The sequence below is a fragment of the Pseudomonas sp. 15A4 genome (genome assembly GCF_016925575.1).
In the GTDB taxonomy this organism is placed as follows: Bacteria; Pseudomonadota; Gammaproteobacteria; order Pseudomonadales; family Pseudomonadaceae; genus Aquipseudomonas.
On record NZ_CP068986.1, the window covers coordinates 2,953,917 to 3,011,587 of the forward strand.

The following is a 57,671-nucleotide window of genomic DNA, read 5'->3' on the forward strand; positions in this document are numbered from 1 at the left end:
TCGCTCGCTGACCCGCAGTTACTGGGGTATGCAGGTGGCGCACCTCGGCATCGCAGTGCTGGCGCTGGGCGTTGTGTTGTCGAGCCAGAACAGCGCTGAGCGCGACCTGCGCATGGCCCCTGGCGAGTCGGTAGAACTGGGTGGCTATATGTTTGTCTTTGAGGGTGCCCAGCATTACCAGGGCCCGAACTTCACCTCCGACCGCGGCACCCTTCGCGTGCTGGAAGACGGCAAGGAAATCACCGTGCTGCACCCGGAAAAACGCCTGTACACGGTGCAGCGTTCGATGATGACCGAGGCCGGCATCGACGCCGGTTTTACCCGCGATCTGTACGTGGCGCTGGGCGAACCGCTGGAAAACGGCGCGTGGGCGGTGCGTGTCCACGTCAAGCCGTTCGTGCGCTGGATCTGGTTCGGCGGGCTCATCACCGCGCTGGGCGGTCTGCTGGCAGCGCTGGATAAACGTTATCGCGTCAAGGTCCGTACGAAGGTGCGTGACGCATTGGGCCTTACGGGAGCGGCGGTATGAAGCGCTGGATGTTGCTCGGTCCGCTGGTGCTGTTCCTTGGCATGGCGGGGTTGCTGTATCGAGGCTTGTATCTGGATCCGTCGGAATTGCCGTCGGCGCTGATCGGCAAGCCGTTCCCTGAATTCAGTTTGCCTGCGGTGCAGGATGGCAAGCCCCTGACTCGCGCCGACCTGCTTGGCAAACCGGCATTGGTCAACGTCTGGGGCACCTGGTGCGTGGCCTGCCGCGTCGAGCACCCGGTGCTGACCAAACTGGCGCAACAGGGCGTGGTGATCTACGGCGTCAATTACAAGGATGTGAACGCCGAAGCGCAGAAGTGGCTCAAGGACTTTCACGATCCGTATCAGCTGAACATCAATGATGAGGCCGGCAGCCTGGGGCTGAATCTGGGTGTGTATGGCGCGCCTGAGACCTTTCTGATCGATGGGAAGGGCGTCATTCGTTACAAGCATGTCGGCGTGATCGACGAGACCGTGTGGCGCGAGAAGCTGGCGGGGCAGTATCAGGCGCTGGTGGATGAGGGCTCAGAATGATCAGCCGGCATGATGTGGCGGCTGTTCGGGCCTCTTCGCGAGCAAGCTCGCTCCCACAGGTTGGGCTGCGTTGGATTCGGCGGCTGGCGGCTGCTGCGGTATTGGCGCTGGGTTTTGCAGGTGTGGCCCAGGCAGCGATTGATGCGTACACCTTCAAGGACGACGCCGAGCGGGCTCGCTACACCGAACTGACTCGCGAGCTGCGCTGCCCGAAGTGCCAGAATCAGGACATCGCCGATTCCAACGCGCCCATCGCGGCCGACCTGCGCAAAGAAATCTACCGCATGCTTGGCGAAGGCCGAAGCAATCAACAGATTATCGATTTCATGGTCGATCGCTACGGCGAGTTCGTGCGTTACAAGCCCGAGCTCAATGCCCACACTTGGCTGCTCTGGTTCGGTCCGGCCGGGCTGCTGCTGGTCGGCGCGGTGTTGATTGGTGTGATTGTCGTGCGCCGTCGCCGCTCAGACCGCGAAGACGCCGACGTGCTTTCCGACGAGGAGCGTCAGCGCCTCGCCCACTTGCTGGATAAAAACCGCGAATGATCGATTTCTGGATGGCCGCCGGCCTGTTGTTGCTGGCGGCCCTGAGTTTTCTGCTGATACCGGTGTTGCGCGGCCGTCGCGCGCAGACTGAAGAAGATCGCACCGCCCTCAACGTCGCCTTGTATCAGGAACGCATCACCGAGCTGCAAACGCAGCAGGAGGAGGGCGTTCTCTCGTCGGCGCAACTGGACGGCGGTCGCGCCGAGGCTGCCCGTGAATTGCTTGCCGACACCGAAGGCGTGGGTCCCGAGCGGGTGTCCCGCCTGGGCAAGCCGCTGCCGTTGCTCGCCGCGATTCTGGTCCCGGTGTTGGCGTTGGGCCTGTATCTGCATTTCGGCGCGTCGGACAAGGTCGAGCTGACGCGGGAATTTTCCCAGCCACCGGGCTCGCTGGCGCAGATGATCGAGCGCCTGGAGCGCGCGGTCAAGGCGCAGCCGGATTCAGCCGAGAGCGCGTATTTCCTCGCTCGGACCTACATGGCCCAGGATCGCCCGGCCGATGCCGCGCGGATGTTCGAGCGCGCGGCCAAGCTGGCCGGCCGTCAGCCCGAACTGCTGGGGCAATGGGCCCAGGCTCTGTATTTCGCTGGCAACAAGGCCTGGACCCCGCAGATCCAGGGGATCGTCGAAGAAGCGCTGAAGTTGAATCCCAAGGAAGTCACCAGCCTGGGCCTGATGGGCATCAACGCCTTCGAAAGCCAGCAGTTTGATCAGGCGGTGAGCTACTGGACGCGGTTGCTGGCGGTATTGCCGCCGGACGATCCCTCCGCGGGGCGCTGGAAGGCGGGATCAAACGCGCCCGTGACAAGCTCGTACGAAGCGGCGGCACGCTTGAAAACACCCCGCCGGTGGCGGTGCAGGGCGCGCATCTGAAGGTACGTGTCACGCTGTCGGAGACATTGAAAGCCAAAGTGCAGCCAGGCGACACGGTGTTTGTGTTTGCCCGCGCGGTGTCAGGCCCGCCGGCGCCGCTGGCGGTCAAGCGCGTGACCGTGGCCGACTTGCCAGTGGAAGTCGAGCTGACTGACGCCGACGCGATGATGCCGCAGCTGAAACTGTCGAACTTTGCCGAAGTCCAACTCGTGGCTCGGGTGTCCCGTGCCGGTCAGCCCACAGCGGGCGAATGGGTCGGTCGTAGCCAGCCGTTGCCGAGCAACGTGACGGCGCTGCAGGCCCTGACCATCGACAGCCCCGATCAGTAATCCCGTTAACGCAGCGAGTAGAGAGTCCTTATGTATCGCGTCGCCCGTTTTGCCTTGTTGACTCTGGTGGTGGGATTGACCGCAGCCTGTGCGGTGCAACATCCGGGGTCCCGGAGCTCCGAACAGAGTTCCGAGCCGATCCCGACCATGCCCGGCCCGTCGCCGACCCCGCAGCCCGGCACCCCGCGCACGGCGCCGCAGACACCGCCGTCGACGCCGATTCCCGCACCAGGTCCGAAAACTTCTTCACACTTCGCCCCGCCGCCGGGTGGCAACAGCCACTGGGATGCGCGCCTGGGTGTGCATGTGCTGGATAACGTGCCGAATACCTTCTACCGCCAGCGCACGTATTATCGCTGGAACAACGGCTGGACCTGGTCGACCTCGCCAAGCGGGCCTTGGCAGGAGACTGATGCCAGCGGTGTGCCGCCGGGGTTGAGCAAACAGTTCGGGAATTGATTCCTGCTTCTGCGAGATCAAGGTCCTTAAGATCAAGATCAAGATCAAGGGCGTCTGCCTGGGGGCAGACCGTTTCGCCTTCGGCGAGTTACTTGGAAAAGCACCCCAAGTAACCAAGGGTGCTTGCTCCTGGTTGGGCCCTTCGTTCCTCAGGGTTCCTTCACTCCGGTCCCGCTCCGTGGGCCTGCCGCCATCCGCCATCCATGGCGGGGGCGGCTCTCGCGGCATCCATGCCGCTCGGCCCACTGCGCGAGACCTGCGTTCAGCCTGCACCAAAGTCGCGTTTGGCCGTGACTGAGCCTTTTGTGTATGAAGATCAAAAGCGCTTAGTAGGACCGGCTTTAGCCGGGAAGCCTTTGATCTTGATCGTCCCCACGCTTCGCGTGGGAATGCACCCCTGACGCTCCGCGTCACCGGTCTCACTGGCTGCACGCAGTGCTTTTTGTGGGACCGGCTTCAGCCGGGAAGAGGCCAGTTTGCTCACCATCAATTCCGATCGTTCCCATGCTCCGCGTGGTAACGCCGCCCTGGACGCTCCGCGTCCCGCTGACGACGCGCATTCAAGCCGGGTGAGGTGACGCGGAGCGTCACGGGATGCATTTCCACGCGGAGCGTGGGAACGATCAACGATCATCAATTTCGCGGCGTGCCTGCTGATGCTTTTCCGGCTAAAGCCGGTCCTACTGATCGCGCATACTTGTAGGACCGGCTTAAGCCGGGAAGCCCTTGATCTGCCTTCGCTTTTGATCTTCATGCGCATAACGCCCAGACGACACCCATCGCGACTTGGGTGCAGGCTGAACGCAGGTTTTGCGGAGTGGGCCGAGCCGCAGGGATGCGGCGAAAGCGCCGTCAGGACATGGATGTCCGTTCGGCGCGGGCCCACGGAGCAAGACCGGAGTGAAGGAACCCCGAGGGACGAGGGGCCCAACCAGGAGCAACAGCCCTTGGTTACTTGGGGCTTTATCAAGTAACTCGCCGAAGGCGAAACAGTCTGCCGTTAGGCAGACGTTCTTGATCTTGGTTTATTTCGCCGGATAGATCTGATCAAACACCCCGCCATCATTGAAGTGGGTCTTCTGCACGGTGCGCCAGTCGCCGAAGGTTTTTTCCACTGACAGGAAGTCCACTTTCGGGAAACGGTCGTTGTACTTGGCCAGCACCGCCGGATCCCGTGGGCGCAAGTAGTTGGCGGCCGCGATTTCCTGTCCTTCTGGCGACCACAGGTACTTCAGGTATTCCTCGGCCACCGCGCGGGTGCCTTTCTTGTCGACCACTTTGTCCACCACGCTGACGGGCGGTTCGGCTTCGGCGGACACGCTCGGATAGACCACTTCGAACTGATCGCGACCAAACTCACGGGCGATCATTTCCGCTTCGTTCTCGAAGGTCACCAGCACGTCGCCGATGTGGTTGGTCATGAACGTGGTGGTCGCGCCGCGGCCGCCGGTGTCGAGCACGGGCACGTGGCTGAACAGCTCGCCGACGAACTTCTTCGCGGCCGCTTCATCGCCGCCGTTCTTCAGCGTGTAGCCCCAGGCCGAGAGGTAGGTGTAGCGGCCGTTGCCCGAGGTTTTCGGGTTGGGCACCACCACTTCAACGCCCTCCTTGACCAGGTCCGGCCAGTCCTTCAGCGCCTTCGGGTTGCCCTTGCGCACGATGAACACCGTGGCCGAGGTGAACGGCGCGCTGTTGTTCGGCAGGCGGGTGACCCAGTCCTTCGGCACCAGCTCGCCGTTGTCGGCCAGCGCGTTGATGTCGGTGGCCATGTTCATGGTGATGACATCGGCAGGCAGGCCGTCGATCACCGACCGCGCCTGCTTGCTCGACCCGCCGAAGGACATCTGAATCGTCGCGTTTTCCTTGTGCTCGGCTTCCCAGTGCTTCTGGAATGCAGCGTTGTAGTCCTTGTAAAAATCGCGCATCACGTCATACGACACGTTGAGCAACGACGGCGCGGCGGCCTGTGCAGCGCTGCCCAGGGCCAGTCCTGCGGCGAGCAGGGAAGCGGCGAAGATCTTTTTCACTGTGAATTCCTTGTGGCGTTGAGCAGGGGCGTTTAGTGATTCGCTCTTGAAAGAGCCGTTGTTATAACCAAGCGCGATGGCGAATTGCTGGCGACTATAACCAAAGTCCCCAGCGGCCCAATAGATCAAAAACTCATGTGCTTATGTCCCGTTGCACGTCTGCCGGTGCAGGCATCGCACCGAGCTTGGGAAACAGCGCATTGCCGCAGCGCGAACAGAACGCCGCGTTGGGTTCATGGGCGTTCTTGGCGCAGACCGGGCAGTCGTGCTGCAGCTGATCGCCGCGCATGGCATTGGCCAGTTCGGCGGTGAAAATCCCGGTCGGCACGGCGATGATCGAGTAACCGGTGATCATCACCAGCGACGACAGAATCTGCCCGATCGGGGTCTTCGGCACAATGTCGCCAAAGCCCACCGTGGTCAGCGTGACGATCGCCCAATAGATGCCCTTTGGAATGCTGGTGAAGCCGTGCTCCGGCCCTTCGACGACGTACATCAGCGTCCCGAACACCGTCACCAGCGTCGACACGGTGGCGAGAAACACAATGATCTTCTGTTTGCTGCCCCGCAGGGCCGCCAGCAAATAGTTGGCCTGCTTCAGATAGGGGCTGAGCTTGAGCACGCGGAAGATCCGCAGCATCCGCACTACGCGCACGATTAGCAGGTACTGCGCGTCGCTGTAATAGATCGCCAGGATGCCCGGCACGATCGCCAGCAAATCGATCAGGCCGTAGAAGCTGAACGCGTACTTGAGGGGCTTGGGCGAGCAGTACAGGCGCAGCAGGTACTCGACCGCGAAGATGAAGGTGAAGGTCCACTCGATCCAGGCCAGGGGCGCAGCGTAGTTCCGGTGAACGGCCTCGATGCTGTCGATGATCGCCACGAGCAGGCTGCAGAGAATGAGCACCAGCAGGATCTTGTCGAAGCGTCGGCCGGGTTTGGTGTCACTTTGAAAAATGATGATGCGTAGCTGTTCGCGCCAGCTGATGTTGCTGTCCATGGGGTCGTTCCGCGTGCAAGGTCGGCAGAGCGTGGGACAAAGCGCTCAGGAGCGCAACCTGTCATCACCGATAGCCTGACGCAGCAGCCGGGCGCTGGCCTGCACCAGCCAGCAGGCCAGAATGAACGGCGCGGTGAGGGTCTCAAGCCCCATGGCTGCAAAGCCCGGCTGTAACAGAATCGACAGCGCAATGGCGCTCGCCGGTAACCAGGGGCTGTGCGGCGCCTGACTGAAGGCCAGTCCGGCCAGCGCCGGGTTATAGCCGCACAGGCCGGGCAGCGGCAAATCGGGCTGCGACTGCCACAGCACGAAGGCGACGCCGCTGATGCAGCCGATAAATGCCCAGAGCGCGGCGCGCCGATTGGCGATCAGCAGCCCGACACCGATCAGCAGCCCAGCCAGCGGATGATCAAGCAGAAACACCTGACCAAAACCCAGCGGCAGCGCGTGGATCGGACTTACGTCTGCGACGCCGGCTGAAGTCGGCTCGATAAACATCACTAACAACCAGCCAAACAGCACGAAGGGCGCGGTGTAGGCGTTGAGGCACGTAGCGCGCGGCGTGCGTTCCAGCCAGGCGTGCATCAGCATCGCGCTGAGTCCGCCGCAGGCAATGGTCAGCAGCGGCACCAGCGGCGACCACTCGACCTGAGAGCCGATCAACAGCCCGAGCAAAACGCCGTTGTAGCTATAAAGGCCGGCCTGGCGCCTGACTTTCGGGTACCCGCGCCGTTGCGCCGTGAGCAACCCGGCGACAGCCCCGAGCAGCGCGCCGCCCAGGGAGGAGGGCGCGCTGATCAGAATCGCCAACAGACAGAAAACCCCGCAGACGGGGCTGCGTTGCAGCAGCACCTGACTGAAACCGTTGAGTAGGGCTTCGGCCCAGTCAGGGCAATGGTGGGGGCATCGGGTGAGAATGGTTGGCATATATGTATTCAATATTTGTATTTATTGTATACATAATGACTTGAGGTACGTAGTTCAGCAAGGTTGTAGGCAAGCTACATCCGCTTCATCGCCACTCTCGCTGACACACCGCATATCCCTGTAGGACCGGCTTCAGCCGGGAAAGCGTCAGGCGCCACACCGCAAAATTGATGGCGTCGAAACGGGCCTCTTCCCGGCTAAAGCCAGTCCTACGAAAACACCGCGTACCCCTGTGGGACCGGCTTTAGCCGGGAAAGCGTCAGGCGCCACACCGCAAAATTGATGGCGTCGAAACGGGCCTCTTCCCGGCTAAAGCCAGTCCTACGAGAACACCGCATACCCCTGTGGGACCGGCTTTAGCCGGGAAAGCGTCAGGCGCCACGCCGCAAAATTGATGGCGTCGCAACGGGCCTCTTCCCGGCTAAAGTCGGTCCTACGAAAACACCGCATACCCCTGTGGGACCGGCTTTAGCCGGGAAAGCGTCAGGCGCCACACCGCAAAATTGATGGCGTCGAAACGGGCCTCTTCCCGGCTAAAGCCAGTCCTACGAGAACACCGCATACCCCTGTGGGACCGGCTTTAGCCGGGAAAGCGTCAGGCGCCACACCGCAAAATTGATGGCGTCAAAACGGGCCTTCCCGGCTAAAGCCAGTCCTACGAAAACACCGCGGACCCCCGTGGGGACCGGCTTCAGCCGGGAAGGCGTCAGTCGTTTAAACCCGAAACTGCCGCAACAACCCATTCAGCTGTTCACTCAACCCCTTGAGCTGATGGCTCGCCGCGCTGGACTGTTCCGCCGCCACCGCCGTGCTCTGGGACAACTGCGCCGCCTGGGTGACGTTCTGGTTGATGTCTTCCACCACGTGGGATTGCTCAAGGGTCGCGCTGGCAATGGAGGCGTTGAGGCCGTTGAGGTTGCGCAGTGCCTGGCTGATCGAGGTCAGGCTTTTGCCGGCCAGATTGGCCTGCTCGATGGTCAGCTGCGACGAACGACTGCTGTCGGCGATGACTTTCACCGCCGCATCCGAATGCGCCTGCAGGCGCTCGATCATTGCCTGGATTTCCGCCGTGGATTTCTGCGTGCGCTGGGCCAGCAGGCGTACTTCGTCTGCCACGACGGCGAAGCCACGGCCCTGATCACCGGCGCGGGCGGCTTCGATGGCGGCGTTGAGCGCCAGCAGGTTGGTCTGCTCGGCAATCGAACTGATCACCTCCAGCACGCCGCCGATTTGCGTGCTTTCGCTGGCCAGCGTGCGAATCACTTCCACGGCCTGATCGATCGTCCCGGACAGGTGCCCGATCTGCTTCAGGCTGCTGTCGATGTTGGCCTGACCCTGCTGCGCCTGGGACTCGGCGTTGCGCATCTCGCTGGCGGCGTGCTCGGCGTTCTTCGCCACGTCCTGCACGCCGTAAGTGACCTCATTGACCGCCGTGGCCACCTGCTCCATCTGCAACGACTGCTGCTGGCTGCGTTCCTGGGCTTGTATCGCATTGCTGCCCAGCTCACTGGACGCCTGACCAAGGCCGACGGCCGAGGATTGCAACTCGCTGACGACGCCACGCAACTTGGCGGTAAACGCGTTGAAGTGCCGGGCCAGTTGGGTGACTTCGTCGTTGCCCTGGGTTGCCAGGGTGCGGGTCAGGTCGCTTTCCCCGCTGGCAATGCTAGCCATCGCCTCGACGGTGGCCTTGAGCGGGCCGGCGATGCTGCGCGCGATCAGAATCAACAGCAGCGCCATGATCAGAATGATCCCGGCACTGATCGACAGCGCTTTGACCACCTGCTTGTAGAACTCGGCCTGCACGTCATCGATGTACACGCCGGAGCCGATGATCCAGCCCCACGGCGCGAACAGCGAAATGTAGGAGGTCTTGCCGACCGCGTCAGTGGCGCCGGGCTTGGGCCAGCGGTAGTTGACCATGCCGGCGCCTTTGGCCTTGGCCAGGGTCACCATCTCGTTGAAGACCTGAAAGCCGTCCGGGTCCTTGATACCCGAAAGGTCCTGACCCACCAGTTTGGGGTTGGCCGGGTGCATGATCATCACCGGGCGCAGGTCGTTGATCCAGAAATAGTCGGTCTTGTTGTAACGCAGCCCGCGAATGGCATCCATCGCCTGCTGCTGCGCTTGTTCGCGGGTGAGGGTCCCGGCGGTTTCCAGGCCATGGTAGAAATCGAGCAGGCCGCTGGCGGTCTGCACCACGTGCATGGTCTTGATGGTTTTGGCTTCGTACAAATCGTCGTGGATCTGCTTGAGCATCGCCGCCGCCAGTGTAAACAGCATCACCACGGCGACGATGAGAATAAGCCACAAACGCCGGCTGATCGAGAGATTGCGCATATTCATGATCGTCACTCCGCTTCTTTATTCTTCTTGTTCGGGCAGGCCGCCCTCTTAACGCTTGCACGACAGCGCATTGACCGGCGCCCTCTAACGAAGGGAAGCCACGGTGTCATTAAGCATCTCGGCCTGACCGGTATAAACCTGAGCAAGGACGCAGGGGACTGACACAGGTATAGCGAAAGGCTTACACGACCTGAGGAACTTGGCTCTAGGTTGTGACACGTGCTCGCGGTACATTGGATCCATCAACTGCAGCAACGGACCGCTGCAGGATCAAGGACGATCGACCGTTGCCAGGCATTGGCGGCCAACAGGAAGTTGGACGGTGTTGCACAAACCCGCTTCGGCGGGTTTTTTATTGCCTGCGATTTGGCGAACACCCTTGTGTACCCATTCATTTGCCAAATCTGTACAACGTTTCGACCAAATGTTGCTTCCCGATGGAATTTCCGGCGCTTGCGCCGCTCACAGTACGGACTACACCCGAGTCCAGGACAGGGCCGGCCGGGAAGGCATGGGAAATAATTATTGTGGATGTGGCGCAAATGGCAGCAGACGTACCAAACATGGGACTCATTCTGGTGGTTGAGGACGAGGAAATCATTCGCGAGTTTGTGTGCGAGATCCTCGCTGATGAAGGCTTCGCCACCCATGCGATGGAGACTGCAGACGAGGCGGCGACGTACCTCGAAAGCAACTCAGGCGACGTGGCGCTCCTTCTCACCGATATCCTCATGCCGGGTAGCTTGAACGGTGCGGACCTTGCGAACCTGTCGAGCAACAAGTACCCGCACATTCCGATCCTGATCATGTCAGGTCATGAAACGCCAGAGAGCTCCGGTGTCGTAAATCCGGTCGTGTTCATCCGCAAGCCCTGGAGCTTCGGCCAGCTGTTACAAGGCGTGAACAAGGCCCTGGGCTATGACAAAGAAGAAAGCTACTGACTTCAGCGGTCTGGCTCACACCCTTTGAGCACCAGCCGGATGATGGTCTGGGCGGCGGCTTCGTAATCAGCGTCGTCCAGGCTTGCTTTGCCCGTCACCGTGGAAATCTGCCAGTCGAAGTCCGCATAGGTCTGGGTCGCGGCCCAAATGCTGAACATCAGGTGATGGGGGTCGATCGGCGCAATCAGGCCGTCATCGATCCAGCCCTGAATGCATTCGATGTTGTGCCGGGCCTGTCCATTGAGTTGCTCAACTTGTTCGGGTGTCAGATGCGGCGCGCCGTGCATGATCTCGCTGGCAAACACCTTTGAGGCGAAGGGCAGGTCGCGGGAGATGCGGATCTTCGAGCGGATATAACGCGTCAACACATCAGCGGGCACGCCCTCGCGATTGAATGGCGTCGACGCCTGCATGATCGGCTCGATGATGCTTTCGAGCACCTCGCGATACAGGTTGTCCTTGGATTTGAAGTAGTAATAGACGTTGGGCTTGGGCACACCCGCCTTGGCGGCGATGTCGCTGGTCTTGCTGGCGGCGAACCCCTTGTCGGCAAATTCCTCGCTGGCTGCGCGCAGGATCAGTTCTTTGTTGCGCTCGCGGATGCTGCTCATAAACCGGTCTGTCCTTGCCTGCTCGGCGGTGGCGAATGTTAGCACCGGCCTCGCGGCAGGCTCAACATTGTCACTGCCACCCGACCCCGTCCCTTTGCCGCACCGGCTTGCCGCTGTTTCAATGGCGCGCCAGTGGTATTGTGTGGCGGGTTGTACCGGGAGCATTAGCAGAACTGGCGCCTTATCAAGGCTGAACGCGTATTCGGTGGCGAGGTGTCGGCAGCATGAACAGCCCATTGTTTTCCAGCGTCGTTGCGTATGCGCAGCATTGCGAGCGGCAGCTGGTTGAAATCCTGCACCGCCGGCCGACGCTCGACCGGCAGCAGGTCATGACCTGGGTCGACGAGCAGAGTCATGCGATGAAGGACCGGGATCCCCTCGACCTGTTGCGCTCGCTGAACGCGAGGGTGCGAGCGGGCAAGCCGCTGCCGTGGGAAGGGCATTCCTGAAAGGGGGTTGTCAGCAGGCCTGGGGAAAGTGAGCGCCGGATCAGCCACCCGCCCGGGTGCCTGATCCGTTGCGTTTCACGCCGATTGATAACGATCTTGCCGGTCAGCCAGTAGCCGGCGTCAGATCAACCTTTACTTAGAAGAACACTTTCACCAGCAAACTCGCGGTGTTCTGGTCGGTGTCGAAAGAGCGCGTGTCGTTGATGCCGTACTTGTTGCTCCAGTAATCGTATTCGACGCCCACATACAACTGCCGGTCCGGAAGATTAAGCGCCTTGCCCAGGTCGTATTTGATCTGCGGGTTGAAGTGCAGGTTGGAGTGGTAATCGCCTTTGCTGTTGGACTGTTTGTTGTCCACGACCCAGTCCATGAAACCGTCGATGAGAATGTCGGACTTGCCCACCGGAATCGTGTAAGACCACACCGGGGTAATCTGCCAGGCACCGTAACCGGCGCGGTGGCCGTCGTTGTAACGCTTGTAGAAGTTCAGCTGGAAATAATCGAAGCCGGGGATCTTCAAGTCAAAACCCGGGCCGATGAGGTACGACTCGACATCGCCTTCGCCAAACTCGTACGTCGTCGCCAACAACACGTCAGTGATCGGCCCCAGCTGAAACGTCTGATCGAAGATCTTGCCCAGGGACAGGCGAGGGGAAATCTCCCCGTACGTCGATGCATTGCCCAGGCTGCCGTCTTTTTTGCCGTTGTAGCTGATGTAATCGAGGAACACGAAGTTATCGCCGTATTTCCAGCCATCGGCATGTTCGTAGGTGAACGTCTGCTGGTTCTCAGGGTTCACGGCGAAGTTCTTGCCGTAAAGGTAAGTCAGGCTGTTGCTCTGCCACTGCAGCAGATCACCCGACATGGCAGGCGCGGCGGCCAGCAGGCTACTGGCGGCCATCAGGCTGGAAAGCGTGCGGTTCATGTAAGACTCCCTTGGATTGACGTCGTGGTTTTTTCGAACGGACGCTCTGTTATGGCGCCTTGGGTTTAATTAACTAAGTTGTCTGTTTGGTCAGCTTTGAGTGAATAGCAAGAGCTGAGCCAACACCTTGAAAAAAGACGAAAAAGTCCTGCCGGCTGTTTAAAGAACAGTCGATTGGTGGTTTTTTCGATGCCGTTTGGAAGATGCACGGCCTGATCGGAGAGTTGTCCGGTCAGTCAGGTTAGTTGCAGTGTTGTTATTGGACTGAATTCGAGCGGCGGCGGAGGATACTGACTCGCGCAGCGGTGCTCAAGTGCTCTGTCACAGAGCACTCCCGTCGAAAACAGGGCAACCCCTCAATGTGAATGCAGCGGCCCGGCCATCGCTGCGCGCTCGGCACCGCCCAGCACGTTGAACAGCAGGTTCAGCAGCACGGCGCTCAATGTCGCCATGGCGATGCCGCTGTGGGTGATCGGCCCCATCCACTGTGGCAGCTGGCTGAAAAACTCCGGTCTTACCACCGGGATCAGGCCCATGCCGATGCTCACCGCGACCAGCAGCTGATTACGCCGATCGGCGATGTCCGCCTCCTGAAGGATCTTGATCCCGGTGGTGGCGACCATGCCGAACATCGCGATGGCCGCGCCGCCCAGTACGGCGGGCGGAATCGAGGCCACAAGATAGGCCGCTTTCGGCAGCAGGCTGAGTAGGATGAGAAACCCGCCCGCGACGATAGTCACCGAGCGGCAGCGCACGCCGGTCATCTGCACCAGACCGATGTTCTGCGCAAACGAGGAATGGGTGAAGGTGTTGAGAAAGCCCGCAAGAAACGAGGCGGCCGCGTCGCACAGCAACCCCCGGCGCAACATGCCCGGCGTGACTTCGCGGTCGGTGATCTTGCCCAGCGCGAGGAACATCCCCGTCGATTCGACAAAAATGATCACCACCACCAGGCACATCGACAGGATCGGCGCGAGGCTGAATTGCGGCAGGCCGAAGTGCAGGGGCGTGACCACCTTCAGCCATTCGGCCTGACCCAGACCACTGAGGTCGACCATGCCGATGAAGCCGGAGAGGATGTAGCCCAGGCCCATACCGATCAGCACCGAGATGTTGACCCAGAAGCCGCGCATGAAGCGGTTGATCAGCAGAATCGTCAGCAACACCAGCGCGGCGACGCCGAGGTAGATCGGGTCGCCGAAGCTCACCGCCTTGCTGCCGCCGCCCGCCCAGTTGACCGCCACCGGAAACAGCGACAGGCCGATGGAAGTGATCACGGTGCCGGTCACCAGCGGCGGGAAGAAGCGCACGATTTTCGACATGAACGGGGCGATCAGCATGCCGAAAAAGCCTGCAGCGATGGTCGCGCCGAAGATCCCCGGCAGGCCGACGCCGCTCATCCCGGCCATCGCCACCATGCTGCCGACGGCGGCGAAGCTGGCGCCCATCATGATCGGCATGCGGATGCCCAGCGGACCGATGCCCAGGGACTGCACCACCGTGGCGATGCCGGCGACCAGCAGGTCGGCGTTGATCAGAAAGGCGATTTCTTCCCGGAAAGCCCGGCGGCCTGGCCGATGATCAGCGGCACCGCAACGGCACCGCCGTACATCAACAGGACGTGTTGCAGGCCCACCAGAATCAGTTGCAGCAGTGGCAGGGGCTGTCGTGGCGGCGCGGCAGGGATGCGCGCGTGAGTTGACTCGGACATGCAACACCTCATTTGTTCTTATTTTGGGGTTGAAGCGGGTGGAGCGGTTAGCTGCAAGCTACAAGCTAAAGCCGACCGCTTACTGCTTCTAGCTTGTGGCTTGCCGCTTGCCGCTTGCAGCTGCTTAGTTCGTCTGCGCCCCCTTATCAATCCATTGCCCCAGCAGGTCACGTTCCTGTTGGGTCATCTGGGTGATGTTGCCCAGCGGCATGATCTGCGCAGTCACGGCCTGGGCCTGAATGCGCGGGGCGAGTTGCTGGATCTGTTGCGGCGTGTCGAACATGATCCCGGCCGGCGCGCTGCTGAACAGCGGGCTGGTGGGTTTGGCGGAATGGCAGACGGTGCAGCGCTCCTGAATCACGCTGTGGACCTTCTCGAAATCCACGCCGCCGCCGCTGCTGGCTTGCGCCGGTTGGGCCGCGGCCTCTGCGGCAGGTGCCGGTTGGGGGCAGCGGGCGCAGTTGCAGGCGCAGCGGCGACAGGCGCTGGCGCGACCTCAGGCTTCGGCTCATCAGCGCGATGACCGCCAATGGCCGTACCCGGCAGCGGCTGGTACTGAATTTTCTCCGCCACGTCCGGGCCACGGGTCATTTGCGCCGGGCCGGTGACGTAGGCCAGGCAAATCATTCCCAGTGCCCCGACCGGCAAGGCCCAGGCGTATTTGTGGCTGTCGTGACGGGTGTTGAAGAAGTGACGCACCAGCACCGCACACACCGCGATCCCGGCCAGAATCAGCCAGTTGTACTGACTGCCGTAGGTGCTCGGGAAGTGGTTGCTGATCATGATGAACAGCACCGGCAGGGTGAAGTAGTTGTTGTGCCGTGAACGCAGCAGGCCTTTGGCAGGCAGCGACGGGTCCGGCGTGCGGTTCTCGGCGATGGCGGCAACCAGCGCGCGCTGGGCCGGCATGATGATGCGCAGCACGTTGCCGACCATGATGGTGCCGATGATTGCGCCAGTGTGCAGGTAAGCCGCCCGCCCGCTGAACACCTGGCTGAAGCCGAAGCAGGCCGCGATCACCAGCACGAACAGTACGAGGCCCAACAGGGCGGGGCGCTTGCCCAAGGGCGAATCGCAGAGGATGTCGTAGATCGTCCAGCTGGCGATCAATGAACCGACGCCGATGGCGATGCCGGCGCCGCCGCTCAGCGTGCTGCCGGGCGCCAGCAGGTAAAGGGTGGGGTTGGAATAGAACACGATGCACAGCAGTGCGACGCCCGACATCCAGGTCCAGTAGGCTTCCCATTTGAACCAGTGCAGGTCGTCCGGCATGGTGGGCGGGGCCAGTTTGTACTTTTCCAGGTGGTAGATACCGCCGCCGTGAATCGCCCAGAGGTCGCCCGACAGCCCGTCACGGGGGTTGGCGCGGTTGAGGTTGTTCTCCAGCCAGACGAAATAAAAGGACGCGCCAATCCAGGCGATCCCGACGATCATGTGAATCCAGCGCACGCCCAGATTCATCCACTCCATCAGATGTGCAGCCACAGTCTTTACCCTTTGCCTTCCACCGCTTAACGGGTGGTCGGGCCCTTCTTATAGTTGGGGATCGAGAACCATCTTCTGACTCTCTTCGAAGAAATGCTCATCGCAGTTGTTGCCATTGCCACTGCGATCAACCACCAGGAAGTCATCCCGCTTTTCGATCGTCAGCACCGGGTGGTGCCAGACGCCGCGATGGTAATTAACACCCTGCCTGCCATTGGTGATGAAGGCGCGGGTCAACTCGGGTTCAGGTGCATCGCCAAGTGGCGCGACCACGACCAGAAAAGGATGGCCGAGCAGCGGAATGAAGGCCTGGCTGCCCAGCGGATGGCGCTCCAGCATGCTGATGGTCAACGGCATGTCCAGCGCCTCGGCGCGGAAGATGCTGATGATCGCCTTGTCGTCCGGCGTGGCCGTTTCAACCTCGGCCAGACGGTGAAAGCGCATGGTCGAGCCGTTGTTGATCATGAAATGATCGCTGCCATCGGTTTCGATGACATCGCCGAACGGGGCGAAGGCTGCCTTGGTCAACGGCTCGATGATCAGTGTGCGCATGCGGGGTCTTCTGTTCTCTTGATTGACGAATCATCTGTAGGAGTGAGCTTGCTCGCGATTGCGATATCTGTAACGCCTGTGATGGCTGATCCGACGCTATCGCGAGCAAGCTCACTCCTACAGGTTCATGTGTTGTCCGTTCCCGCATTGTGTGAGAACGGTACCCTCGTTATTTCGCCACCTTGCCCAACACCCGCAACCGACTCACGCCGCCATCCGGGAACACGTTCAGGCGGATGTGGGTAATCGGCCCCAGCGCCTTGATCTGCTCAACGAAGGTGTGTTCGGCGTGCATTTCCAGCTTCTGGCTCGGCAGCAGTTCGCGCCAGAACAGGCTCTGGGTTTCAATCTGGCTGTCGGTGCCGCCTTTGACGAAGGCGGCCTGAATCGAGCAGCTGTCCGGGTAGTTGCCCTTGAAGTGCAGGGTGTCGACGACAATCTGCTCAACCTCGCCCGCATGTCCCAGCGCCACGATCACCCAGTCATTGCCAGGGGTGCGGCGACGGGCGGTTTCCCAGCCGTCGCCCATGTTCACGCCACGGCCGGGGTTGAGGATGTTGCTCATGCGCCCGAAATGCTCGTCGGAGCAGGCCAGCGCACGACCACCATTCAACGCAGCAGTAAGATCGATCTGCTCGTTGTCACCCACCGCCGACCAGTCCCGATGAGGCACGCCGTACACCCGCAGACGGGCCACGCCGCCGTCCGGGTAAATGTTGAAACGCAAATGACTGTAGGCCTTGGCGTCAGCGATCTCGTGGTAGTGGTGGCTGTCACCCTTGAGCTCGACGGCGGGCAGCACTTCGGTCCACTCGGTGTGCTCGTCCGGCTCGCCCGATGCCAGGAAGCACGCTTCCAGCGAGGCCGAGGGCGGGTAGTTGCCGGTGAAGAACGAGGTGTCGATGTCCACGCCCTTGATCGAACCGGCGACGCCCAGACGGATCACTGCACTGTCGTAACCTTCGAAGCGCTTGCGGCGCGACTCCCAGCCGTCCATCCACTTGCCGTTGTCGTCGAACACGCCTTCTTTCCAGACCGCAGGGGTCGGCTGGAACAGGCGGTTGGCGTCGGCGAACCAGTCATCGGTAACGGACAGGATCTTCGTCCCCAGACGCGCATCGGCCAGGTTGACGAACTTCTCGAAGGGTGCGGCGTAAGCTTTCATTCTTTTTGTCTGCCTTTGATAAGGGGCGTGGGAACGGTCGGTCAGAGGGCTTGCAGGCGGAACATCGCGATCTTGTTGATCTCGGCGAGGGCGCAGGCGAACTCGGCGTCGGCTGTGTTGTGAATGCGCGTTTCGAAGGCCGCGAGGATCTGATGCCGGTTGCTGCCTTTCACCGCCATGATGAAGGGGAACGCGAACTTGGCCTTGTAGGCGTCGTTCAGCTCGGTGAAGCGCTGAAACTCTTCGGCCGTGCATTGGTGGATACCGGCGCCAGCCTGTTCAGAGGTACTGGCTTCGGTCAGTTGGCCTTGCACGGCGGCTTTGCCGGCAAGGTCCGGGTGAGCGTTGATCAGCGCCAGTTGCGCGGCGTGATCGGCACTCAACAGGATGTCGCTCATGCGTGCGTGCAGCGTCTCGATCTCATCGAGCTCGTGCAGCTGGCCCCGGTCGTACGCCTGTTCGGCAACCCAGGGCGAGTGTTCGTAGATGTCAGCAAAAGCGTGAACGAATTCGTCGCGGCTGAGGGAAGAGGGCGTCAGGGTCTGAAAACGGCTCATTCGGCAGCTCCGTTGAAGGGATGAACCTGATGCCAGTGCCGCGCGATCTCGACGCGACGGGCGAACCAGACCTGCTCGTGGCCTTTGACGTACTGAAGAAAACGCTGCAGCGCCGCCAGTCGGGCAGGGCGGCCGATCAACCGGCAGTGCAGGCCGATCGACAGCATCTTCGGCGCCTCGGCGCCTTCGGCGTAGAGCACGTCGAAGGCGTCTTTCAGGTAATCGAAAAAGTCATCGCCCTTGTTGAATCCCTGCACCTGGGTGAAACGCATGTCGTTGGTGTCCAGGGTGTAGGGGATCACCAGATGCGGCTTGCCGGCGGGGGTGTTCGGCTCCCAATAGGGCAGGTCGTCGTCATAGGTGTCGCAGTCGTAGAGAAAACCGCCTTCCTCCATCACCAGTCGCCGGGTGTTGGGGCCGGTGCGCCCGGTGTACCAGCCCAGTGGACGCTCGCCGGTGAGCTCGGTAAGGATGCGGATCGCTTCGAGCATGTGCTCGCGCTCCTGGGCCTCGTCCATGTTTTGGTAGTCGATCCAGCGATAGCCGTGGCTGCAGATCTCATGGCCGGCGTCGACCATGGCGCGGATCACGTCCGGATGGCGCTGGGCGGCCATGGCCACCGCGAAAATGGTGAGCGGGATATCGAATTGCTTGAACAGCTTGAGCACGCGCCACACGCCGGCGCGGCTGCCGTATTCATAGAGCGATTCCATGCTCATGTTGCGCTGGCCCTGCAGCGGTTGCGCGGCGACCATTTCGGAGAGGAACGCTTCGGACTCCTTGTCGCCATGCAGAATGTTGCGCTCGCCGCCTTCCTCGTAATTGAGCACGAACGACAGCGCGATACGGGCATTGCCTGGCCAGCGGGGATGGGGCGGGTTACTGCCGTAACCGATCAGGTCGCGTGGGTAGTCGGCGCTCACTGCAATCTTCCTTATCTAGCCTGTGTTCTGTGGCGGTGGTCGTCGGGGCGATGCAGCAAGGTGCCGCGACGGTCGCTGCGATGGTGATATTGTATACAACTTTATTTACAACTTGTAACCCTGTTTTTTCACTTCCCGCCACTCTGGCCCTCATGGGACCACTGTGCAAGAAACCTGCCTGAGTGGTCAGATATGCCGCTTGTAATCGCGTATTCATCTGGCTTGTGTCGCTATCCGGGGCACGGGGCCGCGGCGGGCGATCAGTGAAAATTTAGGTGATTTTAATTGTGTACAATCTGCGCTCGAACTGTCTTAATCCTGCTCATGTCTTACCGCTGATGCCCTTTTCGGGTGCAGGCCCTCTCTTAATCTCTCACTGAATGAGGCAATGACACGCCATGGGACGACTCACCACTCACGTGCTGGACGCTGCACATGGCTGCCCGGGCAGCTTGATTCGCGTGGCGCTTTATCGGGTCGAGGGCGACCGGCTGGAGAAAGTTGCCGAGGCGGTCACCAATAGCGACGGCCGCTGCGACGCGCCGCTGTTGCAGGGCGATGACTACCAGTCTGGCGTCTATCAATTGCAGTTTCAGGCCGGCGAGTACTTTCGCGGCAAAGGCGTGCAGTCCGGCACGCAGGCGTTTCTCGATGAAGTGGTGCTGCGCTTCGGCATCGACGCCGGGCAAGACCATTACCACGTGCCACTGCTGATTTCGCCTTACAGCTATTCGACCTATCGCGGCAGCTAGATCGCTGCCGTTTGCTGCTCCCCTGTTCCTCTTGCCCGCCCACACTGCGGGCTTTTTTGCCCTTGGCTTTTGCCGCGGGCGTTTTGGCTTTCAAGCGTCAGCGGCTGATCAGGGCGACGGTGCCCGCAGTGCCGAACAGGCCGGCGCTGATGCGGTTGAACCAGGTCTGGCCCTTGCCCGTGCGCAGATAGCGGGCCGCGCCCTGGGCGCTGAGGCCGTAGAACAATTTGCAGCTCAGGTCGAGGACGGTCCAGGTGATGATCATGGTGATCAACTGGCCGAAGAACGGCTCATCAGCCTTGAGAAACTGCGGTAGAAAGGCGGCGAAAAACAGGATGTCTTTCGGGTTGCTGCCGCCCAGCACGAAGGCGCGCCAGAACAGTGAGCCAAACGCCGGTTTGCTGGACGCCTCGAGCACTTCGGCGGCGGTGGCCGGCTGACGCGACTGTTTCCAGCTCTGCCAGGCGAGGTAAAACAGGTACAGGCCGCCGACGATTTTCAAGGCGCTGAACAATTGCTCGGACGCCAGCAGCAAGGCGCCCAGACCCAGGGCCGAAGCGCTGAGCAGGCAGATCGATGCGCAGACGCCGCCGAGGAAGGCGGGGTAGGAGCGCAGCAGGCCGTAATTCAGGCTGTTGCCGATCATCAGCAGTGACAGCGGCCCCGGAATCAGAATGACCACCAACGCCGCGCCGCTGAACAGCAGCCAGGTTTCCAGTGTCATGAGGTGTTCTCCTTGTTTATCTGAAAGCAGAAACGCCGCGGGCTGCGCGGCGCTTCAGGTCATGAGCGGTTACGACTGCCATCCATCAGCAGTGCGGCAGCCGGAAAGCCTTACAAAAACACGAACTTGGCGATGAAGATCGCGCACAGCACCCACAGGCTGATGGAGATTTCCCGGTGGCGGCCTGTGCCGGCCTTGAGCACCACGTAGGTGATGAATCCCAGCGCAATCCCGTCCGCCACCGAAAACGTCAGCGGCATCATGATCGCCGTGACGATCGCCGGAATGCTGTCGGTGGCTTCGTCCCAGTCGATATGCGCCATGCCGCCCATCATCAGCATCGCCACGTAAATCAATGCACCTGCCGTCGCGTAAGCGGGAATCATGCCAGCCAGCGGGGCGAAGAACATCGCCGCCACGAACAGCACGCCCACGGTCACGGCGGTCAGACCAGTCCGACCCCCGGCCGCCACGCCCGAAGCGCTTTCCACGTAGCTGGTGACCGGCGGCACACCGACCATCGCACCGAACACGCTGGATGCGCTGTCCGCCTTCAAGGCCCGCGAGAGGTTCTCGATGCGGCCGTCTTCGCGCACCAAACCGGCGCGCTGTGCCACACCCATGAGCGTGCCGGCGGTGTCGAACATGTGCACGAACAGAAACGCCAGCACCACGCTGATCATGCTGACGTTGAACACGCCCGCCAGGTCCATGGCCATCCAGGTTGGCGCCAGGCTCGGCGGCATGGAAAAGATGCCGTTGTAATGCATCAGCCCCAGGCCCCAACCGGCCAGCGTCACCGTGATGATGCTGATGAGGATCGCGCCGAACACCCGGTGATAACTGAGCACGGCAATCATCAGAAAGCAGATGGCGGCGAGCAGCGGACCGGGCTCGCGCAACGAACCCAGTTTGATCAGCGTCGCCGGGCTGTCGACGACGATGCCGGCGGTCTTCAGGCCGATCAGCCCGAGAAACAGACCGACCCCCGCGCCCATGGCGTAACGCAGGCTGACCGGGATGCTGTTGAGCAACCATTCGCGGATCCGCGACAGGGTCAGGACCATGAAGATCACGCCCGAGACGAACACCGCGCCCAACGCCGTTTCCCAGCTGTAACCCATGGTGCCGACCACGGTGTAGGTAAAGAACGCGTTCAGGCCCATCCCCGGCGCCAGGCCCACCGGCCAGTTGGCGTACAGCCCCATCAACAGACAACCCAGCGCGGCGGCGATGCAGGTCGCGACGAACGCCGCGCCATGATCGATGCCGGCGTCGGCCATGATGTTGGGGTTGACGAAGATGATGTAGGCCATGGTGATGAAGGTCGTGAGCCCTGCCAGCAGCTCGGTTCGGACGGTCGTGCCGTGCAGGCTCAGTTTGAAGAGGCGTTCAAGCAGGCCTTTGCGCGGCAGCGTGAGATCCAGCGGCGTGGCTTCGGTTTTGCGACTTTCCACAGTTAAATCCTCGGGACGTTTTTGTTGTTATGACAAAGCCGGTTGCGGGCTCCGGGAGGCGTATGGACCTGTCCAGGCTGATTTGTTGACTGAAAGGTCAGAAACGTGCACGAAGGGATTATGCTTTTGTATACAAATAATGCAAATAATGTTTTCGATCGTGTACGGAATATTTGGCGGATTGTGTGCATAACGCCCCGTCATTTCCGGGCCTGTGCAGACGGTGCCCGCTGTGTACAATGCGCCATTACTTTTACTGTGACTTTGCCGGGATATCTGCTATTGGTTGCCCCAACAGTGGTCGTACCCGCCCTGATCACGGCAAGGCCCCGCGCCGGATTCTGTTACCACGAGTGCCCATGAACGATCAGTTGCAACCCCTCAAGAAACACTCACGCACCGCCAAGTCCGGCCGTAGCGGCACCCAGGACGACATCGTCTACGCGCACATTTTCGAGGCGATTCTCGAACAGCGTCTGGCGCCCGGCACCAAGCTGAGCGAAGAAGCCCTCGGTGAAATCTTCGGCGTCAGCCGCACCATCATTCGTCGCGCATTGTCGCGTCTGGCCCACGAAGGCGTGGTGCTGCTGCGCCCGAATCGCGGCGCGGTGGTGGCCAGCCCGAGCGTCGAAGAGGCACGACAGGTGTTCTTCGCCCGGCGTCTGGTGGAGAAGGCGATCACTGAACTGGCGGTCGAGCACGCCACGGCGGAACAGCTCAGCGAGTTACGCCAGATGGTCAGCGACGAGCGCGACAGTTTTTCGAAAGGGGATCGCGGGGCGGGTATTCGTCTGTCGGGGGAATTCCATCTGAAACTGGCGGAAGCGGCGAAAAACGCCCCGCTGATCAGCTTCCAGCGCAGCCTGGTCTCGCAGACCTCGCTGATCATCGCGCAGTACGAAAGCGGCAACCGCTCGCACTGCTCGTACGATGAACACACCCAACTGATCGACGCCATCGAAGCCCGAGACGCGACCCTGGCGGTGAACCTGATGATGCATCACATGGATCACATCGACAGCAAGCTCAACCTCGACGAAGACAGCGCCTCCGACGACCTCCATGCGGTGTTCTCGCACCTGATGCTGCCAAAGAAAAAAGCAGGGCGCAGCACCGCGGTCTGATACATCCAGTTCGCCGCACAACCTGTGGCGGATATACCTTTGGAAGAAGCACAGCATTCTGGGCAAGCACATCACTTGTGGGAGTGAGCTTGCTCACGAATGCGGTGGGTCAGCAGTATTTGGGCTGACTGACAGAATGCTTTCGCGAGCAAGGTGGAGCGCCACCCCGGTCGCTCCTACAGTTTCCAGCTGTCATCGAAAATCCGCGTCGGGCGCAGATCTCCTGTAGGAGCAATCGGAGGTTACGACGGTCGCGAAGCGGCGGGCCTGTGACATCAACGTCGGCTGACCCACTGCATTGCGGGCAGGCGCTTCTACCGTTTGCGGCATCGCCTCAACGCTTATGCACCAACACCCCCGCCGAATACGTTTCGCTGACGGTGCGGTCATCCCCCAGGGTCATCAACACAAACAGCTGCTCTTCAATGCTCGTCGCCTGACTCATGCGGTAGGACAGCAGCGGGGTGGCGTTGAAATCCAGCACCACAAAGTCCGCTTCGCTGCCCGGCTGCAGGTTGCCGATCTTGTCTTCCAGTCGCAGCGCCCGTGCGCCGCCCAGCGTCGCGAGATACAGCGATTTGAACGGGCTCAACTTCGCGCCTTGCAGCTGCATGACCTTGTACGCCTCGTTCAAGGTGTGCAGCAGCGAGAAACTGGTGCCAGCGCCGACATCTGTTCCGAGTCCTACATTGACCTTGTGCTTTTCGGCCATCGGCAAGTTGAACAGCCCACTGCCGAGGAAGAAGTTGGACGTCGGGCAGAAGGCGATGGCTGACCCGGTTTCCGCCAGGCGCTCACACTCCTGATCGCACAGGTGCACGCCGTGGGCGAACACCGAGCGCTCGCCGAGCAAGTTGAAATGGTCGTACACATCCAGGTAATTCTTGCGCTCCGGGAACAGCGCCTTGACCCACTCGACCTCCTTCAGGTTCTCACTGATGTGGGTCTGCATGTACAGGTCGGGGTAATCAGTCAGCAACTGCCCGGCGAGGGTCAATTGCTCAGGCGTGCTGGTCGGGGCGAAGCGCGGGGTGACGGCGTAATGCAGGCGGCCCTTGCCATGCCAGCGCTCGATCAGCGCCTTGCTGTCGACATAGCTGGACTCAGCGGTGTCCACCAGATAATCAGGCGCGTTACGGTCCATCATCACCTTGCCGGCGATCAGGCGCAGATTGAGCTTCTCGGCGGCACTGAACAGTGCCTCCACCGACTCCTTGTGACGACTGCCGAACACCAGCGCGGTGGTGGTGCCATTGCGCAGCAATTCTTTGAGAAAGATGTCAGCCACCTGGGCCGAATGCTCGGGGTCTTCGAACTGTCTCTCGCAGGGAAACACGTAGGTATTCAGCCAGTCGAGTAACTGCTCGCCGTAGGAACCGACCATGCCGGTCTGTGGCAAATGGATGTGAGTGTCGATGAAACCGGCGGTGATCAGGGCGTCCTGATAGCTGACGATTTCGACGTTGGCGGCGAGCGTGCCGAGTAGGTCTTCGGCATTGCCGAGGGCAATGATCTTGCCGTTTTCGACCACCATCAGGCCGTCTTCGAAATACTCGTACGATGCTTCCACCGCCACTTCGGCAGGGTCGGCGATGCTGTGAATGATGGCGGCGCGGTAGGCTTTTTGGCAGTGCTGATTTCTGTGGTCATGTCAGTTGATCGTTCTTCCGGGATTCATTGGGCCTGGCTGCGGCGGGACACCGGCAGCAGCTTGGCGACAGGTTCGGCGGTGGTGCTTTGCTCGCCGAAATGAGCGTTGTAGGTGGCGATCACTTCGCCGGCGATGGACACGGCGATTTCCATGGGCAGTTTGCCCTTGACCTCGGTCAGGCCCATGGGGCAACGCATGCGCTGCACCACAGCGGCATCGAAGCCACGATCACGCAGGCGATGCTCGAACTTCACGCGCTTGGTTTTCGAACCGATCAGGCCGAAATAGCTGAAGTCGCCGCGCTTGAGAATCGCTTCGGCAAGCTCCAGATCCAGCTGATGGTTGTGGGTCATGACGATGCAATAGCTGCCAGCGGGGAGGTTGTCGACTTCTTCGATGACGTCCTCGCTGAGGATCTGCGTCACGCCTTCCGGCAACTGCGCAGGAAATTCGGCCTCGCGGGAATCGATCCAGCGCACGCGGCAGGGCAGGCTGGCGAGCAGCGGCACCAGCGCCCGACCGACGTGGCCGGCGCCGAACACGGCGATGTGCGCCTGGGGCTGGCCCATGAGTTCGAACAGCAACACATTCACGCCGCCGCAGCATTGACCCAGGCTGGCGCCGAGGCTGAAGCGCTCCAGACGGGTGTGCTGGCTGCCGCTGGCGAGCATCTCCCGGGCGATTTCCATGGCCTTGTATTCCAGATGCCCGCCGCCGATGGTGTCGAAGATTCGCCCGGCGCTGACGACCATTTTCGAGCCGGCATTGCGCGGCGTCGAGCCACGCTCCTCGATGATGGTCACCAGCACGCAGGCCTCGCCCTGCTGCTGCAAGTCGGCGAGGGCGCTGATCCAGTTATTCATGTGATTTCTCCTGATCGGCGGGTTGGCAGATCAAACATCGTCATTGCCCGTGCTGGCCTCATCGCGAGCAAGCTCACTCCTACACGGATCGCATTTGCACTGTAAGAGTGAGCTTGCTCGCGAAAGCGTCAGCACAGGCCGCCACTGCTTAATCGACGCGAAGCGTCTCGGGCTGCATTCCCACGCGGAGCCCCGGAGCAGGTTCTGAAACGATCTCGGCAGCGTTCTCGGCAGCTAACTCCGCATCGCGACGCAACGCCCGCATCTGCTCACACCCCCACAACACCCGCTCCGGGGTCGCCGGTGCATCGATCTTCGGTTGATGCTGGTAATCGCCCAGACTCGCCACGGCGTCCTTGATCGCGCACCACGCGGCGATGCCCAGCATGAACGGTGGCTCACCCACGGCTTTGGAATGAAACACCGTGTCTTCCGGGTTCTTGCGGTTCTCCACCAGCTTCACCCGCAGGTCCGCCGGCATGTCCGCCACGGCCGGAATCTTGTAGCCGGCCGGGCCGTTGGTCATCAGCTTGCCCTTGTCGTTCCAGACCAGTTCCTCGGTCGTCAGCCAGCCCATCCCTTGAATGTAGCCGCCCTCGACCTGACCGATGTCGATGGCCGGATTCAGCGAGGCGCCGACGTCGTGAAGAATGTCCGTGCGCAGCATTTTGTACTCGCCGGTCAGGGTGTCGACCAGCACTTCGGTGCAGGCCGCGCCGAAGGCAAAGTAATAGAACGGCCGGCCGCGCGCCTGGCTGCGGTCGTAGAAGATCTTGGGTGTCTTGTAATAGCCGGTGCTCGACAGCGACACCTGGCCCGTCCAGGCCTGCTGGGCGAGGGTGTCGAAGCTGATGACGTGCTCGCCGACGCGCACGTGGCCGTTGCGAAACTCGACCCGCGACTCATCGCACTGGTAATGCTTGGCTGCGAATTCCACCAGCCGCTGCTTGAGGATTTCCGCAGCGTTCTGCGCCGCCTTGCCGTTCAAGTCGGCGCCGCTGGAGGCTGCGGTTGGCGACGTGTTCGGCACCTTGTCGGTATTGGTCGCGGTGATCTGCACGCGGTCGATATCGACCTGAAACACCTCGGCCACCACTTGAGCCACTTTGACGTTCAGACCCTGGCCCATCTCGGTGCCGCCATGATTAAGGTGGATGCTGCCGTCGGTGTAGATGTGGATCAGCGCGCCGGCCTGATTGAGGAAGCTGGCGGTGAAGGAAATGCCGAATTTCACCGGAACCAGCGCCAGGCCTTTCTTCAGAATCGGGCTGTTGGCGTTGTAAGCCTTGATCGCTTTGCGCCGCTCCGCGTAGTCACTGCTTTCCTCCAGCTCGGCGGTCATTTCTTCGAGCATGTTGTGCTCGACCGTCTGGTAGTAATGGGTGACGTTGCGCTCGGTCTTGCCGTAGTAGTTGGCCTTGCGCACTGCCAGCGGGTCCTTGCCCAGATGCCGGGCGATGACGTCCATCACTTCTTCAATGGCGACCATCCCTTGAGGGCCGCCGAAGCCGCGGTAGGCCGTGTTCGACGCGGTGTTTGTCTTGCAGCGGTGGCCGTTGATCGTGGCGTCGCCCAGGTAATAAGAATTGTCGGCATGAAACATCGCCCGGTCGACGATGGACGCCGACAGGTCTGGCGAGTAGCCGCAGTTGCCAGCCAGCTCCAGCTGAATGCCGTGCAAGCGTCCGTCGTTGTCGAAGCCCACGTCGTACTCGACGTAAAACGGGTGGCGCTTGCCAGTCATGACCATGTCTTCCATGCGCGGCAGGCGCATTTTGGTCGGCTGGCCGGTCAGGCGCGCCACCACCGCACACAGGCACGCGGGGCTCGCGGCCTGGGTTTCCTTGCCGCCAAAGCCGCCGCCCATGCGGCGCATGTCGACGACGATCTTGTTCATCGGCACGTCCAGCACTTCGGCGACGAGCTTCTGCACTTCGGTCGGGTTCTGCGTCGAGCAGTAAACGATCATGCCGCCGTCTTCGGTGGGCATCACCGACGAAATCTGCGTTTCCAGGTAGAAGTGTTCCTGACCGCCGATGTGCAGCGTCCCCTGAATCCGGTGGGTCGCGGAGGCCAGCGCCGTTACCGAATCACCGCGCTGATGGGTGTGGCTGTCGAGCACGAAATGCTTGTTGCGGTAGGCCTGAACCACGTCGAGCACCGGTTCCAGGTCTTCGTATTCGATGATCGCGGCCATCGCCGCCTTGCGTGCGGTTTCCAGATCCCGGGCGGCCACGGCAATCACCGGCTGACCGACGAACTCGACCGTGTCGATGGCCAGCAACGGATCGCCGGGCAGCAGCGGGCCAATGTCCTTGAGGCCCGGAATGTCTTCGTGGGTGATGGCGATGCGCACGCCGTCGAAGGCGTAGCAGGGCGACACGTCGACGCGCACGATGCGCGCGTGGGCACGGTCGGACAGCCGCGCATACACGTGCAGCTGATTGGGGAATTCGAGGCGGTCGTCGATGTAGATCGCTTCGCCGGAGACGTGCTTGTCGGCGCTGTCGTGCTTGACGCTGCGGCCCACGCCGGTGGTCAGGTCCTGTTGAAACAGGGCGACCATTTCTTCCTGGGACCTGGCTGAATGATGATTAGACATAAGCTGTCACCCGCGTCTGGATGTGAGGCGTTTGCACTTCAATGAAGTATTTGCGCAGCAGGTTCTGCGCGCTGAGCAGGCGGTATTCCTTGCTCGCGCGGAAGTCCGTCAGCGGCGTGAAATCCTCGGCCAGCGCAGCGCAGGCGCGCTCGATGGTGGCCGACGTCCACGGCTGGCCGATCAGTGCCTGCTCGCAATGGGCCGCGCGTTTGGGGATTGCCGCCATGCCGCCGAAGGCCGCGCGGGCGTCGACGATGGCGCCGTTTTCGACGTGTACGCGGAACGCCGCGCAGACCGCCGAGATGTCGTCGTCCAGCCGCTTTGAAACCTTGTAGGCGCGAAACGTCTGCCGGGCATTGGCGCGGGGCACGATGATGCGCTCGATGAACTCGCTTTCCTGACGCACCGTCACCCGGTAATCGATGAAGTAATCCTCCAGCGCCAGGGTGCGGGTCTGCTCCCCTTTTCGCAGCACGATCTTCGCGCCCAGTGCGATCAGCAGGGGCGGGGAGTCGCCAATCGGCGAGGCGTTGCCGATGTTGCCGCCGAGGGTGCCCTGATTGCGGATCTGCAACGATGCAAAACGGTGCAGCAATTCACCGAAATCCGGGTACTCGCGGCTCAAGGCTTCGTAGCAATCAGTGAGGGCCGTTGCCGCGCCGATCTCGATGCGGTCTTCGAAGTGCTCGATCTTCTTCATCGCCGCGACGTTGCCGACGTAGATCATCACCGGCAGCGGGCGATGGAATTGCGTCACTTCAAGGGCCAGGTCGGTGCCGCCGGCCAAGAGCCGGGCCTGGGGATTGGCCTCGTAGAGTTCGGCCAGATCCGCCACGGTCAGCGGCACCAGGCAGCGCTTGTCGCCGCTGTTCAGCTCGCCGGTTTGCGTGGGCGCGATGGCCTTGAGGCGGGCGATGGTCTGCGCCTTCAGGGCATCGAACTGGTCCGACGACGGCTGACTGCAGCTTTGCTCGGCCGCCGCGAGGATCGGTCGATACCCGGTGCAGCGGCACAGATTGCCGGCCAGGGCTTCGTGGGCCTGAGCATGTTTTGTTTCAGAGGAGGCGGATTCGGCGCTGTTCTTTTGCAGCGCGAACAGCGACATGACAAAGCCCGGCGTGCAGAAGCCGCATTGGGAACCGTGGCAGTCGACCATCGCTTGCTGAACGCTGTGCAAGCGGCCCTGATGCTTGAGGTCTTCGACGCTGATTAGCTGTTTGCCGTGCAGCGAGGCCACGAAGGTCAGGCACGAATTGAGGCTGCGATAACTCAATTGCTCCCGGCCCGCCGCGTCGGTGGTCAGCTCGCCGACAACCACGGTGCACGCGCCGCAATCGCCGCTGGCGCAGCCTTCTTTGGTGCCGGATTTGTGCAGATGCTCGCGCAGGTAGTTGAGCACCGTCACATTGGGGTCCAGAGCCTGCTCGGTTTTCAGCTCTTGGTTCAGGAGAAACTGGATCACGGGTCGCGCCTCGTTCTTGTCATTAAAAGCACTGGTCACAGCTGCCGGCGGATGGGTCATCGAACATGTCGATGAATCTATCAGCTCTGACTATCGGGTCAATTAATTTCTGACTCAAAGGTCAAGAAATTCATTATTTCGAGAAATGGCCGATAACCCACAAGACGATAACGTTCAAAGACTGAGTGCTCGTGAGCAGAACATGTCCGTGTTTCTGCTTAATTCGTGCCAGTTTCCACAGTATGGCCCTGCGCCACAGACCTGCAGTGCGATACACTCCGCCGCTTGTTTGCGACCAAAGAAGTTGAAGGTAAGAAATGACGTTCAAGGCACCTGACAGCCTCGCCGAGCAGATCGCTCATCACCTGGCCGAGCGCATCATCCGCGGCGAGCTCAAGCCAGGGGAGCGGATTCAGGAGCAGAAGGTCACGGCCGCGCTGAACGTGAGCCGAGGCTCGGTGCGCGAGGCATTGTTGATCCTCGAGCGACGCCATCTGATCGTGATCCTCCCCGTCGCGGCGCGCAGGTCTCGGTCCTGACCCCGCACAACATCACCAGCCTCTGCGCCCTGATGAGCGAGATGTACATCCTCCTCGGTCTGGCCGTGGCGCGCAGCTGGAAAGAGCCGGTTGACCTGGCGGCGTTCCAGCAGATTCAGCAGCGGCTCATCGCCAGTTGCGAACGCCAGGACGTAAAGGGCTTCGTTGAAGAGAGTTTCAACGTGATGCGCGCGGCCTATCCGTTCGCCAACAACCCGTACCTGGAAGAGACCGTCGAGAACCTGCAGCCGTCCATGAGCCGCTTCTATTTCCTCGCCCTGGATCAACGCCAGGCGGAAATGAGCGAGTACCTGACCCTCTTCGGCCAGTTGCTCGAAGCGGTGGTGGCGCGGGATCTGGCGCGGATCCGCGACGTACTGACCTGCTACGCCGAGCGCAGCTGCCAATCGGTTCTGTCTGCCCTGGCGGCCAGCTGATTCATGCGCCTCAAGTGCATCAGGCTGGCGGGGTTCAAATCGTTCGTCGACCCGACGACGGTGAACTTCCCCAGCAACATGGCGGCCGTGGTCGGCCCCAATGGATGCGGCAAATCCAACATCATCGACGCGGTGCGCTGGGTCATGGGCGAAAGCTCGGCCAAGAACCTGCGCGGCGAGTCGATGACCGACGTGATCTTCAACGGCTCCACCAGCCGCAAACCGGTGAGCCAGGCCAGCATCGAGCTGGTTTTCGATAACTCCGACGGCACCCTGGTGGGCGAATACGCCAGCTACGCGGAAATCTCCATTCGCCGCAAAGTGACCCGCGACAGCCAGAACAGCTACTACCTCAACGGCACCAAATGCCGTCGCCGCGATATCACCGACATCTTCCTCGGCACCGGCCTGGGCCCGCGCAGCTATTCGATCATCGAGCAGGGCATGATCTCCAAGCTGATCGAAGCCAAGCCCGAGGACCTGCGCAATTTCATCGAAGAAGCCGCGGGCATCTCCAAGTACAAGGAGCGCCGCCGCGACACCGAAAACCGCATCCGCCGCACCCACGAGAACCTGGCGCGCCTGACCGATTTGCGCGAAGAACTGGGTCGGCAGCTGGAGCGTCTGCAGCGTCAGGCCCAGGCGGCCGAGAAGTATCAGGAATACAAAGCCGAAGAGCGTCAGCTCAAGGCGCAACTGTCAGCGTTGCGCTGGCAGGCGCTGAACGAGCAAGTGGCCCAGCGTGAATCGGTGATCGGCAATCAGGAAGTCGGCTTCGAGTCACTGGTCGCCGATCAGCGCAGCGCTGACGCTGCCATCGAGCGCCTGCGGGACGGTCATCACGACCTATCCGAGCGATTCAATCTGGTGCAGGGGCGTTTCTATTCGGTGGGCGGCGACATCGCCCGGGTCGAGCAGAGCATTCAGCACGGTCAGCAACGTTTGCGGCAGTTGCAAGACGATTTGCGCGAAGCCGAGCGCGCGCGCCTGGAAACCGAATCCCACCTGGGCCACGACCGCACGCTGCTGGCGACCCTTGGCGAAGAGCTGGAAATGCTTGAGCCGGAGCAGGAGATCACCCTCGCGGCCGCCGAAGAATCCGCCGCCGCGCTGGAAGACGCCGAAACCGCGATGCACGGCTGGCAGGAACAGTGGGACGCCTTCAACCTCACGTCCGCCGAACCCCGGCGTCAGGCAGAAGTGCAGCAGTCGCGCATTCAACAGCTGGAAACCAGCCTGGAGCGTCTGGCCGAGCGCCAGCGGCGTCTGGGCGACGAGCGTCAGTTGCTCGCGGCGGACCCCGAAGACGCGGCGATTCTCGAGCTGAGCGAAGACCTCGCCGCCCGGGAAATGGCTTTCGAAGAATTGACCGCTGAAGAAGAACACCTGATCGAGCGCCTTGAGCAACTGCGCGTCGATCTGCAACAGGCCACCCAGGCGCAACAGCAGGCCCAAGGCGATCTGCAACGCTTGAACGGCCGGCTTGCGTCGCTGGAGGCGCTGCAGCAGGCGGCACTCGACCCTGGCACCGGCACCGCCGAATGGCTGCGCGACCATCAGTTGAGCGAGCGTCCGCGTCTGGCCGAAGGGCTGCGGGTCGAGGCGGGCTGGGAAATGGCCGTGGAGACCGTGCTGGGCGCTGACCTGAATGCGGTGCTGGTGGATGATTTCGCCGGTCTCGATCTGGTCGGATTCAGTCAGGGCGACTTGCGCCTGGTAAGTCCCGGCGCTGACGTCACGCGGATCCCTGGCAGCTTGCTGGACAAGGTCGACACGCAGGTCGATCTGACCCACTGGCTGGGCCAGGTCAAACCCGTTGAAACCCTGGACGATGCGCTGGCGCTGCGCGGCCAACTGGGCGCCGGTGAGAGCCTGATCAGCCGCGACGGCTACTGGGTCGGTCGGGATTTTCTCCGTGTGCGCCGTGCCAGCGAGGCCGAAAGCGGCGTGCTGGCGCGGGGTCAGGAATTGCAGCGTCTGGAAGGCGAGCGCGAAGAGCGCGAAGCGACGTTGGCCGCGCTTGACGAGCAGCTGTCGACCCAGCGCGAGCAGCAACGTATCCAGGAAGACAACCGCGAGCAATTGCGCCGCCGCTTGCAGGACGAAGCCCGTCAGCAGAGCGAGCTTAAAGCGCAGTTGTCCGCCGCCAAAGCCAAGGTCGAGCAACTGACCCTGCGCCGCACGCGGCTCGATGAAGAATTGACCGAGCTCGCCGAACAGCGGGCCATGGAGCAGGAAACCCTCGGCGAATCCCGCCTGCAGTTGCAGGACGCCCTCGACAGCATGGCGCTGGACACTGAACAGCGCGAGTTGCTGCTGGCACAGCGCGACAGCCTGCGCGAGCGTCTGGACCGGGTGCGTCAGGAAGCCCGCCAGCATAAAGATCACGCCAACCAGTTGGCCGTGCGCCTGGGTTCGCTGCGCGCGCAGCATGATTCCACGCGCCAGGCGCTGGAACGTCTGGAGATGCAATCCGAGCGCCTGACCGAGAAGCGCGAGCAACTGAGCCTGAATCTGGAGGAGGGCGCCGCGCCGCTGGAAGAGTTGCGCATGAAGCTCGAAGAGCTGCTGGAAAAGCGCATGGTGGTCGACGAAGAGATGCGCACCGCCAAGAACGCCCTGGAAGACGCCGACCGCGAACTGCGCGAGGCCGAGAAACGTCGCAACCAGGCCGAGCAGCAATCGGCGCTGTTGCGTGGGCAACTGGAGCAGCAGCGCCTGGAATGGCAGACCCTGACCGTAAGGCGCAAGGCGCTTCAGGAGCAACTGCACGAAGACGGCTACGACCTGGATGGCGTGCTGGCGACCCTGACCGCCGACGCCAACGAGAAGGCCGCCGAAGAAGAGCTGGAACGCATCGCCGCGCGGATTCAGCGTCTGGGCGCGATCAACCTTGCTGCCATCGACGAGTATCAGCAGCAGTCCGAACGCAAACGCTATCTGGACGCCCAGGACGCCGATCTGGTCGAAGCGCTGGACACGCTGGAAAGCGTGATCCGCAAGATCGACAAAGAAACGCGCAACCGTTTCAAAGAGACCTTTGATCAGATAAACAGCGGAATTCAGGCACTTTTTCCAAAAGTTTTCGGTGGTGGCAGCGCTTACTTGGAACTGACGGGCGAAGATTTACTCGATACAGGGGTGACGATCATGGCGCGTCCTCCCGGCAAGAAAAACAGCACGATCCATTTGCTGTCCGGGGGTGAGAAAGCCTTGACCGCGCTGGCGCTGGTTTTCGCCATCTTCAAACTCAACCCGGCGCCGTTCTGCATGCTCGACGAAGTCGATGCGCCGCTGGACGACGCCAACGTGGGGCGCTACGCCCGGTTGGTCAAGGAGATGTCGCAGACCGTGCAGTTCATCTACATCACCCACAACAAGATCGCCATGGAAATGGCGGAACAGTTGATGGGCGTCACCATGCACGAACCGGGCTGTTCGAGGCTGGTGGCGGTGGACGTAGAGGAGGCGATGGCGCTGGTGGAGTCATAGCGGTATGCGCAGTTGATCGCGTGGCGATCATGCAAATTTGCAGGGAAAAGTGGCGCACGGGCGTCCAGTACAGCAACCACCGCCGCAGCGTGACAGATGCTTGTGACCTGCCAGATGTAACAGACGGTGTAAAGTTGCCTTTGGTCGTGCTAGCTTAATGTCCACTTTTCCATTTCGCGTGGGTAAAAGGCCATTCAGAACATAGAGTTGGCTCCACGTTTTAAAGGGGTTTGCGCCCTTAATTTTCAGAATTTCATTAGAGGCACGGGACTACATGGAAATCGGTCTGCGAGAGTGGCTGATCGTCATCGGCATTATTGTCATCGCCGGTATTCTGTTTGACGGCTGGCGCCGGATGCGCGGTGGCAAGGGCAAATTGAAATTTAGGCTGGACCGCAACTTGTCCAATCTGCCGGACGACGACGAACCGACGTCCGCTGAAGTGTTAGGCCCTGCGCGCGTTCTCGACACCCATAAAGAACCGAAACTCGACGAGCATGACCTGCCAACGATGAGTGCAGCGCCCCGCGAGCGCGCCGAACGTGAACCGCGACGGGGCAAGCGCAAGGACGAGCCGCACCAGGGTGATCTGAACCTCGGCGCCAATGGCCCGGACCTGTTCAGCGCCCGTGACGACGATTTCCCGGATGACAAGCCGACCCAGCGCATCACCGAAGACAAGGACCTGCCTCCGGTTGAAGAAGTGCTGGTGATCAGCGTGATCTCCCGCGACGAAAGCGGCTTCAAGGGACCGGCGCTGTTGCAGAACATTCTGGAAAGCGGTCTGCGCTTTGGCGAAATGGACATTTTCCACCGTCACGAAAGCATGGCCGGCAACGGCGAAGTGCTGTTCTCGATGGCCAATGCGGTCAAGCCGGGCGTGTTCGATCTGGACGACATCGACCATTTCAGCACTCGCGCCGTGAGCTTCTTCCTGGGGCTGCCAGGGCCGCGTCATCCGAAACAGGCGTTTGATGTCATGGTCGCAGCGGCTCGCAAGCTGGCCCATGAGCTGAACGGTGAGTTGAAGGATGACCAGCGCAGCGTGATGACCGCGCAGACCATCGAGCATTACCGTCAGCGCATCGTCGAGTTCGAACGTCGCGCCCTGACCCAGCGTCGTTGATGGGCGCTCCCACAGAGTCAAGCATCACCAATTGAGCAGCTTCGGCTGCTCTTTTGCATTTCGAGACCACATTTATGAAAGCCGCCGAAACCCGCATCCTTGAATTGCGCGCTGAGCTGGATCAGCACAACTACCGCTATCACGTCCTCGACGAGCCGAGCATCCCGGACGTCGAGTACGACCGGCTGTTCCACGAGCTGAAGGCACTGGAGGCGGAGAACCCGCATCTGGTGACCCCGGACTCGCCGACCCAGCGGGTGGGCAGTGCGGCGCTGTCGGCGTTCACCCAGGTGCGCCACGAAATCCCCATGCTCAGCCTGGGCAACGCCTTCGAAGAAACCGACATGCTCGAGTTCGATCGTCGGGTCAACGAAGGGCTGGACCTGCCCGCTGCCTCGAAGAAGGTGGAATACAGCTGCGAGCCGAAACTCGACGGCCTGGCGGTCAGCCTGCTGTATCAGAACGGCGCCCTGGTGCGTGGCGCCACCCGCGGCGATGGCACCACCGGCGAAGACATCAGCGTCAACGTGCGCACCGTGCGCAACATCCCGCTGAAGCTGCACGGCAAAGGCTGGCCGGACACCCTCGAAGTGCGCGGCGAAGTGTTCATGTCCAAGGCCGGCTTCGAGCGTTTGAACGCCAGCCAGCTTGAAGTGGGTGGCAAGACCTTCGCCAACCCGCGCAACGCGGCGGCCGGCAGCCTGCGCCAGCTGGATTCGAAAATCACCGCCAACCGCCCGCTGGAATTCTGCTGCTACGGCATCGGTCAGGTGTCCCATGACATCGCCGAGACCCACACCGGCAACCTGCAGCAGTTGAAAGAGTGGGGCATGCCGATCAGCCGCGAAATGAAGATCGCCCACGGCATCGAAGACTGCCTGAAGTACTACCACGACATCGGCGAGAAACGTCTGTCGTTGCCGTACGAAATCGACGGCGTGGTGTTCAAGGTGAACAGCATCGCCGCCCAGCGCGAGCTGGGTTTCCGCGCCCGCGAGCCGCGCTGGGCGATCGCTCACAAATTCCCGGCCATGGAAGAACTCACCGAGCTGCTGGACGTGGAATTCCAGGTCGGCCGCACCGGCGCGGTCACGCCGGTGGCCCGTTTGAAGCCGGTGAAAGTCGCCGGTGTCACCGTCGCCAACGCAACGCTGCATAACATGGACGAAGTGGCGCGTCTGGGCTTGATGATCGGCGACACCGTGATCATCCGCCGCGCGGGGGACGTGATTCCCCAGGTGGTGCAGGTCGTGCAAGAGCGCCGCCCGACAGACGCCCGCGCCGTCGAGATCCCGCAGACCTGCCCGGTGTGCGGCTCGCTGGTCGAGCGCACGCAGCTGATCAAGCGCAGCAAGGGCAAGGAAACCATCAGCGAAGGCGCGGTGTATCGCTGCGTCGGCCGGCTGGCCTGCGGCGCGCAGCTGAAACAGGCGATCATCCATTACGTGTCTCGTCGAGCGATGGACATCGAAGGCTTGGGCGACAAAACCATCGAGCAACTGGTGGACGAGAAGCTCATCGGCTCCCCGGCTGATCTGTACAAACTGACGTACGAGCAAATCATTGATCTGGAGGGTTTTGCCGACATCTCCAGCAAGAAGCTGCTCAAGGCCATCGACGACAGCAAGCAGCCGACGCTGGCGCGGTTCATCTATGCGCTGGGGATTCCGGACGTGGGCGAGGAAACGGCCAAAGTGCTGGCGCGCTCGTTGGGTTCGCTGGACCGGGTGATTGTGGCGCTGCCGGAGGTGCTGACGTATCTGCCGGACGTGGGTCTGGAAGTCGCCCATGAGATTCACAGTTTCTTTGAGGACGAGCACAACCAGAACGTGATCGGCGCGTTGCTCGGCGAATGCCGGATGCAGCTGCAGGACACGGGCGATCTGGGCGCGGAGTTCGCGGCGAGCGCGACCTTGGGCGGCCTGCTGGATAAGTTGAATATTCCGTCGGTGGGGCCGGGTGCGGCGCAGAAGCTGGCGGACAAGTTCGGCACCCTTGAGGCGGTCGTCAAGGCGGACTGGCTGGATATGCGGCAGACGCTGCCGGAGAAGCAGGCGCAGGCGGTGCGGGCGTTTTTCGATATCCCGGAGCACGCGCAGCGGGCCTTGGCGATCGAGCTGCAGCTGAAGGATTTCGGCATGCACTGGCAGAGCGAGAAGAAGGTGGTGGAGGGTTCGCCGCTGGCCGGGCAGACGTGGGTCCTGACCGGGTCGCTTGAGCTCATGAGCCGGGATGTGGCGAAGGAGAAGCTGGAAGGGCTGGGGGCTAAGGTGTCCGGTTCGGTGTCGGCGAAGACCCACACGGTGGTGGCCGGGCCGGGGCGGGCTCGAAGTTAACCAAGGCCAATGAGCTGGGGCTGAAGGTGCTCGACGAAGAGGCGTTTGTGGCGTTTCTTAAGCAACATGGCGTTGAGGTCAGCTAGGTCAAGATCAAGTGCGTCTGCCTGGGGGCAGACTGTTTCGCCTTCGGCGAGTTACTTGATAAAGCCCCAAGTAACCAAGGGCTTGTGCTCCTGGTTGGGCCCTTCCTTCGTCAGGGTTCCTTCACTTCGGTCTCACTCCGTGGGCCCGCGCCGAACGGACATCCATGTCCTGACGGCGCGCTCGCCGCATCCATGCGGCTCGGCCCACTCCGCGAGACCTGCGTTCAGCCTGCACCCAAGTCGCGATTTGTGGTGACTGAGCTTTTGCGTATGAAGATCAAAAGCGCTTCAAAGCAGATCAACAGCTTCCCGGCTGAAGCCGGTCCTACAGTCAGAGCCAATCCCACTGGACGCATGCAATGTCTCAGTAGGACCGGCTTCAGCCGGGAAGAGGCCAGTTCAGGCACCGACATTTTTGCTGATAGCACCGCCCTCCCTGTGGGAGCGAGCTTGCTCGCGAATGCTGTATTCCAAACACCAGATATTTGATGGATGTACCAACCCCTTCGTGAGCAAGCTCACTCCCACAAGTCCGTAGCGACTGATCTGCCCTCGATCTGCTCTTGATCTGCCTTGCTTTGCTTTTGATCTTTCCTACGAAGCAAGTCCAGACACCGCCAAACGCGACTTTGGTGCAGGCCGAACGCAGACGACGCGGAGTGGGCCGAGCGGCATGGATGCCGCGAGAGCGCCGCTAGGACATGGATGTCCGTTCGGCGCGGGCCCACGGAGCGTCGTCGGAGTGAGGGAACCCGACGAAGTCGGGCCCAACCGAGAGCAAGCACCCTTGGTTACTTGGGGTGCTTTTCCAAGTAACTCGCCGAAGGCGAAATGCCCGCCGTTAGGCGGGTCCCCGGATCTGGACCTGAGTGAAGTAGTCCCGCCGATAAGCGGGACCCAAGAGTAAAAAATCCCACGGAACCCCGGTCACCCTGAGGAATCTAGTGCTTGCAGCCCCATCAGGATATCGCCATGTTCCAGTTCTTCGAGCAACTCAGCACACGGATCGCGGCGCCATTCGCCGGCGAAAGCAAGCGCAACAGCAAGGTCTGGCAGTGCCATTGCGGGCAGTCGGTGTTTTTCCGCAACAGTCAGTGCCTGGCCTGTTCGTCTGCGCTGGGGTATCTCCCCGAGCAGAGCAAGATTGCCGCGCTGGAACCGGGCCCCGAGGCGCAGACCTGGCGTCTGACTGACGAGCCCCAGGCCGGGCTCTACCGCCGTTGCGCCAACCTCGACACGGCAGCCGCCTGCAACTGGGTGTTTCCGGCGCCGAATGCCGGAGATTTCTGCATCGCCTGTAGCCTCAACAAGACCATCCCCGACCTGTCCGTGCCGGAAAACCCCGAGCGCTGGGGCAAGATCGAGACCGCCAAGCGCCGGCTGGTTGCGCAATTGATCACCCTCGGGCTTCAAGTCATTCCGAAAAGCGTGGATGAAGAGCGTGGGCTGGCCTTCGAATTTTTGGGCGTCGACCTGGAAGGCAACCTGCCCACCACGGGGCACGCCAGTGGCCTGATCACCCTCAACGTCGAAGAAGCCGACGATGCGATTCGTGAGAAGGTTCGCGTGCAGATGCATGAACCCTACCGCACATTGCTCGGGCATTTCCGTCATGAGGTGGGGCATTACTACTGGGATCGTCTGATCGCCGACACTTACTGGCAAGACGGATTCCGCCACCTGTTCGGCGACGACCGCGCCAGCTACGCCGACGCCCTTGATCACCACTACCAGAACGGCGCACCCGCCGACTGGCAACAGAGTTTCGTCAGCGCCTACGCGACCATGCACCCGTGGGAAGACTGGGCCGAAACATGGGCGCATTACCTGCACATGATGGACGCCGTCGACACCGCCCTGAGCCTGGGCATGAGCGCCCGGGACATGGACCTCGACTACCAGCCGTTCCCGCTGGAAACCTTGTACGACCCTCAGCATCCAGGCGGGCCGGCGTTCCTCTCGTTCGTCAACGCGTGGATCGAACTGGCCGGCATGCTCAACGAGTTGTCCCGCGCCATGGGCCAGGCGGATTTCTATCCGTTCGTGCTGCCGCCGGCCGTCATCACCAAACTGCATTTCATCCATTTGGTCATACAGGGTGCCGGCGGCAAGGCGGATGAGGTCCTTCACGTGCAATAAATCACCCAGGTGGGTGACTGCAAATAGTCCTCTGGTACGAAGCGGTGAAAGGGAATCGCCGCTTGTCCGCGACGCCTGCATTGCACAAAAAGCGGTGGTATTTTCCCTATACATATCGTTTTGATACTACTGGCGAAGCGGTTTGCGAAGCGGTCTAAAAGGGATTTCAGTTATGGCCACCCGTGCTCCATTGCCCAAAAACGAGCGTTCCCGGCTTTCGCGCATCACCCACATGGGGCTCATCGATGCGACGGCCGACGATGTGCTCGATCACATTGTCTCGATGGTGACCCATTATTTCGAGGTCCCCATCGCCCTCGTTTCCATCGTCAGTGAGCACCGCCAGTGGTTTCGGGCACGGGCAGGTCTTGATGAGCGCGAGACGCCCCGCGAAATCGCCTTCTGCGCGTACACCATCCTTGGCCACCAGACGTTTCAGGTCCCTGACGCGATGCTTGACCCGCGTTTCAGCGACAACCCACTGGTGACCGGCGAGCCTCACATCCGCTTCTACGCCGGCGTGCCACTGGTGACTGCCGACGGCCTGGCCCTGGGCACGCTGTGCATCATTGACAGCACACCTCGGCCGCCACTGGGCCCGCGCGACCTGGCGATGCTGGAGATGTATGGCCAGTTAGTCATGAAGCGGCTCAACAACCTGCGCCACGCCAGCTACGTCGACCAGCCCACCGGTCTGTTCAACCGCCTGCGCCTGGAAGAAGACCTCGGCGCTCTGGCGGATCGACGCAAATACGCGCTGGTCGCGCTGGACATGGTGGCGCCCGCGTTTCTCGACAGCATCGTCAAAGCGCTGGGTTACAGCTTCGCCCAGGAGCTGGTGCGCTGCATGATCGAGAACTGCCGCAGCCAGTTGCCTGCCGATACCGCGCTGTACAAGGTCAGCCCCACGCGCATCGCGCTGATCACCCGAAACGCGCGCCCGGAGCAGGCCGAGCTGCTGTTTCGGCAGTTGCTCGAGCATTTTCGGCGGCCGCTGATCTGCCGCAACATCCCCATTCAAATGGATGTCGGCATCGGCGTGCTGCCGTTGGGCCTGGACCGCTGCGATGAGCGGGACTGGATTCGGCTGGTGGTCAGCGCCGCGGACGAAGCCCGCGGCAAGTCGACGGGCTGGCGCTGGTACGAGCCCCATCTGGACTTCGCCCAGCAACGGGCCTTTCTGCTATTGGCGGCGCTGGCCGAGGCCGTCCGCAGCCAGGATCAGCTGTCGCTGGTCTATCAACCAAGGCTGGAAGTGGCGACCGGGCGCATCGTGACCGTCGAAGCGCTGTTGCGATGGCAGCACCCGGTGCTGGGGCCGATCAGTCCGGCTGAGTTCATCCCGCTGGCGGAAAAGACCGCGCTGATTCGCTCGCTCAGCCTCTGGGTGTTGAGAAAGGCCGTCACCCAGGCGGTGATCTGGCAGGCGCAGGGTTACGCTTTCAAGGTCGCAATGAACGTGTCGGCCATCGACCTTGCGAATTCATCGTTCAGCGATGCGCTGTTTGAGCATCTGTCGGTCAGCGGTCTTGATCCGAGCGGCTTCGAACTTGAATTCACCGAAAGCGCGCTGTGCGACAACCCTGAAGTGACCCGCCTGCAGCTGGAGCGCCTGCGTGGATTGAACATCGACATCGCCATCGATGACTTCGGCACCGGTTACAGCAACTGGACCTACCTGCGGCAACTGCCGGCCACCACGGTCAAGCTCGACAAGTCGCTGGTGGAAAACATCGACTGCAATGACAAGGACCGCGGCCTGGTGGAAGCCATCGTCGACCTGGCAAAGCGCCTTGGTTATCGCGTCGTCGCGGAAGGCGCGGAAACCGAAGGCGTCTACGAAATCCTCTGCGAACTGGGTTGCCACGAAGTGCAAGGCTTCCTTGTCGCGCGGCCCATGGGCGTCACCGCCCTCGAGCACTGGATGAACGTCGAGCGCAGCCGCAAGGTCCGGCAGTTGCGCTCACTGGCCCATTGAGCGTTACAGCCTGAGAAGCATCAACCGCTCAACGCTGGCGTGAGCCGCATCGCTTTCGGGCAAATCCTGCCAACCCAGCGTTAGGTACAGCTGGCGCGCCGGGTGATTGCCGGCCTCCACCGCCAGCATCAATTGCTCGGTGTCTGGCCATAACGCCTGCGTCAATTCGGGCAGCGCGCGCAGGCACTGCTTGCCCAGCCCTAACCCCTGAAACCCTTTATCAATCATCAGCGCGTGCAATGTGGTGGTGATGCGCGGGCGGTCACGTGCCCAGTCCGGCAGCAGCGACCTGCGCTTGAGTACGAAAAAGCCCCGAGGGATGTCGTCGATCAGCAGCACGAAGCCTTGCCGGTCGACGACGGGACGTGCAGTGAGCGTGTGCAAACCGCCGTGGATGTCGCCGACGTGGCGGACCTGCTCGGGGAGCAGCGCGATCTCCAGCAACTGGCGCTGCAGGGTGGGGGAGAGGGATTCGTAGCGGGTGAGCACGAAATGCATCGGTGATTCCTGGGTCTTGCGCCCTGGTGGGCTCGGGCAGGGGGAAGCCACTGGCTTGCCGGCGGTGAAAATTCAGGCCCCATTGTGCCGCATCCCGCGGTTTGTTGGCTGCGTCGTGCACACCGCGAGCGCTTGGATACGCTCAAAATCTTAATCTGAAACAAGAGGTTGTAACTTCTCGCGAGACCGGTACAATGGCGCGGCTCGCCACTGGCGAGCGTCGTTATGGTGACCCCATCGGTCCCCCCGCAACGATTACCCGTGAACCTGGTCAGAGCCGGAAGGCAGCAGCCACAGCGGGAACATTGTGTGCCGGGGTGTGGCTGGTGGGGTTGCCTCCATAACGAACCTTCTCTCCAAGTCCCTCATCTCTGCAGGGATTTCGCAGCAAAAAAATCTTCGAGTATGTCAGTGGCCAGACACCGCAATGTGGTACAGCCGTAACGCTTGCCGATGTCTTCCAATCCGCCGAACAACCACTCCAGTGCTGCCGGAAACAGGATCTAACGTCGTGCTACTGGTGCTGTCATTCGTCTGTGTAAAGGTCGCTCACAACTTCCCGGCCTGATGGCGACAGATGCACGTCGATATACTCGTCCCCGTTTCCGTCAGAGGCGTCCTTACCGAGGGCATAACCCTTGGCGATTAACTGGCGAAGTGTATGCGCATCATCCCCCTTGACCACGGCCTGTCCGGCCTGGAGGGCAAGCAGAAGCTTGATTTCGACTGATAGCAGTTTCATGGCGCGTTCCTCTGAAGAGTTGGAGATTTCATCGTACAACCTTTTTATGGAGCGTTTCTGGGACAGCCGCCATGAAGATGTCCGCAGCCTGGAATGAAGCCACTTGCAGGGACACCATTACAGCAGTCCCACGCCTGTCCGGCGTCCAGCGCACGCCACTCCCCGCTCAGGAATAACAACAATGACAACCGACACCCCATCACCCCTCCATGCAAGAACATCCGTCAAACTCGTACTCTTCGATTTGCTCACCGCCTTGCTTGACTCCTGGTCCCTGTGGAACTCAGTCGCCGGATCCGAGGAACTGGGCCGCACCTGGCGCATGACCTACCTGAAGGCGACCTACGGCTGCGGCCGCTATCGCCCTTATGACACGCTGGTCGAGGAGGCGGCGATGGAAGTCGGCTTGGGCAAACACGCAGCCGCAGAACTCGATCGGCGCTTCGGACAATTGCAGCCCTGGCCGGAAGCCAAGGCGGTCCTCGAATCCCTCAAGCCCCATTACAAGCTCGGCATCGTGACCAACTGTTCGGAGCGTCTGGGCCACATCGCCGCGGACGTGCTGGGTATCCCGTTTGACGTGGTGATTACCTCGGAGAAAGCCGGCTTTTATAAGCCCGACCCCGCACCTTATTGTCTGGCGCTGGACACCCTGGGTGTTGATGCCAGCCATGCCGTGTTTGTCGCGGGTTCGGCCTACGACCTGTTCGGCACGTCCAAGGTGGGGCTGCCGACGATCTGGCATAACCGCCTAGGTCTGTCAGCGCCCGAAGGGGCGCCGGCGCCGCTGATCACGCGGCCTACGCTGGAAACCCTGGCTGCGGATCTGGCAGCTATGACGGCAACGGAGTAACTCAATCGCCCCGGCAGCCCCAAATAAATCTGCCCTCCATTTGGATCAATACGATAGTCTTCGCACCATTGTCGATATGGACACCTGACTGGAACGCGATTGATGGCCCCTGATGACTATCTGGTAATGAGCAGCGCGGAGTGGGCGGGGCTGCGCGCCAGTACGCCATTGACGTTGTCCGAAGAAGACCTCGCCGCGTTGCGAGGGGTGAATGAGGACATCTCGCTGGAGGATGTCGCCAACATTTACCTGCCGTTGTCGCGCCTGATCAATCTGCACGTGAGCGCCGCGCGCAATCTCGACAGCATCAAGGACACCTTTCTGGGACGCCCCGCCAAACGTCAGACCTACGTGGTAGCGGTGGCGGGCAGCGTCGCCGTCGGCAAGAGCACCTTCGCCCGGGTGCTGCAGGCGCTGATGGCGCGCTGGCCGGATCATCCCCGGGTCGATCTGATCACCACCGACGGCTTTTTGCACCCCAATGCCCGGCTTGTCGCCGACGGCATCATGCACCGCAAGGGCTTTCCGGAAAGCTACGATCGCAAGCGCATGGTCAAGTTTCTTTCCGACCTTAAAGCCGGCACGCCGGAAATCAGCGCGCCGGTCTATTCCCACATCAGCTACGACATCGTCCCGGACCAGTTCTTCAAGGTCAGCCAGCCGGACATCCTGATATTCGAAGGGCTGAACGTGTTGCAGACCGAGGGCAATGACGGCCAGAAGCCGGGCAGCATCGTCTCGGACTTCTTCGATTTTTCAATCTATCTGGACGCCGAAGAAGGCGACATCGAGCGCTGGTACGTCGAGCGCTTTCTGATGCTGCAACGCACCGCGTTCCGCGCGCGAGGCGCCTACTTTCGCGAGCTGGCCGACCTGCCGCCGGAGAAATCCCCTGACGCGGCGCGCAAGATCTGGCACGACATCAACCGGCCCAACCTGCTGGAGAACATCCTGCCGACCCGCGAGCGCGCCAGCCTTGTCGTGCGTAAGGCGTCGGACCATTCGGTGAAGGAATTGTGGCTACGCTGATGGGTAAATCGATCGCGGGCGTGTCGGCGTTGTTCGCGCTGTGCCTCAGCACTGGCGCTCTGGCCGATGGCAATAAGTTGCTGCTTGAATGCCAGGACGGCATCAACAGCATGAGCGGCGCTGTGGCGCAGAACGGTGTGGGTGTTGGCCATTGCGTCGGGGTGTTGCAAGCAACGATGGACACCCTGGACCTGTTCCATGAAGCGGGCGGATTGCCCCGGCTGGTGTGCGTGCCCGAGGGCGGCATTCCGATGATTCAGTCGATGCGCATCATTGTGCAGTCGTTGCAGGCGCACCCCGAGAGTCTCCATCTGAACGAATCAGTGCTGGTCGTTGCGGCGTTGAAAAACGCGTTTCCCTGCCAGTAACCCTCGAGTTCTCAGCTAGCCTGTTGCTTGATCCAGAAGTGATTCTACGGGTCGACCTGCGCCGCCGCGTCTGCGACGGCCATCAGCAAGGATGCCGACAATGCGTGCTAACGCTCTGATTGTGCTGCTGCTCACCGGACTCGTGGCCGCCACTTACGGTTTCGGAATCTACCTTTTTGCCCAATTGGTGCCGGACATGCGTGCCAGCCTGGGCTTCGACATCGCCTATGTGGGCACCATTACCGCAGCGGGGCAGGCCGGGTTTCTCGCCAGCGCGTTACTGGCGGCATGGCTGACGCCTCGTGTTGGCGGCGGCTGGGTGATCTTCGGGTCGGGCGCCGTCTGCGCGCTGGCCTTGCTGCTTATGCCCCTGGCGCAGAACGTGGTGCTGATCGGTCTGCTGCTGACGATTCTGGCAGGCACGGCGGCGACCGTGTTCGTGCCGATGGTCGACGTGATCGCGCGCGCCGTGCCTTACAAATACCGCGGCATGGCCATGGGGTTGGTGTCGAGCGGCACCAGTTATGGGGTGTTCATCAACAGCCTGCTGGTGCCTTTTATGCGCCACAAGGCGAGTGGCGCACGGTGTGGTGGATCGTCGGGCTGATCACCGTGGTGCTGATCGCCGGGGTCTTTCTGGTATTCAAGCGCGCGCGGTTGCTTGTTCGCGAACCCGAGGACGACAGTGATGGCGCACCACGCAAAGGCGTACTGCGTGAGGCGCTACAGGGTTGGGTGTACACAGTTTGGTCGATGAATTTTCTGATCGGCTTCTCGACCTTTCCGTTTCAAAACTACCTGTCGTCCTACCTGCGCACGGAGCTGCATTTCGGTGTCGAGTACACCGCGCAGATCTGGGCCAGCATCGGCTTCGTCGGGATGTTCAGCGGCCTGGCGCTCGGCGCGCTATCGGACCGCATCGGCCTGCGTGGGGCGATGCTGATGGTGTACGTCTGCGTGGCAACGGCAGCGGTGATTCTGGTCGTCGCGCCGACCGGCTACTGGCCGCTCGTGGCAGGCGTCGTGTTCGCCGTGGCCTTCTACCCGATCTTCGGACTGATCCCGGCGTACGTGTCGAAGATGGCAAGCGGTGCGGCGCTGGCCGTGACCATCTTCGGCATCGCCAACATCATGCAGGGCGTCGGCGGCATGCTCGGCAATTACTGCGCCGGGCTGCTGGCGAGTCTGAGCGGTTCGTTCGTTGCGGTGTATGGGGTGATTGCGGGGGTCGCGGTTGTGCTGGCGGTGTTGACGGTTTGCTTGCCGAACGAGCGCGGCGGTCGGCAGGCGGCTTGATTACACATAAGATCAGCTCACCTGCCCGCGATGGTTGCGCGCCTGGCTACGCCGGAAACTGCAGCGCGTTGCTCAGATCACCCATCGGCGTCTGCCCGCGCGCGGCCATGGCGTTGTCGCGCTCGGTCAATCCTTCCAGCTTCTCCAGACCATGCACCCGCGTAATCAGACGCAGGATCGAGGCGGTGTCGTACACCGTGTGGTCGACCGTTCCTTTGCGCGCGAAGGGTGAAATCACGATCGCCGGCACCCGCGTGCCCGGTCCCCAGCGATCGCCTTTCGGCGGCGCAACGTGGTCCCACCAGCCGCCGTTTTCGTCGACCGTGATCACAATCACCATGTTCTTCCACTGCGGGCTGTTGCGCAGCACTTTGATCGCGCGATCGATGTGTCGATCCCCCGCAGCCACGTCGGCATACCCAGCGTGCATGTTGAGGTTGCCCTGGGGTTTGTAGAAGGTCACCGCCGGCAACTTGCCGGCCTCGGCGTCGGCCAGGAATTTATTGGTGTTCGACTCATCCCCCAGTCCGCCGTCACGCAAACGCTTGTGGCGTTCGCCCGGGTTCTCCGGGCCTTGCTGCTTGAAGTAATTGAACGGCTGATGGTGATACTGGAAATTCGGGATTTTCGGTATGCCGGTCGAGTCCTTGTACTCGTCCAGCGTCACCTGCCAGGCGCCGGCGTACCAGGCCCAGTCGACGTTCTTCTTCGACAGCTTGTCGCCGATGTGGTCATGGGTCTGCGGCACCAGCACGTTGGCCAGCCCCGGCTGCGAATAGTCCGGTTTTTCCTTGTCACGCAACCAGGTCGGCCAATAGGGCGGGGCCATGGTGTTGACGCCGTAGCCGTCCGGCGTCAGCGCGCTCGGGCCAAATTGTGGCGGGCCGGTCATGGCGCTGGCCGGTGATTTCTCCAGGGGTTTGAGCCGATAGTCCAGCGGATCGCTGCTCTCCAGCACGGCGATCTGCGACTTGGCCGGGGAGTTTGCCGCGTCCGGGTAGAAGGGTGCCCGGGCCGAGATCAGGTATTGATGGTTGAGGAACGAGCCGCCGAAAGCGCCCTGAAAGAAGTTGTCACAGAGCACGAACTCCCTGGCGACGTCCCACAAGCGCAGGGAATATTGGGTCTGGGCGTAGTAGCCCATGGTCAGGCCGCCGGAATCCGCCCACGCTACGAAAGCGTCGTTCTTGCCGCCGTTGATCTGCATCTGGTTTTGATAAAACACGTGCCACAGGTCGCGGGTGACGACGCTCAATGGCAGGTCTTCACCGCCCGGGCCTTTGAGGGGGAAGGGCGCGTTGGGCAGGTTGTCCTGGTACTGCACGCCTGTGGCGTAGGTCACGCCGTCGACGCTTTGCGGTCCGATCTGACACACGCCACCCCAGCACTGCGGCAGGCGGTCGAGGACCTTGCCGTCGCGGTCGCGCTGGCGATATTGGTCGGCTTTCACGGCGGAAAGCGGACGCTCGACGCCGGGGAAGTTGGCGAACAGATTATTGAAGCTGCGGTTTTCGCCGTAGATGACCACGATGGTTTTGACGTTGTCTTTCAGCGCCTGGTCCAGCGCCGGGCCGGTCAGCATCGTGTCAGCCGCTGGCTTGCCTTCAACGGCTGATTCGGCCGCGCCTACCACGCCGCTCAGGGTCGCACCTGCGCCCAGTACCGCAACGCCGCCCAGAAAGCGTCGACGGCTGCCGTCCACGGGCGCCTGGGGGCCGAAGCCTGTGCGGGATCTTCCGGTTTTTGCTCATGGCGGGGCGCTCGCAGGTCGAGTTGTTACAACATGTGTCGCCGGAGCCTAGCGAGGGAATATGACGGGATGGCTACAGTGAGATCCGACTTGAAACTTGCGGTGTTGCGCATGACGCCTTCCCGGCTAAAGCCGGTCCCACATAGGAAGTCGCAGCCGGTCCCATTGAGTGCGCGCGATCTAGTTAGTGGGACCGGCTTTAGCCGGGAAGAGGCCAGTGGGAATGCCATCATGCTTACGGTGTGTCACATGACGCCTTCCCGGCAAAAGCCGGTCCCACAATATGAAAACGGCGCAGGCTCAATACGGGTCTGCTGTATTCCCCGAATGCGCCTGATACCGCTCGGCGATCCGCTCGATCTCCCCGGACATCTTCATCCTCAGCAGCGTGCGCATGATGCGTTGCGCCGGTACGCTCGGGTCGTTGCGGGCGACGCATCCCACCGGCTGCTCATCGATGACCCAGACGGCCTTGAGTTTCACGTCGGCTTTCCGGTCGCGGTTGTACCAGTCCAGCGACCACTGGGTGTCCACGGCGTAACGGTAGCGGTGGGCCGAAAGCTTGGGCAGCACCTGCTCCTGCAGCCTGGCGTCTTCGCGGATCAGGTCGCGGGTGGCGAACAGCGGGTCCAGCACCGGATAGGCATAGCCCAGCACGGTGCCGATGTGGTCTCCGAGAATCGCGCTCAACTGAAAAGGCGCGGTGTCGTAGGCGCTGGCGACCAGCACGTTGCGCTGGGTCAGCAGTGGCAGGCTCCAGGTGTAGTCGCCCGACATGTCCGGCAACCAGGATTGCGCGGCGTAACAGCGCACATCGACTTCACCGCGCTCGGTAGCCGCCTGCACACGCAGGCGCGCGCGGTACTGGGCGTTCTGGCCGATCTGTCGGGCCAGGCTCTCCATGATTTCGAAAAGGATGCCGGCCTCGGGTCCGTTGGGGCCCACCTGCATCAGCGGCATCGACCAGCTGTCGGCCACGGCAAAACGCAGCGGCGGACCGTCTGCAGCCGCAGACGCGCTCAACAGCCCCATGGCACTCATCATCCACACTCGCATCCGGATCCCTCGAAATAACAGCGCGACGATCAAGGCCTGCTGTCGCTTCGCGACGTCCGGTCAGGGTTCCCGTGGTGGAGACCTTACTTAGGACCGTTTTGCGGAGCCAGGCCAGCCATCATAAAGCGAAAGCAGCGGACATCAGATGCAATTTTGCCCCTGCTCCGCTAGCATTGGCGGTCTTCCGCAACCCAGTCGCGACGGTTTTCAATGAGTTATCAGGTTCTTGCACGTAAATGGCGTCCGCGCTCGTTCCGCGAAATGGTCGGCCAGACCCATGTGCTCAAGGCCTTGATCAACGCGCTGGACAGTCAGCGCTTGCACCACGCCTATTTATTCACCGGCACGCGGGGGTCGGCAAGACCACCATCGCGCGGATCATCGCCAAGTGCCTTAATTGTGAAACCGGTATCACTTCAACGCCCTGCGGCGAATGCTCGGTGTGCCGCGAGATCGACGAAGGCCGGTTTGTCGACCTGATCGAGATCGACGCCGCCAGCCGCACCAAGGTCGAAGACACCCGCGAGCTGCTCGACAACGTGCAATACGCGCCCAGTCGCGGCCGCTTCAAGGTCTACCTGATCGACGAAGTGCACATGCTCTCCAGCCACTCGTTCAATGCGTTGCTCAAAACGCTGGAAGAGCCGCCGCCTTACGTCAAGTTCATCCTGGCGACCACCGATCCGCAGAAGCTGCCCGCAACCATTCTGTCGCGCTGCCTGCAGTTCTCCCTGAAAAACATGACGCCCGAGCGTGTGGTCGAGCACTTGACCCACGTTCTTGGCGTGGAAAACGTTCCGTTCGAAGACGACGCGCTGTGGCTGCTGGGTCGCGCGGCCGATGGCTCAATGCGTGACGCCATGAGCCTGACCGATCAGGCAATTGCTTTCGGCGAAGGCAAAGTGTTGGCCGCCGACGTGCGCGCCATGCTCGGCACGCTGGACCACGGCCAGGTGTTCGACGTGCTCGCAGCGCTGATCGAAGGCGATGCCCGCTCGTTGCTCGAAGCCGTGCGTCACCTGGCCGAGCAGGGCCCGGACTGGAGCGGCGTGCTCTCGGAGATTCTCAACGTGTTGCACCGGGTCGCCATCGCCCAGGCGCTGCCTGAAGGGGTCGATAACGGCCACGGCGATCGGGACCGCGTACTGGCGCTGGCCCAGTCATTGCCCGCCGAAGACGTCCAGTTCTATTACCAGATGGGCCTGATCGGGCGCCGCGATCTGCCGCTGGCGCCGGACCCCCGTGGCGGCTTCGAGATGGTGCTGCTGCGCATGCTGGCGTTCCGGCCCGCAGACGCCGACAACGCGCCGACGCAACCGTTAAAGTCAGTGGGGATCAACCCGGCCACGGTTGATTCCCGGACAGCGGTGGCGCGTTCAGCATCCGCAGCACCCCATCCTGTCACCGCCCCGTCGCCAGCGCCGGTTAGCGACAAGCCTGCCCCAGTGGCCGCGCCTGACGTTCAACCTGCGAAGGCAGAGGCCGAGGAAGAGATCGATCTGCCCTGGAACGAGCCGAAGGCCGCGCCGCCAGCCCAAGCTGCCGAGCCCGAGCCCGAGCCCGAGCTTGAACCAGAGCCGTCTTCGCAGCCTGCTTCCGAATCCGTCGTCGAGATTCCCGAGCCCGTCCTCGACACCGTCGCCGAGCAGCCGGATCTGACGCCCATGCCGGCGCCGGTCCCCGCGAGCCCTGTTCCTGAAGCGCCTGAAGTCGAGTCGTCAGAGCAACGGCAAGCCGCTGCCGACGCGGTGACGCCGCAGATGATCGAGCATGTGCCCGACGCGACGCCGTACGTGCCTGCGCCTATGGAGCGCGACGACGAGCCGCCGCCCGATGACGACTACATAGAACCGGACATCGACATCGATCCGGCGTCGTTCGCCTATCTCGATGACCTGGCCCACGAAGCCGTCGAAGCGGTGGAGAAGGAGCCCGAGCTGTTGCCGGCCGCCAAGCCTGCCACCGGGCTTGCAGCGGAGTGGCTTGAGCTGTTCCCGAAACTGCCGATCTCCGGCATGACCGGCAGCATCGCCGCCAATTGCACGCTGATTTCAGTGGAGGGCGACAACTGGCTGCTGCACCTGGATCCGGCCCACAGCGCGCTGTTCAACTCGACCCAGCAGCGCCGATTGAATGACGCGCTGAACCAATACCATGAACGCACCCTCAACCTGAGTATCGAACTGATCAAGCCCGAGCAGGAAACCCCGGCTCAGGCAGCGGCGCGTCGGCGTGCCGATCGGCAGAAGCAGGCCGAGGCGGCGATCCACGGCGATCCGTTCATCCAGCAGATGATGCAGCAGTTCGGTGCGTCGATTCGCGATGACACTATTGTTCCGGTGGATGCGCCGACCCAGGCTTAAGATCACGCCCGATGATTCCCGGGGGCGCTAAGCTGATAGGGCGCCCCTTATTGTTCAACGACTTTCTATCCAATGACTTCCGAGGAGTAACTCCCATGATGAAAGGTGGCATGGCAGGCCTGATGAAGCAGGCTCAGCAGATGCAGGAAAAAATGGCCAAGATGCAGGAAGAGCTGGCCAACGCTGAAGTGACCGGCCAGTCTGGCGCCGGTCTGGTCAGCGTGGTCATGACCGGGCGTCATGACGTCAAGCGCGTCAGCCTGGACGACAGCCTGATGCAGGAAGAGAAGGAAATTCTCGAAGACCTGATCGCCGCAGCCGTCAACGACGCTGTGCGCAAGATCGAAGCGGCCAGCCAGGAAAAGACCGCCAGCATGACCGCCGGCATGCAACTGCCGCCGGGCATGAAGATGCCGTTCTGATCGGACCGCTGTAGCGACACCCGAATGCCAGGCCCTCGCGCCTGGCATTTTTGTTTGCGGACGGCACCAAGACCGCCCGCATTACGCGTGTCATATGGAATCCCACATTCGACCGAACCCGTCCCGCCGCCCACGGTCTGCTTTCTATAAACTCGCAACCCTTCATCATGGAGCCCAATCCGATGACGCAAGAATTGATCCTCAACCAGCGTGTGGTCCTGGCATCCCGTCCCCAGGGCGCACCGACCCCGGAAAACTTCCGACTTGAGCGCGAGGCGCTGCCTGACTTGCAAGACGGCCAGGTGCAATTGCGCACGCTCTATCTGTCCCTCGACCCCTACATGCGCGGTCGCATGAGCGACGCCCCGTCCTACGCGGCACCGGTAGAGATCGACGCGGTCATGGAAGGCGGTGCGGTCAGCGTGGTCGAGCAGTCGCGCAACCCGAAGTTCAAGGAAGGCGATCTTGTCGTGGGCCAAACCGGCTGGCAGACCCACAGCATTTCCGACGGCAGCAACCTGTTGATGGCGCCGAAGGATCTGCCCAGCCCGTCCATGGCAGTGGGCGTGCTTGGCATGCCGGGCATCACCGGTTACATGGGCTTGATGGACATCGGCAAGCCGAAAGCGGGCGAGACCCTGGTCGTCGCGGCAGCCTCCGGGGCGGTCGGCTCGGTGGTCGGCCAAGTGGCCAAGCTCAATGGCCTGCGGGTGGTGGGCGTTGCCGGTGGCGAGGACAAATGCCGTTATGTGGTCGACGAGCTGGGCTTTGACGCTTGCATCGACCACCGCAGCGACGACTTCGCCGAGCAGTTGAAGGCGGCCGTTCCGGACGGCATCGACATCTATTTCGAGCTGGTCGGCGGCAAGGTATTGGAATCGGTCATACCGCTGCTCAATGAGCGTGCGCGGGTGCCTCTGTGCGGCCTGATCGCCCATTACAACGCCCAGAGCGAGCCAGAAGGGGCGAATCGGCTGCCGCTGCTGATGCGCACGCTGCTGACCAAGCGCGCGAAGATTCAGGGCTTCATCGTCTACGAGGAGTACTACCACCGTCTGGACGAGTTCATGCAGGCTATGATTCCGCTGGTGAAAGACGGCAAGGTGAAGTTCCGCGAAGACGTGGTGGAAGGCCTGGAGAACGCGCCGGATGCGTTCATTGGCCTGCTCGACGGCAAGAACTTTGGCAAGCTGGTGGTCAAGGTCTCATGACCCTGATTTGACGGTAATCGGAGGCGCGGGTATAAACCGCGTCTCGTGTTTTTGTCGGACGTTTCTCCAATGAGCTTCAGCCCCCTGATTCGCCAGTTGATCGACTCCCTGCGCATCCTGCCTGGCGTCGGTCAGAAAACCGCCCAGCGCATGGCGTTGCAGCTGCTGGAGCGCGATCGCAGTGGTGGCTCGCGTCTGTCCCAGGCGCTGCGTCAGGCGATGGAAGGCGTTGGTCACTGCAAACAATGCCGCACCCTCACAGAAGAAGAACTCTGCCCGCAATGCTCGGACGTCCGGCGCGACGACACGCTGCTCTGCGTGGTCGAGGGCCCGATGGACGTGTATGCGGTGGAGCAGACGGGGTACCGCGGGCGCTACTTCGTGCTCAAGGGCCACCTGTCGCCGCTGGATGGTCTGGGGCCTGAAGCCATTGGCATCCCGCAACTGGTCGCGCGGATCGAAGAGCAGGGCTCGTTCACCGAAGTCATCCTCGCCACCAACCCGACGGTCGAAGGCGAAGCCACGGCGCACTACATTGCCCAGCTACTGACCAACAAAGGCCTGGTCACCTCGCGCATTGCCCACGGCGTGCCGCTGGGTGGCGAGCTGGAACTGGTCGACGGCGGCACGCTGGCGCACTCGTTCGCAGGGCGCAAGCCGATTCAGTTGTAGGCATGTTCCCTGTCTTCAATACGCGCCGCTGTCTTGCGGCGAATGCAGGACCTGTAGGAGCGAGCTTGCTCGCGAAGGTGGCCTTCCTACCGCTAGATATCTGGCGGCGGTACCGGCCTCTTCGTGAGCAAGCTCACTCCCACAATATCGTGTTCGCTCAGGAGCAGCAGTGTCAGCTGGCCTGACGTCTGGTGCTGTGATCAGACGTCGTCCGCGGGTGGCTTCTTACTTATCTGTCAACGCAAACTGGGTCAAACAGAACGTCGGGATTTCCATGTCGCGCAGGCGTTGTGAACCGCCCAGCTCAGGCAGGTCGATGATCGCAGCGGCTTCGTGAACCTTGGCGCCCATGCGGCGGATCAGGTTGGCGGCGGCGACCAGGGTCCCGCCGGTGGCGATCAGGTCATCGAACATCACCACAGAATCCCCGTCGCACAAGCTGTCAGCGTGGACTTCCAGCAGCGCTTCGCCGTATTCGGTCTGATAGGCCTCGGCCAGCACGTCCGCCGGCAATTTCCCCTGTTTGCGAAACAGCACCAGCGGTTTGTTCAGTTCGTAGGCCACAATCGAGCCGATGAGAAACCCGCGCGCGTCCATGGCGCCGACGTGAGTGAACTCGGCATCGATGTACCGCTGGATGAAGCTGTCGATGACCAGGCGCAGGGCCTTGGGTGACTGGAACAGCGGGGTGATGTCACGGAAAATCACGCCGGGCTTGGGGAAGTCCACCACAGGGCGGATGAGGGATTTGATGCTGACTTCGTCGAAAATCATAAGGATCTCGGGCAGGACATGACTCAAAAGACGCCAGTCTAAGCCCGCCCGGGCCATGATGCATCAGCTTTCCAGCGATCCTCCGGCCAGCGCACAGAGCTGAATCGGGTCGAGGATCTGGATTTCCTTGCCCTCGGCGGCGATCAACTCGTTCTGCTGAAAGCGGGTGAACACCCGGGACACGGTTTCCACTGCCAGCCCCAGGTAATTGCCGATCTCGTTGCGCGACATGCTCAGGCGGAACTGGTTGGCCGAGAAGCCGCGGGCGCGGAAGCGGGCGGAGAGGTTGACCAGAAACGTGGCAATGCGCTCGTCGGCGGTTTTCTTCGAGAGCAGCAGCATCATCTGTTGGTCATCGCGAATTTCCCGGCTCATCACGCGCATCAACTGGCGACGCAATTGCGGCAGTTGCACCGACAACTCGTCCAGTCGTTCGAAGGGGATTTCGCACACCGATGTGGTTTCAAGGGCCTGGGCGGTGACGGGATAGGCCTCGGCGTCCATCCCGGACAGCCCGACCAGCTCGCTGGGCAGGTGAAAGCCGGTGAGTTGTTCTTCGCCGCTGTCACTGAGGCTGAAGGTTTTCAGGGCGCCGGGACGCACGGCGTAGACGGAATTGAAAGTGTCGCCCTGGCGAAACAGGAAATCGCCTTTCTTCAAGGGGCGGCCGCGTTTGACGATTTCGTCCAGCGCATCCATGTCTTCCATGTTCAATGAAAGCGGAAGGCACAACGGGGCCAGGCTGCAGTCCTTGCAGTGAGCCTGGGTGTGAGCGCGGAGTTTGACTGGCTCAGACATCGGGTAATTCCTTTTGCAAAAACACACATAAGTCGTAAGGGTAACTCAGCGGTCAACCCTGCGACTACCACGCGCCCTCCATGGCCAGAAATGATTGCTCCGCACCAGGCGGAAAGTTCCTATATCACTTGGGCCTATATCACCCTGGAAAAGCGCTGACGGTTCTGCGCGGCCAAATAAGCGTCGAACACCATGCAGATCGAGCGCACCAGCAGACGCCCCGCCGGGGTGACGGTGATACCTGTCGGGCCCAGATGAATCAGCCCATCCGTGGCCATGGTCAGTAACTGAGGCCACTGCTCTCGGAAATGTTCTCGAAAGTGAATGGAAAATTCGTTCTCGACAGGGGCGAAATCCAGTCTGAAGTGGCAGATCAGTTGGCTGATGATGGTGCGCCGCAGCTGATCGTCCTCGGTGCAACGCAGACCGCGCTTGGTTGCCAGTTGGTCGCTGGCCAGCAAGGTCTGGTACTCGGTGAGGTCGCTGGTGTTCTGGGCGTACAGGTCGCCGATCTGGCTGATGGCCGAGACGCCAAGACCGATCAGATCGCAGTGGCCATGGGTGGTGTAGCCCTGAAAATTGCGCTGCAGCGTGCCTTCTTCCTGAGCGATCGCCAGGTCGTCATCGGGCAGGGCGAAGTGGTCCATGCCGATGTACCGATAGCCTGAGCCGGTCAACTGTTCAACGGTGCGCTGGAGCATCTCCAGCTTGTGTTCCGGGCCGGGCAACTGAGCGGTGTCGATGCGCCGCTGGGGCATGAAGCGCTCGGGCAGGTGGGCGTAGTTGAACACCGAAAGCCGGTCGGGCTGCAGCGCAATCACCTGCTCGACGGTGCGGGCAAAGCCCTCTGGCGTCTGCAGTGGCAGACCGTAGATAAGGTCGATATTCACCGAGCGAAACTGCAGGGTGCGCGCGGCTTCGACGATGGCGCGGGTTTCTTCAAGGCTCTGCAAACGGTTGATCGCCCGCTGCACCAGCGGATCGAGGTCCTGCACGCCGAGGCTGACGCGGTTGAAGCCCAGCTCGCGCAGCAGGCCCATGGTCGACCAGTCCGCCTCACGCGGGTCGATCTCGATGCCGTAGTCGCCGGAATGGTCGTCCAGCAGAGTGAAGTGCTGGCGCAAATGGGCCATGAGCTGGCGCAGTTCGACGTGACTGAGAAAGGTCGGGGTGCCGCCGCCGAAGTGCAATTGCTCCACCACCTGACGGTCATCGACATGGGCGGCGATCAGGCTGATCTCGCGCTCCAGGCGCTGGAGGTACGCCTGCGAGCGGCTGCGGTCCTTGGTGATGACTTTGTTGCAGGCGCAGTAGTAGCAAATGTTGGCGCAGAACGGGATGTGCACGTAAAGCGACAACGGCCGCGACGCCTTACGGCTGTCGCGCAGTGCATGCAACAGTTCGAAGGCGCCAACCTGCGAATGAAATTGCACGGCGGTGGGGTAGGACGTGTAACGGGGCCCCGCCAGATCGTAGCGGCGGATGAGTTCAGAATCCCAACGAAGGTCGTCGAGCATGGGGGCATTCCCGATGAGGATGGCGGTGCGGGAAGTGTAGGGAGGGCTCAGATCAAGGCGTTGATCTGGGTCAATGGATGGGAGGCTGGGATTTCTCGTGAACCATGCCTGCATGATCCATGGCGGGATTCATTTCGTGATTCATCGTGTGAGGGGTGTGCCCCATCAGCCACTGTTGATGAGGGCCGGGGAGTGTCCACAGGCCGAACAGAATCACCAGCACGCCACCGGCCACGCGCACGTTCCTTCGGCGGAGCAGGGCGGTGATGCGCTCGGCGGCCAGGCCCGTGGCAAGCAGCACCGGCCAGGTACCGACCCCGAACGCGAGCATCAGCAATGCGCTGTGCAGTGCATTGCCCTGGCTCGCCGACCACAGCAGCGTGCTGTAAACCAGCCCGCACGGCAGCCAGCCCCATACCGCGCCCAGCAGTAACGCCCGGGGCGTCGTCGACACCGGCATCAAGCGGCGGGCCAGCGGTTGCAGGTAACGCCAAACCCCGCGGCCCAGACCTTCGATGCGGGTCAGGCCGCTCCACCATCCGGCCAGGTACAAGCCCATGGTGATCATCAGCAACCCGGCGATCACCCGCAACAGCATCGCCCCCGGGCTGTTGGCGACGGCCCAGCCGAGCATGCCTGTGAGCAATCCCGCGCAGGCGTAGCTGAAA

The 57,671-nt window shown here is 61.7% G+C and carries 44 protein-coding genes, 1 other RNA gene and 6 pseudogenes (2 of these 51 cut by a window edge); 25 read left to right on the top strand and 26 right to left on the bottom strand.

The features are described 5' to 3' along the window. The 5 genes and pseudogenes from JN403_RS13315 to JN403_RS13335 form a co-directional block, all read left to right on the top strand. A protein-coding gene (locus JN403_RS13315) for a heme lyase CcmF/NrfE family subunit (protein ID WP_205482735.1) crosses the window boundary here: on the top strand, window positions 1-529 show its end. It extends 1,445 nt beyond the left edge of the window; 529 of the gene's 1,974 nt are visible here — the last part of the coding sequence; the start codon falls outside the window, past its left edge; the stop codon is at window positions 527-529. Further along, on the top strand, window positions 526-1,062 hold the full coding sequence (locus JN403_RS13320) for a DsbE family thiol:disulfide interchange protein (protein ID WP_205482737.1): 537 nt from the start codon (window positions 526-528) through the stop codon (window positions 1,060-1,062). The genes JN403_RS13315 and JN403_RS13320 overlap by 4 nt, the downstream gene beginning before the upstream one ends. 74 nt (window positions 1,063-1,136) lie before the next feature. After that, on the top strand, window positions 1,137-1,607 hold the full coding sequence (locus JN403_RS13325; protein ID WP_240356972.1) for a cytochrome c-type biogenesis protein: 471 nt from the start codon (window positions 1,137-1,139) through the stop codon (window positions 1,605-1,607). Further along, window positions 1,604-2,808 (top strand): annotated as a pseudogene (gene ccmI, locus JN403_RS13330) (c-type cytochrome biogenesis protein CcmI). The gene JN403_RS13325 and the pseudogene ccmI overlap by 4 nt, the downstream one beginning before the upstream one ends. 30 nt (window positions 2,809-2,838) lie before the next feature. Continuing rightward, window positions 2,839-3,267 (top strand): hypothetical protein, encoded by a 429-nt coding sequence (locus tag JN403_RS13335; protein WP_122622861.1) that lies wholly within the window; start codon window positions 2,839-2,841, stop codon window positions 3,265-3,267. A gap of 1,025 nt (window positions 3,268-4,292) precedes the next feature. Here the strand turns inward: JN403_RS13335 and JN403_RS13340 are convergent. The 4 genes from JN403_RS13340 to JN403_RS13355 all read right to left on the bottom strand — a co-directional run bounded on the left by JN403_RS13340 (window position 4,293) and on the right by JN403_RS13355 (window position 9,567). Further along, window positions 4,293-5,294: a sulfate ABC transporter substrate-binding protein gene (locus tag JN403_RS13340; protein WP_205482741.1), complete on the bottom strand. Its 1,002-nt coding sequence runs from the start codon at window positions 5,292-5,294 to the stop codon at window positions 4,293-4,295. Between the two features lie 133 nt (window positions 5,295-5,427). Beyond that, window positions 5,428-6,294 (bottom strand): ion transporter, encoded by an 867-nt coding sequence (locus JN403_RS13345; RefSeq protein WP_122622628.1) that lies wholly within the window; start codon window positions 6,292-6,294, stop codon window positions 5,428-5,430. 45 nt (window positions 6,295-6,339) lie between these two features. Continuing rightward, complete coding sequence (locus tag JN403_RS13350; protein WP_205482743.1) at window positions 6,340-7,221, bottom strand: urea transporter; 882 nt, start codon at window positions 7,219-7,221, stop codon at window positions 6,340-6,342. Window positions 7,222-7,935: 714 nt separating this feature from the next. After that, window positions 7,936-9,567, bottom strand: a complete 1,632-nt coding sequence (locus tag JN403_RS13355) for a methyl-accepting chemotaxis protein (RefSeq protein ID WP_205482745.1) — start codon at window positions 9,565-9,567, stop codon at window positions 7,936-7,938. 542 nt (window positions 9,568-10,109) lie between these two features. Between JN403_RS13355 and JN403_RS13360 the strand changes: the two genes are divergently transcribed. Then, the gene (locus JN403_RS13360) at window positions 10,110-10,508 is read left to right on the top strand and encodes a response regulator (RefSeq protein WP_205482746.1); all 399 of its coding nucleotides are present in this window, start codon (window positions 10,110-10,112) and stop codon (window positions 10,506-10,508) included. 2 nt (window positions 10,509-10,510) lie between these two features. On the opposite strand, the gene JN403_RS13365 is transcribed toward JN403_RS13360, so the two are convergent. Further along, window positions 10,511-11,119: a TetR/AcrR family transcriptional regulator gene (locus tag JN403_RS13365; RefSeq protein ID WP_172612830.1), complete on the bottom strand. Its 609-nt coding sequence runs from the start codon at window positions 11,117-11,119 to the stop codon at window positions 10,511-10,513. Window positions 11,120-11,343: 224 nt separating this feature from the next. On the opposite strand from JN403_RS13365, the gene JN403_RS13370 reads away from it, so the two are divergent. Continuing rightward, the gene (locus JN403_RS13370) at window positions 11,344-11,568 is read left to right on the top strand and encodes a hypothetical protein (protein ID WP_065988731.1); all 225 of its coding nucleotides are present in this window, start codon (window positions 11,344-11,346) and stop codon (window positions 11,566-11,568) included. A gap of 136 nt (window positions 11,569-11,704) precedes the next feature. On the opposite strand, the gene JN403_RS13375 is transcribed toward JN403_RS13370, so the two are convergent. From JN403_RS13375 to puuE, 7 genes and pseudogenes are all read right to left on the bottom strand, one after another. Next, window positions 11,705-12,493, bottom strand: coding sequence for a hypothetical protein (locus JN403_RS13375; protein ID WP_122622634.1), 789 nt, complete (start codon window positions 12,491-12,493; stop codon window positions 11,705-11,707). 356 nt (window positions 12,494-12,849) lie between these two features. Further along, a pseudogene (locus JN403_RS13380) lies at window positions 12,850-14,105 on the bottom strand (nucleobase:cation symporter-2 family protein). Window positions 14,106-14,328: 223 nt separating this feature from the next. Next, window positions 14,329-15,689: pseudogene (locus JN403_RS13385) on the bottom strand (urate hydroxylase PuuD). A gap of 48 nt (window positions 15,690-15,737) precedes the next feature. Next, on the bottom strand, window positions 15,738-16,241 hold the full coding sequence (locus tag JN403_RS13390; protein WP_122622636.1) for an ureidoglycolate lyase: 504 nt from the start codon (window positions 16,239-16,241) through the stop codon (window positions 15,738-15,740). Window positions 16,242-16,410: 169 nt separating this feature from the next. Further along, a complete protein-coding gene (gene alc / locus JN403_RS13395) occupies window positions 16,411-17,406 on the bottom strand; it encodes an allantoicase (protein ID WP_205482747.1) in 996 nt (331 codons plus the stop codon). 41 nt (window positions 17,407-17,447) lie between these two features. Beyond that, a complete protein-coding gene (uraD, locus tag JN403_RS13400; protein WP_205482748.1) occupies window positions 17,448-17,963 on the bottom strand; it encodes a 2-oxo-4-hydroxy-4-carboxy-5-ureidoimidazoline decarboxylase in 516 nt (171 codons plus the stop codon). Further along, on the bottom strand, window positions 17,960-18,886 hold the full coding sequence (gene puuE, locus JN403_RS13405) for an allantoinase PuuE (RefSeq protein ID WP_205482749.1): 927 nt from the start codon (window positions 18,884-18,886) through the stop codon (window positions 17,960-17,962). Before puuE ends, uraD begins: the two co-directional genes overlap by 4 nt. A 398-nt stretch (window positions 18,887-19,284) precedes the next feature. On the opposite strand from puuE, the gene uraH reads away from it, so the two are divergent. Beyond that, complete coding sequence (gene uraH / locus JN403_RS13410; RefSeq protein WP_205482751.1) at window positions 19,285-19,638, top strand: hydroxyisourate hydrolase; 354 nt, start codon at window positions 19,285-19,287, stop codon at window positions 19,636-19,638. A 97-nt stretch (window positions 19,639-19,735) separates the two neighbouring features. On the opposite strand, the gene JN403_RS13415 is transcribed toward uraH, so the two are convergent. Both JN403_RS13415 and JN403_RS13420 read right to left on the bottom strand, forming a co-directional pair. After that, complete coding sequence (locus tag JN403_RS13415) at window positions 19,736-20,362, bottom strand: LysE family translocator (protein ID WP_205482753.1); 627 nt, start codon at window positions 20,360-20,362, stop codon at window positions 19,736-19,738. A gap of 110 nt (window positions 20,363-20,472) precedes the next feature. Beyond that, entirely contained in the window at window positions 20,473-21,819 is a 1,347-nt protein-coding gene (locus JN403_RS13420; protein WP_205482754.1) for an NCS2 family permease, read from the bottom strand. A 359-nt stretch (window positions 21,820-22,178) separates the two neighbouring features. On the opposite strand from JN403_RS13420, the gene JN403_RS13425 reads away from it, so the two are divergent. After that, window positions 22,179-22,943: a GntR family transcriptional regulator gene (locus JN403_RS13425; protein WP_192174191.1), complete on the top strand. Its 765-nt coding sequence runs from the start codon at window positions 22,179-22,181 to the stop codon at window positions 22,941-22,943. 334 nt (window positions 22,944-23,277) lie between these two features. Here the strand turns inward: JN403_RS13425 and guaD are convergent. From guaD to xdhA, 4 genes and pseudogenes are all read right to left on the bottom strand, one after another. Then, a pseudogene (gene guaD, locus JN403_RS13430) lies at window positions 23,278-24,567 on the bottom strand (guanine deaminase); the annotation flags it as partial. Window positions 24,568-24,617: 50 nt separating this feature from the next. Continuing rightward, the gene (xdhC, locus tag JN403_RS13435) at window positions 24,618-25,457 is read right to left on the bottom strand and encodes a xanthine dehydrogenase accessory protein XdhC (protein WP_205482755.1); all 840 of its coding nucleotides are present in this window, start codon (window positions 25,455-25,457) and stop codon (window positions 24,618-24,620) included. Between the two features lie 148 nt (window positions 25,458-25,605). Then, window positions 25,606-28,059 carry a xanthine dehydrogenase molybdopterin binding subunit gene (gene xdhB, locus JN403_RS13440; RefSeq protein WP_240356549.1) on the bottom strand — a complete coding sequence of 818 codons (2,454 nt, stop codon included), beginning with the start codon at window positions 28,057-28,059 and terminating at the stop codon, window positions 25,606-25,608. Beyond that, on the bottom strand, window positions 28,052-29,521 hold the full coding sequence (gene xdhA, locus JN403_RS13445; protein WP_205482756.1) for a xanthine dehydrogenase small subunit: 1,470 nt from the start codon (window positions 29,519-29,521) through the stop codon (window positions 28,052-28,054). Before xdhA ends, xdhB begins: the two co-directional genes overlap by 8 nt. Before the next feature lie 317 nt (window positions 29,522-29,838). Between xdhA and JN403_RS13450 the strand changes: the two are divergent. From JN403_RS13450 to JN403_RS13475, 6 genes and pseudogenes are all read left to right on the top strand, one after another. Continuing rightward, window positions 29,839-30,497, top strand: a pseudogene (locus JN403_RS13450) (GntR family transcriptional regulator). A 3-nt stretch (window positions 30,498-30,500) separates the two neighbouring features. Beyond that, the gene (gene smc, locus JN403_RS13455) at window positions 30,501-33,989 is read left to right on the top strand and encodes a chromosome segregation protein SMC (RefSeq protein WP_205482757.1); all 3,489 of its coding nucleotides are present in this window, start codon (window positions 30,501-30,503) and stop codon (window positions 33,987-33,989) included. A 274-nt stretch (window positions 33,990-34,263) separates the two neighbouring features. Continuing rightward, entirely contained in the window at window positions 34,264-35,115 is an 852-nt protein-coding gene (gene zipA / locus JN403_RS13460) for a cell division protein ZipA (protein WP_205482758.1), read from the top strand. 74 nt (window positions 35,116-35,189) lie between these two features. Continuing rightward, window positions 35,190-37,537 (top strand): annotated as a pseudogene (gene ligA, locus JN403_RS13465) (NAD-dependent DNA ligase LigA). 972 nt (window positions 37,538-38,509) lie between these two features. Beyond that, window positions 38,510-39,676 carry a putative zinc-binding metallopeptidase gene (locus tag JN403_RS13470; protein ID WP_122537304.1) on the top strand — a complete coding sequence of 389 codons (1,167 nt, stop codon included), beginning with the start codon at window positions 38,510-38,512 and terminating at the stop codon, window positions 39,674-39,676. Between the two features lie 172 nt (window positions 39,677-39,848). Continuing rightward, window positions 39,849-41,654, top strand: a complete 1,806-nt coding sequence (locus JN403_RS13475; protein ID WP_205482759.1) for an EAL domain-containing protein — start codon at window positions 39,849-39,851, stop codon at window positions 41,652-41,654. A gap of 3 nt (window positions 41,655-41,657) precedes the next feature. Here JN403_RS13475 and JN403_RS13480 read toward each other — a convergent pair whose 3' ends face one another. Beyond that, entirely contained in the window at window positions 41,658-42,152 is a 495-nt protein-coding gene (locus tag JN403_RS13480; protein ID WP_205482761.1) for a GNAT family N-acetyltransferase, read from the bottom strand. A gap of 235 nt (window positions 42,153-42,387) precedes the next feature. Here JN403_RS13480 and ffs point away from each other — a divergent pair. Continuing rightward, an RNA gene (ffs, locus tag JN403_RS13485) (signal recognition particle sRNA small type) lies at window positions 42,388-42,484 on the top strand. Between the two features lie 194 nt (window positions 42,485-42,678). On the opposite strand, the gene JN403_RS13490 is transcribed toward ffs, so the two are convergent. Next, window positions 42,679-42,894 carry a hypothetical protein gene (locus JN403_RS13490; RefSeq protein WP_205482763.1) on the bottom strand — a complete coding sequence of 72 codons (216 nt, stop codon included), beginning with the start codon at window positions 42,892-42,894 and terminating at the stop codon, window positions 42,679-42,681. Between the two features lie 181 nt (window positions 42,895-43,075). Between JN403_RS13490 and JN403_RS13495 the strand changes: the two genes are divergently transcribed. The 5 genes from JN403_RS13495 (at window position 43,076) to JN403_RS25785 (ending at window position 46,440) form a co-directional block, all read left to right on the top strand. Beyond that, window positions 43,076-43,747: an HAD-IA family hydrolase gene (locus tag JN403_RS13495; protein WP_205482765.1), complete on the top strand. Its 672-nt coding sequence runs from the start codon at window positions 43,076-43,078 to the stop codon at window positions 43,745-43,747. A gap of 102 nt (window positions 43,748-43,849) precedes the next feature. Then, entirely contained in the window at window positions 43,850-44,776 is a 927-nt protein-coding gene (coaA, locus tag JN403_RS13500) for a type I pantothenate kinase (protein WP_205482767.1), read from the top strand. Next, complete coding sequence (locus JN403_RS13505) at window positions 44,776-45,144, top strand: Rap1a/Tai family immunity protein (protein WP_205482769.1); 369 nt, start codon at window positions 44,776-44,778, stop codon at window positions 45,142-45,144. The genes coaA and JN403_RS13505 overlap by 1 nt, the downstream gene beginning before the upstream one ends. Window positions 45,145-45,244: 100 nt before the next feature. After that, window positions 45,245-45,751, top strand: coding sequence for an MFS transporter (locus JN403_RS25780; protein WP_205482771.1), 507 nt, complete (start codon window positions 45,245-45,247; stop codon window positions 45,749-45,751). Further along, on the top strand, window positions 45,730-46,440 hold the full coding sequence (locus JN403_RS25785; protein WP_205482773.1) for an MFS transporter: 711 nt from the start codon (window positions 45,730-45,732) through the stop codon (window positions 46,438-46,440). The genes JN403_RS25780 and JN403_RS25785 overlap by 22 nt, the downstream gene beginning before the upstream one ends. A gap of 46 nt (window positions 46,441-46,486) precedes the next feature. On the opposite strand, the gene acpA is transcribed toward JN403_RS25785, so the two are convergent. Further along, on the bottom strand, window positions 46,487-48,142 hold the full coding sequence (gene acpA, locus JN403_RS13520) for an acid phosphatase (RefSeq protein ID WP_205482774.1): 1,656 nt from the start codon (window positions 48,140-48,142) through the stop codon (window positions 46,487-46,489). 348 nt (window positions 48,143-48,490) lie between these two features. Further along, complete coding sequence (locus JN403_RS13525; protein ID WP_205482775.1) at window positions 48,491-49,246, bottom strand: transporter substrate-binding domain-containing protein; 756 nt, start codon at window positions 49,244-49,246, stop codon at window positions 48,491-48,493. 236 nt (window positions 49,247-49,482) lie between these two features. Between JN403_RS13525 and dnaX the strand changes: the two genes are divergently transcribed. The 4 genes from dnaX to recR all read left to right on the top strand — a co-directional run bounded on the left by dnaX (window position 49,483) and on the right by recR (window position 53,914). Next, window positions 49,483-51,609 carry a DNA polymerase III subunit gamma/tau gene (dnaX, locus tag JN403_RS13530; protein ID WP_240356551.1) on the top strand — a complete coding sequence of 709 codons (2,127 nt, stop codon included), beginning with the start codon at window positions 49,483-49,485 and terminating at the stop codon, window positions 51,607-51,609. A gap of 95 nt (window positions 51,610-51,704) precedes the next feature. Beyond that, a complete protein-coding gene (locus JN403_RS13535) occupies window positions 51,705-52,031 on the top strand; it encodes a YbaB/EbfC family nucleoid-associated protein (RefSeq protein WP_065988699.1) in 327 nt (108 codons plus the stop codon). A 182-nt stretch (window positions 52,032-52,213) separates the two neighbouring features. Further along, window positions 52,214-53,242, top strand: a complete 1,029-nt coding sequence (locus JN403_RS13540; RefSeq protein WP_205482776.1) for an NADP-dependent oxidoreductase — start codon at window positions 52,214-52,216, stop codon at window positions 53,240-53,242. Window positions 53,243-53,311: 69 nt separating this feature from the next. After that, a complete protein-coding gene (recR, locus tag JN403_RS13545) occupies window positions 53,312-53,914 on the top strand; it encodes a recombination mediator RecR (protein ID WP_205482777.1) in 603 nt (200 codons plus the stop codon). 225 nt (window positions 53,915-54,139) lie between these two features. Here recR and JN403_RS13550 read toward each other — a convergent pair whose 3' ends face one another. The 4 genes from JN403_RS13550 to JN403_RS13565 all read right to left on the bottom strand — a co-directional run. Next, on the bottom strand, window positions 54,140-54,688 hold the full coding sequence (locus tag JN403_RS13550; protein ID WP_122622664.1) for an adenine phosphoribosyltransferase: 549 nt from the start codon (window positions 54,686-54,688) through the stop codon (window positions 54,140-54,142). A 63-nt stretch (window positions 54,689-54,751) separates the two neighbouring features. Further along, the gene (gene fnr / locus JN403_RS13555; RefSeq protein ID WP_205482778.1) at window positions 54,752-55,486 is read right to left on the bottom strand and encodes a fumarate/nitrate reduction transcriptional regulator Fnr; all 735 of its coding nucleotides are present in this window, start codon (window positions 55,484-55,486) and stop codon (window positions 54,752-54,754) included. 134 nt (window positions 55,487-55,620) lie between these two features. Then, the gene (hemN, locus tag JN403_RS13560) at window positions 55,621-57,003 is read right to left on the bottom strand and encodes an oxygen-independent coproporphyrinogen III oxidase (protein WP_205482779.1); all 1,383 of its coding nucleotides are present in this window, start codon (window positions 57,001-57,003) and stop codon (window positions 55,621-55,623) included. 70 nt (window positions 57,004-57,073) lie between these two features. Continuing rightward, window positions 57,074-57,671, bottom strand: partial view of a sulfite exporter TauE/SafE family protein gene (locus JN403_RS13565; protein ID WP_205482781.1) — the 3' portion only. Its footprint extends 170 nt past the window's final position; only the last 598 of its 768 coding nucleotides appear in the window; the start codon falls outside the window, past its right edge; its stop codon occupies window positions 57,074-57,076.

Coding starts and splice junctions, on each gene's coding strand:
- fnr (WP_205482778.1), bottom strand. CDS start 55,486: ATGTCTGAGCCAGTCAAACTCCGCGCTCACACCCAGGCTCACTGCAAG.
- JN403_RS13350 (WP_205482743.1), bottom strand. CDS start 7,221: ATGCCAACCATTCTCACCCGATGCCCCCACCATTGCCCTGACTGGGCC.
- JN403_RS13505 (WP_205482769.1), top strand. CDS start 44,776: ATGGGTAAATCGATCGCGGGCGTGTCGGCGTTGTTCGCGCTGTGCCTC.
- JN403_RS13375 (WP_122622634.1), bottom strand. CDS start 12,493: ATGAACCGCACGCTTTCCAGCCTGATGGCCGCCAGTAGCCTGCTGGCC.
- JN403_RS13365 (WP_172612830.1), bottom strand. CDS start 11,119: ATGAGCAGCATCCGCGAGCGCAACAAAGAACTGATCCTGCGCGCAGCC.
- JN403_RS13345 (WP_122622628.1), bottom strand. CDS start 6,294: ATGGACAGCAACATCAGCTGGCGCGAACAGCTACGCATCATCATTTTT.
- JN403_RS13475 (WP_205482759.1), top strand. CDS start 39,849: ATGGCCACCCGTGCTCCATTGCCCAAAAACGAGCGTTCCCGGCTTTCG.
- JN403_RS13320 (WP_205482737.1), top strand. CDS start 526: ATGAAGCGCTGGATGTTGCTCGGTCCGCTGGTGCTGTTCCTTGGCATG.
- coaA (WP_205482767.1), top strand. CDS start 43,850: ATGGCCCCTGATGACTATCTGGTAATGAGCAGCGCGGAGTGGGCGGGG.
- JN403_RS13425 (WP_192174191.1), top strand. CDS start 22,179: ATGAACGATCAGTTGCAACCCCTCAAGAAACACTCACGCACCGCCAAG.
- JN403_RS13540 (WP_205482776.1), top strand. CDS start 52,214: ATGACGCAAGAATTGATCCTCAACCAGCGTGTGGTCCTGGCATCCCGT.
- xdhB (WP_240356549.1), bottom strand. CDS start 28,059: ATGTCTAATCATCATTCAGCCAGGTCCCAGGAAGAAATGGTCGCCCTG.
- xdhC (WP_205482755.1), bottom strand. CDS start 25,457: ATGAATAACTGGATCAGCGCCCTCGCCGACTTGCAGCAGCAGGGCGAG.
- alc (WP_205482747.1), bottom strand. CDS start 17,406: ATGAAAGCTTACGCCGCACCCTTCGAGAAGTTCGTCAACCTGGCCGAT.
- JN403_RS13370 (WP_065988731.1), top strand. CDS start 11,344: ATGAACAGCCCATTGTTTTCCAGCGTCGTTGCGTATGCGCAGCATTGC.
- JN403_RS13535 (WP_065988699.1), top strand. CDS start 51,705: ATGATGAAAGGTGGCATGGCAGGCCTGATGAAGCAGGCTCAGCAGATG.
- dnaX (WP_240356551.1), top strand. CDS start 49,483: ATGGCGTCCGCGCTCGTTCCGCGAAATGGTCGGCCAGACCCATGTGCT.
- JN403_RS13470 (WP_122537304.1), top strand. CDS start 38,510: ATGTTCCAGTTCTTCGAGCAACTCAGCACACGGATCGCGGCGCCATTC.
- JN403_RS13335 (WP_122622861.1), top strand. CDS start 2,839: ATGTATCGCGTCGCCCGTTTTGCCTTGTTGACTCTGGTGGTGGGATTG.
- JN403_RS13355 (WP_205482745.1), bottom strand. CDS start 9,567: ATGAATATGCGCAATCTCTCGATCAGCCGGCGTTTGTGGCTTATTCTC.
- JN403_RS13360 (WP_205482746.1), top strand. CDS start 10,110: ATGGCAGCAGACGTACCAAACATGGGACTCATTCTGGTGGTTGAGGAC.
- JN403_RS13495 (WP_205482765.1), top strand. CDS start 43,076: ATGACAACCGACACCCCATCACCCCTCCATGCAAGAACATCCGTCAAA.
- hemN (WP_205482779.1), bottom strand. CDS start 57,003: ATGCTCGACGACCTTCGTTGGGATTCTGAACTCATCCGCCGCTACGAT.
- JN403_RS13525 (WP_205482775.1), bottom strand. CDS start 49,246: ATGCGAGTGTGGATGATGAGTGCCATGGGGCTGTTGAGCGCGTCTGCG.
- JN403_RS13415 (WP_205482753.1), bottom strand. CDS start 20,362: ATGACACTGGAAACCTGGCTGCTGTTCAGCGGCGCGGCGTTGGTGGTC.
- JN403_RS13390 (WP_122622636.1), bottom strand. CDS start 16,241: ATGCGCACACTGATCATCGAGCCGTTGACCAAGGCAGCCTTCGCCCCG.
- JN403_RS13550 (WP_122622664.1), bottom strand. CDS start 54,688: ATGATTTTCGACGAAGTCAGCATCAAATCCCTCATCCGCCCTGTGGTG.
- JN403_RS13480 (WP_205482761.1), bottom strand. CDS start 42,152: ATGCATTTCGTGCTCACCCGCTACGAATCCCTCTCCCCCACCCTGCAG.
- uraH (WP_205482751.1), top strand. CDS start 19,285: ATGGGACGACTCACCACTCACGTGCTGGACGCTGCACATGGCTGCCCG.
- JN403_RS25780 (WP_205482771.1), top strand. CDS start 45,245: ATGCGTGCTAACGCTCTGATTGTGCTGCTGCTCACCGGACTCGTGGCC.
- smc (WP_205482757.1), top strand. CDS start 30,501: ATGCGCCTCAAGTGCATCAGGCTGGCGGGGTTCAAATCGTTCGTCGAC.
- JN403_RS13490 (WP_205482763.1), bottom strand. CDS start 42,894: ATGAAACTGCTATCAGTCGAAATCAAGCTTCTGCTTGCCCTCCAGGCC.
- uraD (WP_205482748.1), bottom strand. CDS start 17,963: ATGAGCCGTTTTCAGACCCTGACGCCCTCTTCCCTCAGCCGCGACGAA.
- recR (WP_205482777.1), top strand. CDS start 53,312: ATGAGCTTCAGCCCCCTGATTCGCCAGTTGATCGACTCCCTGCGCATC.
- zipA (WP_205482758.1), top strand. CDS start 34,264: ATGGAAATCGGTCTGCGAGAGTGGCTGATCGTCATCGGCATTATTGTC.